The organism is Arthrobacter psychrochitiniphilus (genome assembly GCF_003185915.1).
In the GTDB taxonomy this organism is placed as follows: domain Bacteria; phylum Actinomycetota; class Actinomycetes; order Actinomycetales; family Micrococcaceae; genus Specibacter; species Specibacter psychrochitiniphilus.
In genome coordinates this window covers 56,897-114,567 of sequence record NZ_QHLZ01000005.1, presented here as the reverse complement: position 1 = coordinate 114,567, position 57,671 = coordinate 56,897, and the positions used below count along the sequence as shown (strand labels likewise).

Sequence of the window (57,671 nt, the reverse complement as noted above, 5' to 3'; positions counted from 1 at the left end):
GGCTTTCGTAGGGACCAATCAGGGACTGCCACCCTGACTGGGCATCCTTTTCCACCTCGTGTGTTTGTACGTTGTACCAATAGCGTGCCATGACGGCCTCCATGCCTTGTGTGTGAATACTTGTGTGTGAATACTTGCAACTGCTGCCATCATAGGGCTTTCCTGCCGGCGGACGGTGAGAGCACTACGCACTCCCTGTCCATGGGCAAAAATTTAGTAAGATGGTTCCTATGTCTTCAACAGCAACCTCAGCGCCCATCGGCAAGCTGGTACCCGGGATCATCAGCCCGGAGCTAGCCGTTCCCTTCTCGATTGCCCGTCCTGAATACGTGGGCAAGGCCGGACCGGCCCCCTTCAAGGGATCGGAAGTCAAGGACGCGCAGACGCTGGAGAAGATCCGGATTTCAAGCAAGATTGCCGCAGCGGCCATCGTGGAGGTTGGCAAACACATTCTCCCCGGTGTGACCACAGATGAGCTGGACCGGATAGGACACGAATTCCTCCTGGATCATCAGGCGTACCCCTCCACGTTGGGCTACCGGGGGTTCCCGAAGTCATTGTGCTCCTCCATCAATGAAGTGATCTGCCACGGCATTCCGGACACCACCGTGGTCCAAGACGGTGACATCATCAACATTGACATCACTGCGTTCAAGAACGGCGTCCACGGCGACACCAACTTCACCTTCACAGTAGGCAATGTTGATGAGGAGTCCCGTCTGCTGGTGGAGCGCACCCAGGAGTCATTGAACCGCGCCATCCGGGCCGTGGCGCCAGGAAGGGAAATCAACGTCATTGGCCGTACCATCTCCTCTTACGCCAAGCGTTTTGGCTACGGAGTGGTGCGTGACTTCACCGGTCACGGCGTGGGCGAGGCATTCCATACCGGACTGATTATTCCGCATTATGACGCGGCTCCTGCCTACAACACTGTCCTGGAAGAGGGAATGGTGTTTACCATCGAACCCATGCTCACACTGGGCACCATTGAATGGGACATGTGGGCGGATGATTGGACCGTGGTCACTCGTGACCGCAAGCGTACGGCACAATTTGAACACACCATGGTAGTTACAGCCACCGGCGCTGAAGTCCTGACCCTGCCGTAGCATTACCTATGCCTTAGCTTCCCGCAGTATTGTCTTGGTCCAACACCGGCGTCTAACGCGTCCCTATTTCTATCCTTGGAGCCTGCATGTCTAAAAAGCACTCACCCAAAACAACTGCCATCGGTGTCGATATTGGTGGTACCGGCATCAAGGGCGGAATCGTTGATCTTTCCACCGGCGAGGTAATCGGGGACCGCTTCCGGATCCTGACCCCTGCCCCGTCAACCCCGCAGGCTGTGGCGAAGGTGGTCAAGGAGATCGTGGATGAGCTGTCCTCGCGCGATCACGCCCCAGCGGCTGATGCTCCCGTAGGCATCACCTTCCCGGCCATCATTGCCCATGGCATTTCCTTGTCCGCAGCAAATGTGGACAAGTCCTGGATCAACGCCAATGTGGATGAGATCTTCACCCAGGAGTTGGGCCGTGATGTGCAGGTCATCAATGATGCCGATGCCGCCGGCTTGGCTGAGGCCCGTTACGGTGCTGGCAAGGGCGTAAAGGGTACCGTCTTGGTCATCACGCTGGGCACGGGGATCGGCTCCGCGTTCATCTACAACGGCAAGCTTATTCCCAACGTTGAGCTGGGCCATCTGGAACTGGATGGCTTCGACGCCGAAACGAAGGCCTCGGCCAGCGCCCGGGAAAGGGACGGGCTCAGCTGGGATGAGTACTCGGTGCGGCTCCAACGCTACTTCTCCCATGTGGAGTTTTTGTTTTCACCGGAACTGTTCATCATTGGTGGCGGCATTTCCAAGCGCAGCGAGGACTACCTTCCCCAGCTGAAGCTGCGCACCAAGATCATCCCTGCCGAACTGGCCAATAACGCCGGTATTGTGGGCGGCGCCTTGCAAGCGGCCGTGTACTTCAAACTCATCAAGTAGCAAGATCAGAGCACACAGGCAACTCTCGCTAGGAGGCACAGATCACTCTGGCCACTCTCTAGCGAGAGTTGCTGTGCTGTTGCTCGCGAAGCCAGGTTCTAGCTGGCATCCTCGCTTCTTAATTTGGCGATGGAAGCCTCAAAGTCCGCCAGGGATTCGAAGGCTTGGTAGACGCTGGCGAAGCGCAGATACGCCACCAGGTCAAGGCGGCGTAGCGGTTCCAGAATGGCCAGGCCCACGTTGTTGGCATCAATTTCTGCTGCCCCACTGGCCCGGATTGACTCTTCTACTTCCTGAGCGAGTTTAGCCAGGTCATCGTCGGTGACGGGGCGTCCCTGACACGCCTTACGGACGCCGCTGATGATCTTGCTGCGGCTAAAAGGTTCCGCTACCCCGGAGCGTTTGCTCACGGACAGACTGGCCGTTTCCATGGTGCTAAAGCGCCGGCCACATTCGGTACACTGACGCCGGCGGCGGATGGACGAGCCGTCATCGGACAGTCTTGAATCAACCACACGCGAATCGGGATTACGGCAGAATGGGCAATACATGCAACCCCCTTCAGGTCGTGTCAATCACCAGTCTAAGATCATTTCAAGAGCAAATGACAATCGTGTAATTATCATACATGCACCCCTGCTGTCCAGAGGTGCAGCCTCAGAAAGTTGCTTAGGGGAAACGCACTGCCACGGCATCACCATGCGCCGGCAGGTCCTCCGCCTGGGAGAGCGTGATGACGTGGCGGGCCACCTCGGCCAGGGCGTCCTTGTTGTAGTTGATCAGTTGGACAGCACGCAGGAACGTTGTCACATTCAACCCCGAGGAGAACGCGGCAGTGCCACTGGTGGGCAACACATGGTTTGATCCTGCGCAGTAATCGCCCAAGCTCACGGGACTGTAGTCACCAATGAAGATGGCACCCGCGTTGGAAATTTGTGCTGCTACCTCAACAGCGTTCTCCGTCACAACTTCCAGGTGCTCCGCCGCATAAGCGTTGCACACGGCCACACCCTGCGCCAGATCACTCACGAGAACAATCCCCGACTGCACGCCGCCAAGTGCCGTCTGGACCCGTTCCCTGTGGGCCGTGCGTGCCACCTGGGCGCGAAGCTCGCGTTCGACGGCGTCCGCCAACTCCACGGAAGTCGTCACCAAAACCGATGCTGCGTTGGGATCGTGTTCAGCCTGGCTGATGAGATCTGCGGCAACAAAGATCGGGTTGGCTGTGTGGTCCGCCAGAACGGCAATTTCTGTTGCGCCAGCTTCTGAGTCAATACCCACCACGCCCTTGACCAGGCGCTTGGCGGTGGCCACGAAGATGTTGCCCGGACCCGTTACCACGTCAACGGGCTCGATGACCTCTCCTCCCCCCGTTGCCGAGCTTCCGGCGGCTACGCCGTAGGCAAATGCAGCGATTGCTTGGGCCCCGCCCATGGCGTAGACCTCGTCAATGCCCAGCAAGGCGGCGGCGGCAAGGATGGTCTGATCCGGCAGGCCCCCGTTATTCTTCTGCGGCGGTGAGGCCAGAGCCACCGAAGCCACTCCTGCTGCTTGAGCAGGCACAGCATTCATGATGACCGAGGAGGCCAAGGGTGCCAGACCGCCCGGGACATACATGCCCACTCGGGAGACGGGAACCCAGTGCTGGGATACCACGGCACCGTTGGCTACCGGGAAGTCAATGTTTGCCGGCTTCTGTGCCTGGGCAAAGGCTGTGGCACGGGCGATGGATTCCTCCAAGGCGGCACGCACGGCCGGGTCCAGAGTTTCCAGCGCCTTCTGTAGCGCCCCGGCCGGGACACGGGGATGTTCCTGGGTGACGCCGTCGAACTTGTGGGCCAGCGCCGCCAAGGCGGCGTGCCCATCCCGGCGGACATCGGCAATGATGGCTTCCACAGCGGTTTCCGCCGTGCTCACGGTGGAGGCGGCGGTGCGGGGAACTGCGCCCTTTAGCTCAGCTACGGAAAGGCTCTGGCCACGCAGATCCGTTCGTCGCAGAGTGAATGTGGCGCCACTGTTGATGGCGGGTTCGGTCACAGAAGATTCATGGTTGCTCACAACACGCAAGTTTACCTGTTGAGAGCCATGGGTGTGTTCCGGGCTACTGCTCTTCCCCCTGCTCCATTTCTTCTCGTTTCTCGGGCTTGCCGAAGTAGTAGCCGAACAAATGCGTGAGGAAGAGTACCGCTGCGCTTGTCAGGGGCCAGATCAAGAGGACCGAAGGTGAGCGCAGGGAGAACACAATGCTCGGGTTGCTCAGATTCTCCGGCAGAGTGTGGAAGAGGTCCCCCGCAAACACACCTGTTCGCCAGGCCAGCACGGACCCGGCTAGCGCACCCACCAGCAGGGCCAACGTGGGCGCAGCCGTAGTCCAGATCCGCGGCGTCTTACGGCCCTGGCGCAGGAGCAACACGGAGGCGACCACGCCCGCAACCAGCATCAACAGTGCTAGGGCGGCGTCCCTGGGAAACCAGCTGTCATAATCGGAGCCGTCGCCGTAGATGGCCCCTCCCGGCGCCAGAACAAACCAGGCAACGCCCATGACTGCCCCGAGCACTAAGGTTATGGCCAGCCAGCGCCGCCAAAAAGCCTTGTTACTTTTGCTCCAAAGCGTGCCGGAGGCATGGGCTCGCTGCGCTGACCCGGGGCTTGAAAGCGCCGCCTCGGCAGTGGGTTCATTCATGGTTAGCCTTCCAGACAGGTGGGGCCGAGCAGCACCTTCAGATCGCCAAAGAGCGAGGGCGTGGGGTTGACCCGATGATGCAAAGGCAGTTTCATGATCTTAACGGAACGGCTGCCAGCCAGGTGCATCTTTACTTCGGTGTTGCCACGATGATCGTTAAGCACTGATTTCAGTGCCTGGAGAACTTGTTCGTTGGCCTTGTGTTCGGGCATAGAGATCACGAGCGGCCCGGCCATGCCTTCGCTCAGGTCCGGGACGGTGAGCTCCATGGCGTTAAGGGTGATGGCGCCGTCGTCACGCTTTTGCAGCCTTCCCTTGACCACCACTATCAGGTCCTCAGCGAGAATGTTGGCGATGGGACCGTAGGTCTGGCCAAAGAACATCACCTCGAGCGAACCGCCCAGATCCTCAACCTCGCAGCGGGCATAGGGGTTGCCGCTGCTCTTGGCAATCCGGCGTTGTAAGTTGGTAATCATGCCCGAAATGGTGATGATGTGCCCGTCCTGTGGCCCGTCATCGCCGAGCAACGCCGTGATGGACATGTCAGCGTTCTGGCTCAGGACGCCTTCCAAACCGCGCAGCGGGTGGTCCGAGACGTACAAGCCCAGCATGTCGCGTTCGAAGGCGAGCTTGTCCTTCTTCTCCCATTCGGGCAGGTCCGGGATTTCGGTGGTGAGCGCTGATTCCGGCTCCTCCTCGCCACCAAGTCCGGCAAAGAGGTCAAACTGGCCCACGGCCTCGTTCCGTTTGATGCTGATCACGGAGTCAACGGCTTCTTCATGGATCATGGCCAATGCCCGGCGGGCGTGCCCCAGCGTGTCAAAGGCGCCAGCCTTGATCAGGGATTCAATGGTGCGCTTGTTGCACACCACGGCGGGGACTTTCATCAAAAAGTCGGAGAAGTTCTCAAAGTTGCCGCGTTCACGCCGGGACTCCACCAAGCCGTTGACTACGTTGGCGCCCACGTTGCGAATGGCGCCCATACCGAAGCGAATGTCCGTCCCGATCGGGGTGAAGTTCAAGGCGGATTCGTTGACATCAGGGGCAAGAACGGTAATGCCCATGTGGCGGCATTCGTTGAGGTACAGCGCCAGTTTGTCCTTGTCATCACCCACGCTGGTCAGCAGGGCCGCCATATATTCGGCCGGGTGGTGTGCCTTCAGGTACGCGGTCCAGTAACTGATGACGCCGTAGGCGGCCGAGTGGGCCTTGTTGAAGGCGTAGTCGGAGAAGGGCAGCAGGATCGCCCACAGTGTTTGGACGGCGGCGTCAGAGTACCCGTTGTCCAACATGCCCTGATGGAAGCCCGCATACTGCTTATCCAGTTCGGACTTCTTCTTCTTACCCATGGCCCGGCGCAGAATGTCGGCCCGGCCCAGTGAGTAGCCGGCCAGCTTCTGCGCAATCGACATGACCTGCTCCTGGTACACGATCAGCCCATACGTCCCGCCGAGGATGTCCGCGAGGGGTTCCTCCAATTCAGGATGGATGGGCGTGATCGGCTGCAGACCGTTTTTACGCAGAGCGTAGTTGGTGTGTGAGTCGGCACCCATAGGACCTGGCCGGTACAGGGCTAGAACAGCGGAGATGTCTTCAAAGTTATCCGGGCGCATGAGCTTGAGAAGCCCGCGCATGGGACCGCCGTCGAGCTGGAAAACACCCAGCGTGTCACCGCGCGCCATGAGCTCATAGGAGGGTGCGTCGTCGAGCTCCAACCCTTCAAGGTCAAGGTCAAAGCCCTTGTTGGCCTTGATGTTCTCCAGCGCGTCCGTGATGATCGTGAGGTTGCGCAGCCCCAAGAAGTCCATCTTGATCAGTCCCAGACCTTCAGCGGTCGGGTAGTCAAACTGGGTGATGATCTGCCCATCCTGGATGCGGCGCATGATCGGGATGACATCGATGATGGGATCAGAGCTCATGATCACACCGGCCGCGTGCACGCCCCACTGGCGCTTGAGCCCCTCAAGGCCCTTGGAGAGCTCGAAGACCTTTGCAGCTTCCGGGTCAGTGTTGATCAGGTTGCGGAAATCCTGGGCTTCCCCGTACCGCTTGGCCTCCGGGTTTTCAATATCATTGAGCAGAATATCTTTGGCCATGACGGCCGGAGGCAACGCCTTCGTGAGCATTTCACCCATGCTGAAGGGGTGGCCCAGCACGCGGGAGGAGTCCTTGAGCGCCTGCTTGGTCTTGATGGAGCCGTACGTGACAATCATGGCCACACGCTCATCGCCATACTTCTCGGTCACGTACTTGATGACCTCATGGCGGCGCCGATCATCGAAGTCCACGTCGAAGTCAGGCATGGAGACACGCTCAGGGTTGAGGAAGCGCTCAAAGATCAGACCATGGCGCAACGGGTCAAGGTCGGTAATGCGCATGGCGTAGGCCACCATGGAACCGGCACCGGAACCACGGCCCGGACCCACCCGGATCCCTTGGGCCTTGGACCAGTTGATGAAGTCGGCCACTACCAGGAAGTACCCCGGGAAGCCCATGCGGATGATGACGTCGAGTTCGTAGTCCGCCTGCTTGCGCACGTCATCGGGAATACCAGACGGGTAGCGGTACCGCAGGCCCTCATCCACCTCCTTCACCAGCCAGGAGGTCTCATCCTCACCCGGTGGGCAAGGGAATTTGGGCATGTAGTTGGCGTTGGTGTTGAAGGAGACGTCGCAGCGTTCAGCGATCAGCAGCGTGTTATCGCACGCCTCCGGCAATTCGGAAAAGAGCGAGCGCATTTCCGCCGCGGACTTCAGGTAGTAGCCGCTGCCGCTGAAGGCAAAGCGCTTGCCGCCCTGATCATAGGTGGGCTCGGTCAGTGTGGAGGCGGATTGGAGAGCCAACAGGGCCTCGTGCGCCTTGGCGTCATGCTCATGCGTGTAGTGCAGATCGTTGGTAGCGACCAGCGGAATTTTCAGTTCCCTGGCCAGGCGCAGCAGGTCCTTGGTGACCCTGCGCTCAATGTCCAGCCCATGGTCCATGAGCTCGCAGAAATAGTTTTCCGCACCGAAGATGTCCTGGAATTCGGAGGCGGCGGCCTTGGCCTCGTTGTACTGACCCAGCCGCAGACGCGTCTGAACCTCACCGGAGGGGCAGCCAGTGGTGGCGATCAATCCGGGGTGATACTCATTGAGCAGTTCCCGGTCCAGACGCGGGTATTTGCCCATGGGTGAATCGAGGGAACCCAAGGAGGAGGCCCGGAACAAGTTGCGCATGCCCTGGTTGTTGTAGCTGAGCAGCGTCATGTGGGTGTAGAAACCACCGCCGGAGACGTCATCCTTCTTTTGTGACTCCTCGGTGCGCCACTTCACCCTGGATTTGTCGGTACGGGCCGTGCCCGGGGTGACGTAAGCTTCCACCCCGATGATGGGCTTGATGCCGGCATCGGTGGCCTTGCGCCAGAAGTCAAAGGCACCGAACAAATAACCGTGGTCGGTGGTGGCCAAGGCCGGCATTTCAAGCCGCTTGGCCTCGTCAAACAATTCGGTCAGGCGGGCGGCACCGTCCAACATGGAATATTCGGTGTGCGTATGGAGATGGACAAAACTGTCAGTCGATGAGCTAGCCACCAGATCATTCTACGTGGCCAAGTCAACCGCCAGCCCCCAGAAACGCTCGCTCACTTTTGGGGCATTAATGCAAATCGCTCCCTCACTAAATGAGGGAGCGATCTGTGAAAGGGAGCCAAAAGTAACCGAGCGTTGGAGGTGGGGCTAGTGTTCGCCGCGCAGGTGATCCAGTGCGTAGTTCAGATCCTGCGGGTAGGCGCTGGTGACACTGACCCACTCCCCCGATGTCGGGTGCGTGAAACCGAGCTTGTGGGCGTGCAGCCATTGACGGGTCAGGCCCAGTTCGGCCGCCAACTTCGGATCCGCCCCGTAAGTGAGATCTCCGGCACAGGGGTGGCGCAGGGCAGAGAAATGGACACGAATTTGGTGGGTGCGTCCGGTCTCCAGATGCACCTCCACGAGGGAAGCCTTGCCGAACGCTTCGAGCACCTCATAGTGAGTGATGGAGGGGCGCCCGTCTTCAATGACCGCGAAGCGCCAGTCATGGCCCGGATGGCGGCCAATGGGGGCGTCAATGGTGCCCTGCAAAGGATCAGGCAGTCCCTGCACCACAGCGTGGTAGACCTTCTCAACGGTCCGTTCACGGAACGCCTGCTTTAGCACGGTGTAGGCGTGCTCGGTTTTGGCAACCACCATGGCTCCCGAGGTGCCCACATCCAGTCGGTGCACAATGCCCACCCGCTCTTGGGCGCCGGAGGTGGAGATGCGGTAACCGGCGGCAGCCAGCCCCCCCACTACTGTGGGACCTACCCAGCCCGGGGAAGGGTGTGCTGCCACACCCACAGGCTTGTCAACTACCACAAAGTCAACGTCATCTAGCAGGATCTTTAATCCTTCGACGGGCTCAATGCGAACCTCCAGCGGATCACGCCGCTGCGGAATGGTCACCTGGATGCTGGCCCCGGCACTAAACTTCTCGCTCTTGCCCATGGAAGCACCGTTTTGTAAGACATTGCCCTCCGTACACAGCAGTGCAGCAGCGGATCGGGAGATGCCCAGCAAAGTGGCCAGCCCGGCGTCGGCTCTGATCCCGGCAACAGCCTCTGGAACCACGAATGTTTCAGTCATTATCTTCCTCCCCTTCATGCCCTGCAACTTCTGCGGACTTCGTTTTTGTGACATTGGACGCCGTGGCTTTAGCGACAGCTCTACTGCCATCTAGCGAGATACCCAGCAGAGTGAGCAGGCAGATCACAATGACGCCGCCCACAACAGCCATATCCGCCATATTGAAAATGGCGAAGTTGGGGAAGGAAATAAAGTCCACCACGTGCCCCATGCCAAACGACGGCGGACGGAACAGCCTGTCGGTCAGGTTACCTAGGGCGCCACCCAGGACCAGACCCAAGCCAATGGCCCACCAAAGCGAACGGATGCGCCGGGCAAAGACAATGATGGCAACGGAAACAGCCGCCATGATGATGGTGAATACCCAGGTGAAATTCTCGCCGATGGAGAACGCCGCACCAGAATTCAGGATGTGGTACCACTGCAAAACACCAGGGATAACGGGGGTTTTCTCACCCAATTCCATGGTGGAACTGACCCACCATTTAGTTAATTGGTCACAAATATAGGCAAAGGCCGCCACGCCGAGCCAGAGCCACCAGAAGTGGCGGCGGGGCTTGGCAGCGGGCGCTGGCAAAGAGTTCTCGCTCATAACGCTTTCAGTTGATTGGGCAATGGGATTCCTTCCATCATAGGCGCCAACTCATCCACGCCCTGTGACGGGTGGCACCGTTGTTGGAACTTAAGAAACTAAAAGCCGGTGGAACAAGTTTCCTTGCACCACCGGCTTCTAGTTATCTGGAATTAGGACTCCAGGCTGCTCTCGGTGAAATCCGGGGCTGCCACTGAGCCGCGGGCGTCCAAGTCGCGCAGCTGGCCTTCGATGTAGCTCTTCAGGCGTGAGCGGTAATCGCGCTCGAAGCCGCGAAGCTGCTCTACCTTGCGCTCCAGCACTGAACGCTGCTGTTCCAGGGCGCCGAGCGTCTTACGGCTCTTCTCCTGGGCATCGTTCACCAGTGTGCTGGCTTCAATCTGGGCCTCAGCAATGATCTTGTCACGCTGCTCAACACCCGCGCTGACATATTCATCGTGCAGGCGCTCGGCCAACGCAAGGACACCGCTGGCGGACTGTGCTGCGGAAACCGGTGCTGTAGGAGCCGGAGCCGGGACAACCTTTTCTTCCACAACGGGTTCCGGAGCTGCGGGGGCCTGAACTACCTCAGGCTCAACAACTGCGGGCTCGGGTTCAACCTTCGCGGGCTCCTTGGCCAGTAGCGGTGCTACCGGGGCAGGGGCCGTTGCGGGGTTGGAACCACCCTGCTCGAGCTGCTTGCGCAACTCGTCGTTTTCCTGATGGAGTCGGCGAAGCTCAACGACGATCTCGTCAAGAAAATCGTCGACTTCGTCCTGGTCATAGCCTTCACGAAACTTTGTCGGCTGGAACCGCTTGTTGACAACGTCTTCTGGCGTAAGCGCCATCTAGTCACCTCATTGGTCTTATGTGAGTCAGACACCGGCCGAAACCTTCCCCGGACTACGGTACCGAATACAAATCTGGAGATCTGAACTTGGGTTCTATCGCTTTTTACAATATAGCCTTTTGTCGCTGAAAACTAACGACGCGGCTCTAACTGACAAAACTTTTTGTCACACTCATGCCAATACCCACGGCAACGAGCAATAAAAGGAAGCCAATATCCAGCGCAACGGAGCCAATCCGAAGCGGTGGAATCATGGCCCGGAGTTTACGCAGCGGCGGATCGGTGAGTCTGTACACGAGCGAGGCTCCAACGAGAGCTGCGCCCTTGGGACGCCAGTCACGGGCGAATACTTGTATCCAGTCGAACACCATGCGCAGCAGCAGCGTCAGGAAATAGAGCAGCAGGAGCAGGTAGAGGAGAGCAAAAACAATTGTCACGCGTGTGCACACAATCCCTAGGAGGAGAAAAAACTTGAACCTTGCAGCCAGACTCATCGGTGCGCTTCCGGAACGTCCCGGACGCAGGTAACTCTGATGTCTTCAGCTTAACGAACTGCCCGGACACTTTGTGCCCGGGCAGTCAAAATATCTTGGTTAAGACAAGTCGTCTAAGACAAGGTGTTAGCTCTGATTGAAGAAACTGGCCTGGGTGTCCGAGATCTTCTTGTCATCGCCGAGCACCTCAATATATGACGGTGAGAGCAAGAAGACCTTGTTGGTGACCCGCTCAATTGAGCCGCGCAGTCCGAAGACTAGCCCTGCAGAGAAGTCCACCAGGCGCTTGGCATCAGCTTCACCCATGTCGGTGACATTCATGATGACGGGAATGCCGTCCCGGAAACTTTCCCCAATGATCTTTGCATCATTGTAGGAACGAGGATGGACTGTGGTGATCTGGCGCAAACTTTCAGCCTCTTCCCGGGTTGATGCGGCACGCTTGATGGGGGTCACCGGTGCGCGGTATTCTTCGTCGCCGGCCTTGGGTGCGGCAGGTTCCGCTGCTGGTGCCGGGGCCGGGGCAGCAGCTCGTTCGAATACCTCTACGGCGGCGTCTTCCTTGGGCAACGCCGGAGCGTACTCAGCGTCGTAGTGCTCGTCCCCGTCGGCGAGCCCAAGAAAGATCATTGTCTTGCGCATAGCGCTAGCCATGGTTGCTCCTCATTAATGTGCCAAGCTAGAAACTCGTTGGTCAACAGCTGTACTGCGTTCCTGTTGTCTTCAAAACGCTACCGCACCAGCGGGCGCGGTCCGAGGATATCCGAACCGACACGCAGGTGTGTCGCCCCGGCGAGCAGTGCTGCCTCAAGATCGTGGCTCATACCAGAAGAAATGCTGGTGGCTTCAGGATGTTCGGATACCAGCTTGGCTGAGAGCTCGCCCAGCAACGAGAACCCAGGTTCTGGCGCCACGCCCAGAGGCGCTACCGCCATGAGCCCTGCCAGTCGCAGTCCAGAGGCTTGGGCTATCTGGGCTGCCAGTTGAGCAATTGACGACGGCGTTGCCCCTCCCCTGCCGCTGTGCGAGGCTCCGTCCGGCTGCGGTGCCAGCGCTAGATCCGGGTAGGCGCCGGAGAGATCAACCTGAATGAAGCACTCGAGCGCCTCACGCCCTGTTGCGTCCTGCTGGCGAACCATGGCATTACCCAGTGCCGTGACGAGGGACCCTCGATCTATTGACTGCACCGAATGGGCGTAGGCTGCCACTGATTTAGCCTTGTTCTTTTGCAGTTGTCCAATGAAGTGCCAGCGCAGCTGATGAGCATCGATTGCCCCCACCTCCGTGGCTTTGGCGGCTGCCTCTTGGTCACGATTTTCACCAACATCACACACGCCTAGGCTGCGCAGTCGCAGCACATCCGCGGCTGGATGGAATTTTGTGACAACAATCAACGTGGGTGCGGTGGACCCTTGTTGGGCGGCATGGATGCGTTCCTTGACCTGCGCCAATCGCTCAGCGAGCTCACGGGTGCGGGGGTCTTGCGAATTCATGGCGTTGTTTACTTTCCTGGCGCAAAGGCAGCTGGTGGGCTACCGGGCGGATACGGCGAACGCGATGAATCGGCCCTCTGCCGATCCATCTCGGATAGCACGCCGGTGGGAGTGGAATGCGTGGTTTTCAAGGGTGCATTCCCCGCTGGGATGGGCGGTGACGTGATTGCTGCGAAGTTGCGCCAGCACCGCTGCCGGCAAGTCCAGGGAAGGCGTTCCCCAGGAGGTGGTGGCAAAAGATTCTGGTTCCTTCACAGCAACACTCTGGCGCATCTGGTCAGGGACTTCATAGCAGTACCCGCAAATACTGGGGCCTAGCCACGCCTCGATGGCGTCTGCACCGGCGGCTCGCATGGCCGAGACCACAGCCCCGATGACATCTCGCTCCACCCCGGGCCGGCCGGCATGTGCCACGGCCAGCAGCACACCGCCATCGAGGGTTTCCCCCACGAGAACCACAGGGACGCAGTCGGCCACCATGACCGCCACCCCGGCTCCTGCAGTTCCCCAGGTGACCATGGCATCGGCCGTGGGAGCAGATTTCCCTGCTGCAGCCCCCGCAGAGAGCATGGCTACCGCGTTTCCATGAACTTGGTTCATGTACGCCAGGGCCACGTCCGTTCCGACGGCCTCGGACAGTGCCGCATTCAAGGCCGCCCGGCGGCGGGCTACGGCCCCTCCATCATCCCCAACATGAAAGGCCAGGTTGCCTGTTTCCGTCCCGGTGAAGCCGACCCAAATTCCGGGGCGCACTTCTTGGTGGGAAAACATTGGACCAACCTGACCATTCATGACTTATTGTGATTGAAAAATGCGTGCCGGCAGCGGTTGCTGCCGGCGGGACGTCCCCTATTTCAGGAAGTCGGGAACATCCAGTTCGTCGGCGCGGTGACCGGTGAGATCTGGCTCCACAATAGCGGGCAGCTCCACATCAAAGCCCCCGTCGGCGGGGACATGTGCTGCGGACTGCTGGCCCCACTGGTTGAGGTTTGTGACACTTGCACCACTGGGCACGGCAGCGGGTACGGGCGGGACTGCGGCGGCAACCGGCTCAGCAACTTCAGGTGCGGCGTCCGGGGCGTCAAAACCCGCGGCAATAACCGTTACCCGCACCTCATCGCCCAATGCGTCATCAATGACAGCACCGAAGATGATATTGGCTTCGGGGTGGGCCACTTCCTGGACAAGGCGGGCGGCCTCATTGATCTCGAAGAGGCCAAGGTCAGATCCACCCTGGACGGAGAGCAGAACACCGTGGGCGCCATCAATGGAGGCTTCCAGAAGCGGGGAGGCGATGGCAAGCTCGGCGGCCTTGACAGCACGGTCCTCACCGCGGGCAGAACCGATGCCCATAAGCGCTGAACCGGCACCTTGCATGACTGATTTAACGTCCGCAAAGTCAAGGTTGATCAGGCCGGGGGTGGTGATCAGGTCAGTGATGCCTTGAACACCGGACAGCAACACCTGGTCCGCGGAACGGAAGGCATCCATGACGGAGACATTCCTGTCACTGATGGACAGCAGACGGTCATTGGGGATCACAATGAGCGTATCTACCTCGTCGCGCAGCGCTTCAATGCCGCTGTCGGCACTTGAGGCGCGGCGGCGGCCCTCAAAGGTGAACGGACGCGTGACCACACCGATGGTCAAGGCGCCAAGAGAGCGGGCAATGCGGGCCACCACGGGGGCACCGCCAGTGCCTGTTCCGCCACCTTCACCGGCCGTAACAAAGACCATGTCAGCCCCACGCAGGACTTCTTCAATTTCTTCTTGGTGGTCCTCTGCCGCTTGGCGACCAACGTCGGGGTTGGCGCCGGCGCCAAGTCCGCGCGTCAGCTCCCGGCCAACGTCAAGCTTGACGTCGGCGTCGCTCATCAGCAACGCCTGGGCGTCGGTGTTGATGGCGATGAATTCAACGCCGCGCAGACCCACGTCAATCATGCGGTTAACTGCATTTACGCCGCCGCCGCCGATGCCGACGACTTTGATGACTGCCAAGTAATTCTGGGGTGCTGCCACGTTACGTGTCCCTTGTTCGTATGTTGCTTCGAAGATCAAAAAAGCTTGCTTTGCTACCGAGAATCCAAAGTGCCTGCCAGCTGCCAGCATCAATCCTGGGAGCAACCTTGAAGCAATGCCTGAACCCTTGGTAGCTTAACCTTCAAGTTGAAGGTTATAGTTATGTCAACTAACTCTTGTCAGTGACGCTATGGTGCATCTGCGCCGCATGCAATTACCGCCGCCGCGTGTCGCCCGAATCCGCAAAAAAAACGTCAAAAATCCTTCTTTAAGAATGTTCTCACAGAACAAGGCGCCTCTGTCCTGCCCTCACCTGGTCACCGGGTGACGTGGGGCACTGACGTCAAATACCTGCGCAGGCACCGGTAATGGCTTGCCCTCCTGGGCCGTGGGTGGCGGAGCGTTCAGCAACGCCTCCAACACCTGCGCCTTCAGGTCCATGTCATTGGCGTTACCCCAGATGACGCTTCGCCCATCAGTGAGCCGCAATTCCACGGCCTCCGGAGACTTGGCTGTGGCATTGGCAAGCTGAGTCAGAATGGATTTGGGCAAGGTCGCCAAAACAGCCGTCATGGCCGCGAAAGTAGCTTTGCCAATGACTGCCTTCCCGCCATCGATCAGGGGCAGCGCCGCAGTTGTAGAGTCCATGGTTGTGCCCAGCTCAACACCGTCCTGGTCCACCAGAGAAAACGATTTGCCGTTCTTTAGCAGCGCCACAGGTACGCGCTCCACCACATGGACCACAAGCGTGGAGGGTGGCCTGGCCTCAATCCTTGAGCTCTTGACCTGAACCACTGGTTCTAGCAGCGCCTGAACATCAGCTTCCGTGACTTGTGGCAACGGCCGGGACATGACGGGCAGCAGGGCCAGTTGCAACGTGTGTTCGCTAACTAACTTGTTGCCGTCAAAGACAACGGTTTTCACACCCAAGACCGGCGAGTACAAGGCGATACCCATCACGAGGGCAAGGACAGCCACCACGCCCGCAGCAGAAATCAGGAAAGTCCGACGCCGTCGCTTATGTTCAGGCATCGGAAACGCCAGCACCTGCGCCACGCCATCATCTTCAGAGCCGGCACTAGCAAGCGCAGTGGGGTGTTTCGCCGCAGCCTTACTTGAAACTGACTTATCAGAACCCACCCTCTTAGAAACAGGCTCACTGGAAACAGGCTTGCTCGCTTCGGGCAGTGCCGAGCCCTTCCCCGCCGGCTCCTTTCCCGAACGTGATTCCGGCGCCGCCGGAATCTTTGCACCCGCCACCTTGGCGTCCGGAGTCTTTGAAGCAGGTTTGAGGCTGGCTTTCAGACGCGGCACCCACATGAACGGCTTGGCTTTCTCACTGGGCACCGGAACCATGGCCACCTTCTCGCTCGTGCCCCGTACCGTGCCAGCGGAATGTACCGTGCCAGCGGAATTTGCCGTGCCAGCGGACTCTAGGCTGCCGGCGGATTTTGCCGTGGCAGCGGAATCACTTGTGCCCACAGGAACTTCCATGCTGTTGGAAAGGCTCTCCCTCTGCTTGCCTGCAGGCGGTGAGGCAGGCGGTGAGGCAGGAGGTGAGGCTGGGGTGCGGGTGCGGATAACCCGCGGTTTGCGCGGCTCAGCCATGGACGTCCCCTGAGGTCAATGCCGCCACCAGCACAGGGCCAAATTCCGTCACGTCTCCGGCACCTACCGTCAAGATGATGTCACCGGCAACGGCTCCAGCGCACAACCGGGCCACGGCCGCCAGAGGATCCGGAGCGTAACCGAAGGGCTTGTTCAGCTCCCTCGTGATTAGCTCACTGGTGACTCCGGGGACGGGATCTTCCCGGGCAGCATAAATGTCAAGAACAGCCACGGTATCCGCCAGGTCAAGTGCCTTGGCGAACTCGGTGGCGAACTCGGTAGTGCGGGAAAATAGGTGCGGCTGGAATAAGACATGCACCTTGTGTGCGCCGGCAACTGTTCGGGCAGCGCGCAGCGCCGCAGTGACCTCGGTGGGATGGTGCGCATAGTCATCAAAGACGCACACGCCACGTCCCTCTCCCTTGGCTTCGAAGCGGCGGGCAGCTCCGCTGAATGTGCCAAGTGCCTCAACGGCACGCTGTGCATCTACGCCGAGGGCAAGCGCCACGGCCACAGCCGCAGCAGCATTGCTGAGGTTGTGGTTACCAGGGACTTGCAGGCGCAACTCGAGGGTGCGTTCTGACCCCTCCAGGTTTTGCAGGAGCACGGATGCTGTGGTGAGCAGCCCGTGGTGATGGCCTGGGAGCAGCCTGACGTTGGCATCATCTGCAAAACCATAGGTGATGGTGCGTGTTCCGGTGGCAGCGGACTGGGCAGCCAAGGCCGCAGATCCGGCGTCGTCAGCGCACGCCACCAGCACTCCCCCGGCCGGGAGGAGTTGGGCGAACTGGTCAAAAGCGGCGAACACGGCCTGGGCCGTGCCGTAGTGGTCAAGATGATCCGCTTCGAGGTTGGTGACAACGGCAATCTGCGGCCGGTAGTTCAAGAAGGACGCATCCGATTCATCAGCCTCAGCCACGAACACTCCCGCGCTGCCATGGCCGGCATTGACGCCCAAGCCCTGCACTGTCCCGCCCACCGCGAAGGAGGCGTCAACACCTGCCCCGCGCAGCATGATGGTAATCATGGAGGTGGTGGTGGTTTTCCCGTGCGTGCCGGCAACAGCCACAACAATATCCTCGGCCATGGCTGCGGCGAGTGCCTGGGAGCGGTGCAGGATGCGCAGACCTGCTGCGCGTGCAGCAGACAGTTCAGGGTTGCTTTCACGGATTGCTGAGGAGACCACCACTGTGTCAGCCTCATCCACATTGGCGCCGGATTGGCCCACATAGACTCTGGCACCGAGGGCGGCCAGTTCCGCTAGCCCGGGCGATTCTTTGGCGTCTGATCCACTGACGGGTAGTCCCTGGCTCAGCATGATCCGGGCGATCGCCGACATTCCAGCGCCTCCCATGCCAATGAAGTGAACCCGTCCCAGCTCGGCGAGTGTGGGTGGAATATACATGGGGGTACTTTTCTTTTCGCTCATGATTCTTTACTTCCCACTCGCGGCGAACACCATGGCGGCCATGCTTTCGGCGGCGTCACGGATGCCCAGCTCAGAGGCGTTGGCGGCCATGCGTGCCAGCCGCGGCGCGTCAAGGCACAGCGGTATCAATTCCGCAGATACCCACGCGGCATCCACGTCCCCGTCGGGCACCAGAAGCGCCGCGCCGGCCGCCACGAGCCCGGCCGCGTTGCGGGCCTGTTCACCGTTTCCTATGGGCAAGGGCACAAACACTGCGGGAAGCCCGACGGCGGCCACCTCCGAGACGGTTCCGGCACCTGAGCGGCACAACAGCAAATCTGCTGCCGCATAGACATCTTCCATGGAATCCACGTATTCCACCTGTTGGTAGCCCGGCGCAGCGAGGGCAGCCCCGTCATCGCCGAGAACAGTCTTGCCCTTGCCCGTGATGTGCAATGTCTGAATGCCTGCATCGGCCAGCGCCTGCAAGGATGCAGCAATGGCCTGGTTCAAGCGCAGGGCTCCGAGTGAGCCCCCCGTGACAATCAGTGTGGGCTTGCCCACCGCCAGACCCAGCCGGGAGGTGGCCGCAGCTTGCCCTGCATGACGGGTCAAGCTGGCAATTTCCTTGCGCATGGGCATGCCCACCAGGTGGGCGTGCCGGATGGCGGTCTCGGCAAACGCCGTCCCCACATGTGTGGTGTAGCGGGCGCCCACCTTGTTGGCCAAACCGGCCTTCGTATTGGCCTCATGGATCACGATCGGGACACCCAGCGACTTGGCAGCCAAATACATGGGGGTACAGACATAACCACCCACACCTACCAGAACATCGGCCTGGGCATCATTGAGGATTGTTTTGGCGTCTCTGATGGCCCGGAGCATGCGTCCGGGCAATTTTACAAGATCCATGGACGGCTTCCGTGGCAGCGGAATTCGCTCCACGAACGTCAGCTCAAAACCGGCGGCCGGAACAAGCGTGGTTTCCAGCCCTTCCTTGGTGCCGACGGCAAGAATCGCGGTTTCCGGAGCCTTCGCCCGGATCGCAGCCGCAATAGCCAACAACGGGCTCACATGGCCGGCCGAGCCTCCCCCGGCAAGGACCACTGAGAGTGCGGTGGTGTGGTTCTCTGTCATGAAGTCTTCAAACTGCTTTCTGGCTCAGTGCGGGAAAAGGACAGGACCACGCCCACGCCTGCCAGGACCATGATCAGCGCCGTGCCACCATAAGAAATCAACGGCAACGGCACACCAAACACGGGCAGCAGGCCCACCACAACGCCAATGTTGACGATCGCTTGGCCAATAATCCACGTCAAAATCATGCCGCAGACTATTCGTGAGAAGGGATCGTTACGTGAGTTAATGACTCGGAAAATAGAAAATGCCAGGACAGCATAGAGGCCCACAATGAGAATGCTGCCCAGTAAGCCAAACTCCTCTCCAATGATGGCGAAGATAAAGTCGTTGTGCGCTTCGGGAATCCAATTCCACTTTTGCCGGCTCTGACCCAGCCCAACACCAAACCAGCCACCAGAGGCTAAGGCGTAGGCGCCGTTGAGGTATTGGTCGCAAGCACCTGGGGCGCTGCAGTCGCCCAACCAGCTGGCAAACCGTCCGGTTCGGTTATCACTGGTGAGGTTTGAGATCACAACAACAATGGCTGCGGCACCCATCGCCAGGGCAAGGAATCTCTTGGGTACGCCAGCAAACCACAGTCCGGCAATCACCATCATCCCCACGATCACGGCGGTTCCCAGGTCATGACCCAAGAGGATCAGCAAGATGATCGCGCCAGCCCCAATAGCCGCGGGCACCAGCACATGCACCAGCTTGCGCAAGAGACGTCCCTTGGCCGCCAACACGGCTCCCATCCAGATTGCCAGCGCCAGCTTTGCTGCTTCCGACGGCTGGAACTGCAAGCCGGCAATGCTGAGCCAGTTCAGGTTGCCCTGTACGTTCACACCCAAGGGTGTGAAAACTAAGATGAGCAACAGCACTGCCAAGCCGAGGAGGAAAGGGGCAAACTTTTTCCACCTGTTCCTCGGCACACAGGACAACAAGAACATCAGGACCAGGCCCACCACAGCAAAGCCCGATTCCTTAATGAAGAGATCGTAAGGGTCCTGTCCCTTGGAGATGGTTTCTGCTGTCGACGCCGAGAGTACCGTCATGCGCCCAATCATGGTCAACGCGATGGCGGTACCGATGATCCAGTAGTAGCTGGCGGTGGGCTTACCCACTTTGCTATTGAACCAGTTACGGTAGCGAGCCAGGGGCTTGCGAACAGGCCCGCCGCCCTTTGCTCCGGCACCGCTTTTTACTGCGGACCCAAGCGATGCTTTACCTCTGGCTGGACTCCCTTTTTCCGCCACGGAAACTTTGGCCGCGTCCTGTGCGGACACCGCACCGTCAATGGCCATGGCGGGCATGCTTTTGGCGGAACTGCGTGGCTGTGCGGGCGTTTTGGCCACTATGACTCCTTGTTGGCGCTTGCCCGCGATTCCAGCAATTCCCGCACAGAGCCAATGAAGGCGTTGCCGCGGTGGGCGTAAGAGGTGAATTGATCCATGGAGGCCGACGCCGGCGCCATGAGGACCGTGTCTCCCTCACTGGCCAGCGAGGCGGCAACGGCTACAGCCTCCGACATGACGGCGTCTCCCGGAAGAGCGGATCCGCTGGAACGGCGCCCGCCGGGTGCCTGGGTGGCAATAACCGCAACATCTGGCGCATATTTGGCAAGTGACGCTGCCAGCGCCGAACTGTCAGTGCCAATCAGCACCACTGCCTTGAGCCGCGCCGCGTGGTTGCGCACCAAGTCGTCATAGTCGACCCCTTTGGAGAGGCCGCCGGCAATCCAGATGACTGGTTTGAAGGCAGCCAGCGAAGCGGAGGCAGCATGCGGATTGGTGGCCTTGGAATCATTGACCCACAGGACGCCTTCCGACATGGCCACGGATTGGATGCGATGGTCCCCATTGTGGTAGTTGATCAGCCCCTTGCGCACATCCTGGGGAGTGAGTCCGCAGGCCCGCACCAGTGCGGCAGCGGCAGCAGCGTTGGCCATAAGGTGGCGCGGAACTAAATCACCAATGTCGCTGGCCTTGGCCAGTTCAGCGGCGGAGTCCTTGCGTTCTGCAATGAAGGCCCTGTCCACGAGCAGGCCTTCTACCACCCCGACCATGCCGATCGACGGGATACCGGTAGTAAAGCCCACTGCCCGGCAGCCCTCTTGCACATCAGCTTCCTGAACCATCCGCTCGGTCTCGATCTGCTCGGCGTTGTAGATGCAAGCGATCTCGGTATTGGCGTAGATCTTTGCCTTCTCGGCTGCATAGGCTGCGAAACTGCCATGCCAGTCAACATGGTCCTCGGCAAGATTCAGGCAAACGCTGGCGGTTGGAGCCAGCGATTGTGTCCAGTGCAATTGGAAGGAGGAGAGCTCCACTGCCAAAAAATCCCAACCCTCAAGATCACGGACGGCATCAAGGATGGGTGTGCCAATGTTTCCTGCGGCTATGGCGCGCAGGCCAGCAGCCTGGAGCATTGATTCCACCATGGTGGTGGTGGTGGTTTTTCCGTTGGTGCCGGTGATGGTGATCCAGCGGGCAGTCTTTCGCCCAGCCTTCTCCCGCACACGCCACGCCAGTTCCACATCTCCCCAAATGGGGATCCCCTCCGCCGCAGCAGCGGCGAGCAAGGGGTGCGTAGGCTTGTAGCCGGGGCTCGTTACAACGAGCTCGGCCTGTTCGCCCTTGACCAGTGGCAACACTATGGAGGAGGCTTCACCGAGAATCACCTCGGCAACGCCCACAATCTTGAGAGTGTCCGCGTTGGCCACGGCCTCTTCATCATCTGAGGCGGCCACCACCACCACGTGGGCTCCGAGTTCGGCGAGGGTATCTGCCACGGAAAAGCCTGTTTTGCTGATGCCCGTGACAACCACGCGCAGGCCGGACCAATCGGCGTCCCAACTGGTCAGTGATTCGAATCGGTTCAGCGATTCAGATTGGTTTTGCAGTTCGCTCACAGTCGAACAATCCATTCAGCATAAAAAGCTCCCAGTCCTACAGCTACCATCAGTCCTGCCAGAATCCAGAACCGCACAACAACTGTCACCTCACGCCAGCCCTTGAGCTCGAAGTGATGTTGCAGCGGTGCCATGAGGAAGACGCGTTTGCCCTTGGATAGCTTGAAGAAGCCCACCTGGATAATGACGGAACAGGAGATAAGCACGAACAGTCCACCAATGATGGGCAGGAGCAACTCGGTGCGGGAGAGGATGGCGAACCCGGCGATGGCGCCACCAATGGCGAGCGAACCCGTGTCACCCATGAAGATCTTCGCCGGGGAAGTGTTCCACCAGAGGAAGCCGATCAGAGCCGCAAACATGATGGCGGCAATCAATGACAGGTCCAGTGGGTCACGGACTTGGTAGCAGACTGTTTCGGAGGGCACCTTACGGGAACCGCAGCCCTGGCTGCTCTGCCACATACCCATGAGGGTGTAAGCACCGAACACCAGAATCGCCGCACCCGTTGCCAGCCCATCCAGGCCGTCCGTCAGGTTTACGCCGTTCGTGGCTGCCGTGATGATCAAGTTGGACCAGATCACAAACAGCACCACGCCCAATCCTGCCCCGGCAAAGGCCAGGTTCAATGAGGGGATGTCACGGGCAAAAGAAATGAAGGTGCTGGCCGGGGTGAGGCCTTCGCTATCCGGAAACCCCAGCGCCATGATTGCGAACGAAATGCCTACAACAGCTTGGCCAATGAGTTTGCCGGCGGGGTTCAGCCCGGTGTTGTGCTGCTTGGTGATTTTCAGGAAGTCATCGAGAAAACCCACCACGCCCATGCCCACCATAAGGTAGATCATGAGCAGGCCGGAGGCGCTCGGTCCGGGCAAGTTTGGGTTGATCAGCCACACGATCAAGTGGGTGATGAAGTAGGAGGCGACAACCGAACCGATGACAACGGTACCGCCCATGGTGGGAGTTCCACGTTTGATCTGGTGGCTGGTGGGCCCGTCTTCCCGGATGATCTGTCCGTAGCCCTGTTTGACCAGGAATCGTATGAACAGGGGGGTGCCGATCATGGCAAAGGCAAGAGCCAAGCCAGCTCCGATGAGCAGTGCAATCATGGCTGGGCAGTCCTTTCGCCTGAAGTAGTCTCACTCGTTGATGTGGGGCTGTTCCCCGTGGGTAATGCTATCCGATCACCCAGAAACCGCAGTCCGGCGCCATTGGAAGACTTGAATAAAACAACGTCTCCTGGCGCCAGCTCGGCTTCCAGGACGGCTGCCGCGGCTGCTGCGTCAGGGAAAAACATGGATTCATTGCCCCACGATCCTTCCATGACGGCACCAACGTGCATGGCCCGCGCACCTTGCCCCACCACCAAAAGGCGAGAAATATTCAGCCGCACGGCAACACGGCCCACAGCATCGTGTTCCAGGACCGAAGCATCGCCTAGTTCCAGCATCTCGCCCAGCACGGCCCAGGTGCGCCGGGCCCCGCTGCCGCCCAGCTCCGCAAGGGTACGCAGGGCTGCCCGCATGGATTCAGGGTTCGCATTGTAGGCATCGTTGATCACTGTCACACCGTCGCTGCGATCTGTACGTTCCATCCGGTACCGGCTGGCCGCACGCTGCTCATTGAGCGAGCCAACAATATCTTTTGGTGCTGCCCCCACGGCAAAAGCTGCGGCTGCCGCGGCAAGTAAGTTGCTCACATGGTGCAGACCCAACAACTTACTCGAAACGTGCAGTGGCTCTGGGTGGCCAGGAAAGCTCAACTCAAATTCCGGCTGGCCCTGCGCGTTGGTGTGCACATTGCGGGCCTGGACCATCTCGGCAGTGCTGTTTGCATCCGCACTGCTGAAGAAGCTCACGGGCGCCACCGAACGGGAGGCCATGGCCCGGACCCGGCCGTCGTCGTAGTTCAGCAAAGCACGACCTGAGGGCGCCAGTGCTTCAACGAGTTCGCCCTTGGCTTGGGCGATGTTATCGATGGAGCCGAACTCGCCGGCGTGCGCGCTGCCCACACCCAAGACCACGCCCAAGTCTGGGCGCACCATGGCGCCGAGATACTTGATGTGGCCCATCTTGGTGGCACCCATTTCAATGATTAGAAAGCGGGTCTCGGCCACGGCCCGGAAGACCGTCAGAGGAACCCCTACCTCACCGTTGTAGGATCCCTCAGGGGCCACGGTGGCTCCCAGCGGTGACAAAATGCCCTGGAGCAGGTCCTTGGTGGTGGTTTTACCCGCCGAGCCGGTGATACCAATGACCGTCAGTGGTGAGTGGCTGCGAATCAGGCCTACCACATGTGCCGCCAGGGCACCCATGGCGAGCACGGCGTCGGCGACAATAACAGCAGGGAACACGGTTCCGGAATCGTCTTGCACTTCCCGCTCAGCCAGGGCAAGGACCGCGCCGGCAGCAAAAGCTGCGCCGAGGAAGTGGTGGCCATCGGCGCTCTCTCCGGCCTTGGCAACATACATGCTGCCCGCCACGGCATCACGGGAGTCGGTAACAATGGCGGCTATGTCAATGCGTGCGTCAGGGTCGGCGCCCTGGGTCAGGACGCCCTGGGTGAGCTCGGCGATTTGGGCTGCAGTAATTTCAATCATCAGTTGGGGACTCTATCTTGCTTGCTCCGGTAAGTGGGAATCCGCGGGACGCCAGCGCCTTCCGCAATTCAACCCTGTCATCGAGGGCAATATTGACCCCTTTAACCTCTTGATACACCTCGTGACCACGTCCAGCAACGAGGATGACATCCTGTGCCCTGGCCAGTTCAACGGCGCGGAGAATCGCTGTGGCACGCTGATCACATTCTTCAATGACGCGTCCCAGTGCGCCGTCTCGATCAGCTTCCCGGGCACCAGCGAGCACCCCGGCACGGATGGCGGCCGGATCTTCATCGTGGGGATCATCGTCAGTGATAATCACCACGTCCGCCCCCTGCGCCACCACGGCGCCCATGATGGGGCGTTTGCTGGCGTCACGCTCCCCCGTGGCACCAAAGACGGCGATGAGGCGGCCATCAGGGGCGCTGGGGCGGACCGCGTCCAGCGCGCGGGCCAGCGCGTCCGGGTTATGTGCGAAGTCCACCACGGCAACGGGCGCTGTGCCAATCAACTGCATCCGGCCGGGGACCTCCACCGTAAACGGGTCGAATCGATCCAGGGCCTCCTGCAGCCGGGTCAGTACCGTCAGCATCTGTATGCCAGGCCCGACACCGGAACCCGGGCCTGAGGTGGTCCCGGCGCCTGAGGCTGAGTCTGTGCTGGAGCCTGTGCCTGTGCCTGTGCCTGTGCCGAGCAGATGCGTGGTCACCATGAGCAGAGCCAAGGCCGCGTTGGAGACGTTGAAGCCCCCGGGAAGGCCCGTGTGGACGTTCAGGACAGCCCCGGCGGGACCGTTAAGCGTAAAGCGTGAGCCCACGCCCTCGCGCTGCACCTCACGCACCTGCCACTGGGCACTGCCAGTAGCTGCCAGCGGATCAGTGGACAAGGTCACGGCGGGGACACTGGCGCCTTCGGCCATGCGCCGGCCCCAGTCATCATCGACGGTGATGACGGCGTGGCGGGCATGCGCGGGGGTGAACAGGGCGGCCTTCGTGTCAAAGTAACCCTCCATGCCACCATGGAGATCAAGGTGATCCTGGGTGAGGTTGGTGAAACCGGCAACATCAAACACCACACCGTCCACCCGGCCAAAAGCCAGTGCGTGCGATGAAACTTCCATGGACGCCGCACTCAGGTCCTTCTCCGCCATGAGTGCCAGCAGCGCGTGGACATCAGTGGATTCCGGAGTGGTCAGCTTGCTGGGGATGGCCTCCTCACCGGCCAGAATTTCAATGGTTCCAATAAGACCGGTGCTATGCCCCAAGGCCCGCAACAATGAGTTCAGGAAATAAGTTGTGGTTGTTTTCCCGTTGGTGCCCGTCAGCCCGAATAGTTCCAGGCGGTGACCGGAATCTCCCGTACCGGTGGTGCCGTACACCCGCGCGGCCACAGGCCCGGCCACGGCACGTACGTCAGATAGCGCAAGTACGGGCACGGGCACCGAATCCCCCAGAAGGCTGCGCCCGGATTCGTCCGTCATGATGGCTAGTGCACCTGCGGCAACAGCTGCATTGGCAAAGGTGGCTCCGTGACTGCGGGAACCGGGCAGCGCCAGATACAAATCGCCCGGGTGGATAGTCCTCGAGTCCAGGCTCACACCAGTGATCCGCAGGTCCCCCTGGGCGGCGAGGGCGGGGCCCAGGGCGGCGCCCGCCACCTCGGCTAGTTCCGCCAAAGTGGCGCCGCTGTGGTGGCTGGGGCGCGATGGCCCGCCGGGATTGTTCACAGGCACGTGCACAAAGTCCTTTTCTTTTTCACGATCCATAGCGGAAGGTGCTGATCCGTCATTACTTATAGAACTTGGGGAGCTTGACGGGCGGGGTTGTGGATGGCGGGACATCGTTGCTGCGAAGCACCTGCCCCATTACTTGATTAAACGTATACCCCTGAGTGATTCCATAGACGTTGCCTTGCGGGCGTTGGACCGTTATACCCACCACATAGCGGGGATCGTCCATGGGAGCCATGCCGTAAAAGGAGGTGGTGTAGCCGTCAAAACCAACGCCATTATCGGCAGGGGCCTCGGCAGTTCCTGTCTTACCGCCAGTGCGGTACCCGGGAATGCCAACGACCTTGTAGTCGGTCATGGTCACCACACCTTCAAGCATGTCGCGGGCGTCTTGGGCCGTCTTCGGGCTGATGACCTTCACGCCCGGTGCCTGGGGCAGGGTCTCCACCGTGCCATCAGCGTGGGTGAAGGAGTCGATGATGGCTGGCTTGAGCCGGACACCGTTATTGGCGATGGTCTGAAAAACCATGGTGGTTTGCAGCGGGGTTTGCGCAACACCCTGACCAAACAGCACCGTGTATTGCTGACGGCCGTCCCAGTTCTTCCAATCCGCCAAGATGCCCGGGCTCTCACCAGGCAGTGGAATCCCTGTCTTCTCACCCACACCGAACTTACGCATGTAGTCATAGCGCTGCTGTAGTGAGAGCCGGGACCCTGCCATGACGGTACCTGTGTTCATCGAATCGGTAATGATGCCCGAAAGGGTGCGCTTCTCGGTCCCGTGTGTGAAGGAATCGGAGAAATTCTGTCCGTCAATGCTCAGAGTTGGCGGGACCAGGAACTCACTCATGGGAGTGGCGAGCCCCTCTTCCACGAGTGCCGAAGCAGTCATGATCTTGCTGGTTGAACCAGGCTCAACAGCAGAGCTGACTGTGCGAGAACCAATGTTGCTGGGGTCTGAGGCACCCACATTGTTGGGGTCGTAGGAGTCACTGTCGGCAATAGCAATCATCTTGCCGGTCTTGACTTCCGTCACGGTGATGCTGACCCACTGAGCGTTGTACTGTTCCTTCTGCTGCTGGGCTGCCTGCTGCGCGTAAAACTGGATGTCCTGGTCAATGGTGAGCTTGACGCTCTCCCCGTCAACGGCAGGCACGGTGCGGACCGGAGCAGTGGGAATGATGATGCCGTTCTTGCCCGCCTGGTAGGTGCGTGTGCCGTCGGTTCCGGTCAGCTTGTCATTCATGGTCTGCTCAATGCCGGCCAAGGCTTTGCCTTCCCCGTCAAGGAAACCTACGATCGGCCCGCCAACGGCGCCCATGGGGTAAACACGCTTGGTCACGGCCTCGGAGTAAATACCGGGAATACGCAGATCACCGATTTTCTTCTCGATCAACGGGCTCACGTCCATGGCCACATAGTTGTGGACACGATCTCCTGTCACCGCTTTTTTGATTTCTTCAAACGGCAGGCCCAGTACCTCGGCTAGTTGCTCGATCCCCTCGTCAGTGGTGTAGTTGACGATCTTCCATTTGCCTGTGGCCGGGTCAACAATCGCTTCACCAGTCTTGGGGTCCAGCACCAGATGGTCGTAGTCCGGGAATTCGTTGAAGTTAACCTGCGAAACTGTAATGTTATAGCGAATGATGCTCTCGGCGAGGACCTTGCCCTTGGAGTCAATGATTTTTCCCCGGACAGCCGGAAGGGTTTGCTCCACGGTGCGCTGGTTCTCAGCCGCCTCCGCCATCTTTGACGTATCAAAGCCTTGGACCATAACGAGCCGGCCGGCGATGACGAGCAAAATTGCCATCATGGCTATGAAACCCCAGCGGACACGTACCCTGCCGAGCTTATTAAGTTCCTGTGCAGTTGCACTACGTGCGTCCGGACCTGAGTTTTGTGCCACCGCTTGAATTCCTTGCGTTCCTGACTTCGCGAAATGCTGAAGCGCTCAGTCCATCGTAGAAAAGTTAACTGTCCTTTTGTGCCGGTGCCGGAATGGTGCCGCCATTAAGGTCCGGAACAATCACGGGTGCAGGGACGGGGGCCACGTTCTGGGGCTTCTCTGCAGACTTTTTAGCATCGATTTTGGCGGCGGGGCTGAGAGGAACCTCAGGCTCTACCTTGGGCCGTGGCTTGTCAACGACGGCAGGTGGGATGTTCACCAGACCCTTGGTGTCTGCCGAGGCTGGCAGAGGAGAGCCGCTGACGGTCTTGGTGCGCACGTCAATCTGCCCGGTTGACCCTGCGGGCACCATGCCGAGGGCCGCAGCGCGGGCGGCCAATTCCTGGGGCGCCTGATTTGCCGCAATATCCTGTTCCATGGTCTGGTTGATTTTGATCAGCTCAGACTGCTGACTCTTCAAATCGACCAAAAGGTATTGACCTTTAGCTACGGAAATACTCATGACCAGAACCACAGCCATGGCGGCCAGCACCATCAGGGCCACGATCGCCGCGAGTGGCGAGCGTGCACGTCGCGGGGTGCTCACCACCAGGGACAACGGTGCCCGAGACTTTCTGGCCGGAGGTTCAAGGGGTATGACGGTGGGTAGCTCAGTCAGCACACGGGCGGCGCTGCCCTCTGTGACAGGGATGGTGCGTAATGCACTCGGGCTCATGCGGCACTCCTGATTCTGATTTTTTCCACGGCCCGCAGGCGAGCTGATGCTGCCCGCGGGTTTTCTGCAATTTCCTGCGCTGTTGGTATTTCGGTGCCCTTAGTGAGGCGTTTCAAGGTGGCTTTGTGTTCTTCAAGCTCCACTGGGAAGCCCGCTGGAGCAGAGGAGCTGGACCCGGCGGCAAAGACGGACTTGACGATTTTGTCTTCCAGCGAGTGGTAGGACATGACCACTGCCCGTCCGTGCAGTCCAAGCGCATCCACGGCAGCGGGAATGGCCTTTTCCAAAACGCTCAGTTCCTCATTAACTTCAATCCGGAGAGCCTGAAAAGTCCGTTTGGCCGGGTGGCCTCCCGTCTTGGCTGCTCCCGAAGGAACAACATTGCGGATGATCTCCACGAGTTCCCCTGTACGTGTCAGCGGTGCCTTCTCGCGAGCGGCGACAATGTGGTTGGCGATGCGCCCGGCAAATTTCTCTTCACCCCACTTGCGGATGATCCGCACCAGCTCTTCCTCGGAATAGTTGTTGATGACATCCGCTGCGGTCTGACCCCGGCTGGTGTCCATCCGCATGTCCAAAGGTGCATCGAAGGAATAGGCGAAGCCGCGGTCCCGTTCGTCCAGTTGCAGGGAAGAGACTCCCAGATCCATCAGGATCCCGTCAATGCTGGGGATGCCCAGATCATCAAGGACATCTTTGATTTCATCGTAAACAGCATGGACTAAATCGGTGCGATCCTGGAAGGGTGCCAGCCGCTCCCCGGCCAGCCCCAGCGCTTCCATGTCCCTGTCAATGCCGATCAGGTGCAGATCCGGGTACCGCTGAAGCATAGCTTCACTGTGGCCGCCCATACCCAAGGTGGCATCAATGACAACGGGTGTGCGTCCGGCTGCGCGGGCAACCTCAAAAGCGGGTGCGAGTAAGTTGATGCAACGGTCTTTTAGAACGGGAGTGTGGCGTTCGGACGTAGGTGGCGTGGGGTTTTCCGACGTCATCACGACTCCGTTTCTCTTCGGTCAAAACCGGGAGGGGGAGGCAGTTCCCCCATGGCATGGCTCAATGGTGACAATAAAATATCCTGCAGTTACTTCTAAGGTGTTGATCTGGTTCAGCACGCGCCAACGCATCGTTGCGTTATGCCGGCAAGAGACCGTTGCGGTCTTAAACCAGATCCCCCTCCGCGCCAAGCCCCGTCCCGCCTGGCTCCGGGGAAGGTGAGCCAGGTTTGACGGCCTTGCTGGGCGGCTGGAGATCTCATTCAAGACCACCGTGGTACTGGTGTGCTGGTGTTAGCTGATACCCGGAATGCCCATCTCGTCAGTTGCCGAGAAAGCGGTTTCCTTGGCGGCCAGATACTCGTTCCAGGCGTGTGCATCCCAGATTTCCGCGCGGCTGCCGGCACCAATGACAACGAGTTCCTTCTCCAGCCCTGCGTAAGCACGCAATGTGGCCGGAATAGTGACCCGTCCCTGCTTATCTGGAACCTCGTCTGAGGCTCCTGACAGAAAGATTCGAATGTAGTCACGGGCCGCCATATTTGCTAATGGCGCATTCTGCATTTGGTCCAGCACTTTTTCAAACTCTCGTGCGCTGAACACGTAAATACAGTTTTCCTGCCCTTTAGTCAAGACCAGCCCACTGGATAATTCCTCGCGGAATTTTGCTGGCAGGATGATCCGTCCCTTCTCATCAAGACGCGGTGAATGTGTTCCGAGGAACAAGTTGCCACCGCCTTCGTTGTTGAGAGTTGATGACCAATTTAGTCCATTCCCCTCTTACCTGCTCCACATTACTCCACAATCCTCCACCGTCAACTTCATTCACCGGGATCTTTGCGCCGTGTCGTGCCCAGAATTGCCGTAATTACAGGGATCTTTCTGACTATCAAGCGGTGGAGGGAAAATCAACAGTTACGCGTCCTTTAGGGCCCATGCGGCGCCTGTAGAGCCTTTCAGAGCCAATATTGGGGCCATTAGGGGCCCAAGTGGAGGAAATCGGAGTTCCGCATGGCGGCGATGTGAGGGCATGAAAAAAGGCCCCCTCGGGGGCCTTCATGTTTCAAAAATGCTACTCAGATCTGACTACTTCAAAAAACTACTCACAGAGGGATCATCCCAGTTAAGAGAATACAGAGCGCGCTCAAAGATACTTGGGGCCGGGCTGCTTAGCTAAGCAGCCATTCAGGGCCGAGGTTCCATGGCGTGCCGGTGTCGCGTTGCGAGAACGGCACCTCATTGAGGGCACGGTACCTCACTGCGGGCAGTGTTACTGCTCGCGTCGGCGCTCGTCCCATTTTTCCTCAAGGGTGCTCATGAATCCACTCTTTTGCTTTGCGGCGGGCTTAGAACCAGCTCTGCCAGGAGCGCCGGCGTCGGCGCTGAATTTGGGTTTGGATACGGCCACATACACGCCAGCACCCATGACCAGGAAGCCTGCAATGCCCACAATCAGCAGCTGTGTTGCAACACCCCCTAGGAGGACCAACAGCCCAGCAATCATCACCACTACACCGATGACAACGTTGCGCGTTGATATCGCTCGGGTGGGCGAGCTCGACAATGCGTTGGCGAATTTGGGATCTTCAGCATGCAGTTGCTGTTCCAACTGATCGAGCAGTCTCTGCTCGTGCTCGGAGAGGGGCATGACGACCTCCTTCAGGTCAGGGCCGTAGTGTTGTCTCGTTAACGTCTTGCCATCATTGTTAGTTCCCACCTGATCTGCAGAATGTGACGGACATCGTCGCGTTCTGCACCAGCATGCTTGCCAGCAATTTGAAGTCATCAATGAGTCAACTCCTACCTATAACAATAGGCGTGATCGTGCCGAACTGAAACCCGATCGAGCCATGGTGTGGCGGAGTTTCTGAGCGCCGTTGAATCGAGCACTCAATCACGCGGTTTCAGCAACCTGGCAGGACCAATTTTGGCACTCCCAAAACGGGCTGCGATGGCGTCCCCCACCACTTCAGCACTGCGTGACTGGCCGTCCCTCGGATCCAGGGAAAGTTGCAGGGGCGCATCGTGAAGAGCTTCTAGCTTCTCCACCCGGACACCAACAAGGCGGACCAGCTGCCCACGGGGCCCCAAGGCTTTCAACAGGCCCACCGCGGCTGTGTAGATGTTTGCTGCGCTGTCCGTGCTGGCCCCGAGCGTGCGTGAGCGGCTTATCGTTGAAAAATCAGCGTACTTAACCTTCAGCGCCACTGTCCGCCCGCTCAGCTCCGCCTCGCGAAGCCGCGCCGCCACCCGATGAGAGAGCCGCAGCAATTCTCGGGTGAGAAGCTCGTCATCGTGCGTGTCCACCGCAAAAGTTTCCTCAGCCCCAATGCTCTTTTCCTGGCGCTCCGGGGTTACGGCCCGTCCATCAAGGCCCCACGATAAGGCATGCAGGCTCGCCCCCGTGCTGCCCAGCGCCTTTTGCAGCGCCGAGACTGGTGTCCCCGCAATGTCCGCCACTGTGAAGATCCCCAGCCGGGCAAGAGTCTGCGCCGTTTTGGCTCCCACTCCCCACAGCGCCTCCGCGGGAAGGGTGTGTAAGTACTCCACAGTGCGGGCCTTCTCGATCAAGAGCATGCCATTGGGTTTGCACCGCGTGGAAGCTACCTTGGCAACAAATTTACTGGCGGCAATACCCACCGAAGCGGTGATGCCAAGCTCCGCAGCGATGCGGGTCCGGATCTGCGCACCAATCTCCAGCGGCGTGCCGAGCCGGCGCAGGGAGCCGCTGATATCCAGGAAGGCCTCATCCACGCTCAGTTGCTCCACAGTGTCCGTAATGGAGCGAAAAACCTCCATGACCTGGTAAGAAACCTGCCGGTAAAGTTGCTGCTGCGGGGCAATGACAACCGCGTTGGGACAGGCGCGCAGGGCCGTGGACATGGGCATGGCCGAACGGACTCCCCGTGCACGTGCCTCGTAAGAGGCAGAGAGCACCACTGAACGCCCTTCGGGATGTCCCACAATGACCATTTTCCCTTGCAGCTCCGGCCGGGTACGCAGTTCCACCGAAACGAAGAAAGCATCCATGTCAACATGCATGATGGTGCACCCGTCCTGGTTGGGGACGATCGGCTGCGCGGGCGGTTCCTGCTGATTCACCCTTCCAGTCTAATGATCCGGCGCCACAGACAAACGGCTCGGCGTGAGTAGGCGGCTAAGGCGTTAGGTGGAGAGCACATGCAGGCTGGCAGATCCCCAACATGGGTAAACTGAAGATGATGCCACCACACCGGCACCGACAGCTAAGGAAGACAGCCATGAATCCCACTCCGCTTCGCGCACTGCTACCCCGCCACAGGCAGCTGCTGGCTGCCGCAGCAGTCTCCACAGCCCTGCTCCTGGGTGCCTGTTCCGGCCAAGGCGCCACGGTGGGACCTTCCACCTCCGTATCTGCATCCGCGGCTGCCTCGGCGACCACTCAGGCACCCGGCGCGTCCGCAACAGCCTCTGGCCCAGTCAACAGCTCAGCGGCGCCTTCGGCTCAAACCGCTGTTAAGGAACTCGTTGCCGGTTTTCCCGCCAAAGTCATAGAACTTCCCAAGGGTGCTCAAATCCAGTCCTCGAGCCTGGAGCAGGGCTCACCCGTCTCGGCAGCCTCCGTGACGGCAACCACGGCGCAGACTCCAGCACAGATCCTGGCCTTTTACACCAAGTCACTCACCGGGCAGGGCTTCACTGCCCAACCAGGCGACGCCGTGGATGGTGTGCCCTTGAAAACGTACGTGCGCGCAGCTGGACAGGAAATTGTGACCGTCTCGGTTGTGGTTACCTCCTCCACCTCAACCTTGACCGTCGGTGCGGCTCTTCTGCCAGCCTCGTTGAAGTAGGCTTCTAGCCGGCCGGCCCGCTGGCATCCACCGCCGGCACGGCCGGCCCCTCTCACAGCAAGGAACCGAAAGCATGAACCAGACGCCCGCTCTGCCCGACGCCTCTACTACAAGCGACCCAAAGGCAAGCGCCTCCAGTGCGGACGAACAAGATGCATATATTGCGGCCGTTGCGCTGAAGCTCGATAGCTTCTTGGCGGAGAAGCACCGGCTCTTGGCACGCATTTCCCCGGAAACTTTGGTGCTCATTGATTCCATCAAAACTCTTGTCACCGGCGGAAAGCGGATGCGAGCACTGCTGTGCTATTGGGGTTGGCGGGGCGCTGGAGGCTCCCCCGATTCAACTGCCATCATTGAAGCAGGCGCCGCTTTGGAACTTTTTCAGTCCGCTGCGTTGATTCACGATGACATCATTGACCGCTCCGACACGCGCCGTGGCGGACCCAGCGTCCACAAGCGGTTCAGTACCCTGCACACCGAGCAGAAGTTCTCTCTCGACGAGGAACGTTTTGGCCACGCTGCCGCAATCCTGACCGGCGATCTTTGTTTGTCCCTCAGCGAAGAGATGTTTTCCCGCATTGAGTCCGGCGGCTCCCACCGGGCGCGGGAGGTGTTCAACATCATGCGCACAGAGGTCATGGCGGGGCAGTACCTGGACATTTTGGAGGAAGTATCCGGGCCCTCGAAACCGCATGAGACGGCCGTGGCACGGGCTTTTTCAATCATTCGTTACAAGAGCGCCAAGTATTCCTCCGAACATCCCTTGGCGTTGGGGGGCGCCTTGGCCGGGGCTGAGGAGGCAATGCTGACGAGCTATAGCGCCTTCGCGCTTCCGCTGGGCGAGGCATTCCAGTTGCGTGATGATGTACTGGGCGTGTTTGGTGATCCTGCCAAGACAGGCAAACCCGCTGGTGACGACCTTCGGGAAGGCAAGCGCACTGTTCTGGTAGGGCTGACTATTGACTCCGCAATGACCCACGAGCGTGACTTTTTTGACCAGAACCTGGGGCGTCAGGATCTGACGGAGGCGGAGGTGGAGCGGCTGTGCACCATCATGGTCGATTCCGGTGCACTGGAACGCACCGAGGAGATGATTGCCCAGCTCAGTGCCGAAGCATTCGCGGCTTTGGCAGAGCTACCCGTATCCACCGAGGTCCGTGAGGCGTTAGAGACCTTGGGCCAAAGAGTGGTTTCCAGAACGTCCTGAATTCCAGAACGCCCCGAATACCGCAATGCCTGAGGTACCTCAACGCCTGAGCTACCTGAACGTCTTGGGCAGCTCCGGCTAATGAGTGTTCGCGTGCCAAAGCACGCCAACACTCATTAGCCAGCACTCATAGGAAACCTACCAGCCAAGCGCTGCGGCGCGACGGCGGATTTCTGTTTTCCGGCCCTCGCGCAAGGCGTCAATGGGACGCCCCGGCAAGGATTGATCTTCCGTAAACAGCCATTCAATGGCTTCTTCATCTTCGAAGCCGGCGTCGTGCAGAACCGTGATGGTCCCTCGGAGGCTTTCAAGGATGTGGTCGTCCGTCAGGAACGCGGCGGGCACGGCGCGAATGTTGCGCTCTCCCACACGTGCAGCCAACAGCGAACCATCTTTAACAAGGGCGTGGACTTTGGTTACCGAAATATCTAATTTCTCGGCAACATCGGGCAGGGGCAGCCATTCGCTGACTACTGTTTCAAGATTACTCACCCACAAAGGTTCCCACAGTTTGAGCCCCTGCGCATGATAAATGTGGCGGGTCACTCATTCCAGCTGCCTATATAGGAATTGTTGGGGTAAATTTCCGTTAGTCTCATGAGTAACATTGTCACCATAAGTATCATCCGCAACGGAAAATCGAGGTCCGCTCTATGACTCCCCCACGCCCGTCTGCCACCGGTGGCAAGCAACTGGCAGCAGTAGCCACAGCCGCCATCCCCGTTGTCATGCTCTCTTCCCTAGCCATGGCTGCACCGGCGCACGCCCAAGCAGGGATTCAACCCCATGCCAACCATGGAACCCTGAATACTGCAGATGTGCTCGCTGCGATCCAGGCGCGGACAGCCCAAGCGAAAACATCCAGCATTCCCGCAGCAGTCGTGGCCAGTTCCGTCCCCACTGCCGTCACCGCCAATCTGCACATTGGCAACGCTCAAAGCAGCAAGGCCCTCCTTGCCAAGACCCAGGCCACGGTACGTTACACGGTGCGTGCCGGTGACACAGTTTCAGCAATTGCCGCCAAACACGCTGTCAGCACTTCCTCTGTACTGACTCTGAATAAACTCTCCGGTACCTCCATCATTTACCCCGGTCAGGTTCTTGTGGTCACTGCCGGCTCAGGTGTTTCCAGCAGTACCGGCGCCCCCGCCGCGTCCTCACCCGCTGCCGTGTACACCGTCAAGTCCGGAGACACTCTTGGCGGAATCGCCGCCAAGCACAACATCAGCCTCAACTCGATCTTTTCCTTCAATGGCCTCAGTGGCAGTTCCGTGATCTATCCGGGCCAGAAGATCAAGGTTGGCGGCGCTGCGCAGTCCGGTTCATCCCAGGCCGCGTCGGCCAAGCCCGCTATTACCTCCAGTACATCCCAGAGTTACACCGTCAAGTCCGGGGACACTCTTGGCGGAATTGCCGCCAAGCACAATGTCAGCCTCGGCTCAATCTTTTCACTGAATGCACTGAGCAGTAATTCTGTGATTTACCCGGGCCAAAAGGTCAAGGTGGGCGGGACTGCACAGGCCGGTTCAGCACAGGCCGGTTCAGCACAGGCCGGTTCAGCACAGGCCGGTTCAGCACAGGGCGGTTCTGGCGCCGCAGCTAAACCTGCGGCCACTTCCGGGCGTTACACCATCAAGTCCGGGGACACTCTTAGCGGCATTGCCGCCAGGCACGGCGTTAGCATGGCGGCACTGGTCTCGGCCAATGGGATCAGCGCCAATGCCACCATCTACCCGGGCAAGACTCTGTCCATTCCCGGGCTCTCCGCCAGTTCCAGTTCCATCACCCCCATTTCTCCAGGGCCCGGGCTGACCCCGGATCAGAAGGTGCCCAACACCTTCTTGCACTACACGTACCCGGATGCCGTGGTGGCCGACGCCAATAAGAACAAGGCTGCATTGCTCGCCGCACCTTCGCCCACGCGGGCCCAGATGAAGGACATTGTGGCTCGCACGGCCACCAGTATGGGTGTGGATCCGGCACTCGCGTTGGCCTTTGCCCAGCAGGAATCCGGTTTCAACCACCAGTCCGTCTCCCCCGCCAACGCCATTGGCACCATGCAGGTCATCCCGGATGCAGGCGATTGGGCATCCGGACTGGTAGGGCGCAAATTGAACCTGCTGGACCCTCAGGACAATGTCACGGCTGGTGTAGCCATCATCCGCGCCTTGTTGCGCGGGGCACCCACGGAGGACTTGGCCATTGCTGGCTACTACCAGGGGCAGTACTCCGTAAGCGTTCACGGCATGTTCCCCGACACGCGCAACTACGTGGCCGGTATCAAGGCCAACCGGGCGTCGTTCCGCTAAAGATCCGCAACTACGCTCTCAACGAAAAGGGGCGCCGGCACGGTGTTGCTGGCGGCCCCTTCTCATTTCTGCTTCTAAGCTTGAAGAGTGCATGATGACTCACCCGACCCCTTAGTAGGGTCAACTGTTGATGAACGCTATCTGGTCCTGTCCAAGGTGGCGCACGGCGGCATGTCCACCGTCTACCTGGCCAAGGATCTGCGGCTCAACAGAAACATTGCGCTGAAGATTCTGCATCCTCATCTGGCCACCGACAATGCCTTCATCGCCCGGTTGAGCCGGGAGGCGCAGAGCGCTGCCAGCCTGTCCCACCCGCATGTGGTGCAGATTCATGATCATGGTGTGGGACCCCAGCATGCGTACCTGGTCTTTGAGTTCATTGACGGTTACACGCTTCGTGACGTTATTGAGAAAAACGGCGCCCTGACCCCGCGGCTTGCCCTTAACTTTCTGGATCCCGTGGTTGAAGGTCTTGCCGCAGCACACAACGCGGGTCTGGTTCACCGTGACGTCAAACCCGAAAATGTGCTCATCTCCCGCCAGGGCTGGGTGAAAATCGGAGACTTTGGCCTCTCCCGCGCGGTAACCAACTCCACCAACACTGGCGCGCTCTTTGGCACCGTGGGATACATCGCCCCAGAATTGGCGCGCGGCGAAGGCGGGGATGCCCGGAGTGACATTTACTCAGCCGGCGTGATGCTCTATGAACTCCTCACCGGCCACCAGCCTTTCCGCGCTACGATCCCCGTGGCCGTGGTCATGTCTCACCTGCAGGAGCAGATGCCGGCACCCTCCGAGGACGTCCCAGGTCTGCCGCCGGTCATGGACGAGCTGGTGCGCTACATGACCGAGAAGGATCCCGACCACCGCCCTGCCAACGGTGGCGCCCTCTTGGAGGACCTGCGCCATATCCGGGCGACACTGAGCCCCGCCGAGCTTGACTTTGGCACCGGAACCGCGCCCAGCATCCCCCTGTTCGCCGAGCATCCCACCATCGCCCTGGGTCAGGCCAACACAACGGTGCTCGCCGTTCCAAATTTCCCTACCTCCGAGCTGCCCCGCTCCCCGCGGCTATATGTTGAGGATCCCCATGCGGAACAGTATGCCGCTACGCGCCCTGAGCACCTCCAAGACCAGCACCTCCAAGACCAGTACGACGCCGGTCACTCACTCACCGCTGCCATCCCCACCTTCGCCCCTGGCCTAGGCGCCAGCAGCGCCCCGGGTAGTGATGAGACTCTACAGGGTGGCGGCACCCCGTCCGCTCCCCTGAGTAAGCGGCAGGCTTCCGCCGCGGCAAAGGCGAAGACTAAGGCCGCTGCGACACCGCAAAAAAATCTAGGTCCCAAGCATCCGCTCCGACGGTCATTGCTGTGGATTATGCTCGTGCTGGTGCTTATTGTCCTCACTGCCGGGGCTGGTTGGTTTCTGGCCATGGGACCAGGGGCGCTGGCAACCATCCCGGAAGTGGGCAACAAGAGTGTTGAACAAGCGCTCACCGTCCTCCACGGTGAGGGATTCGAAACGACCTCAACCACTGATGTTCATGACGAAAAGGTGGCGGCTGGCTTTGTTATCGCCACCGACCCAGGCGCTGGCAGTTCACAGCGTAAATTCAGCCATGTCACCGTCCAGGTCTCGATCGGCCCGGTTCTCTACGTTGTACCGAAGCTGACAGGCCAGCCGAAGGACAGCGCAGCCAAGTCACTGGCGGATGCGAAACTTTCCATGGGTACTCTGACGGAAGAATTCAATGAGAACGTGGCAGCCGGAGTGGTGCTTAAGCAGGATCCTGGCGCTGGCAAGGAATTCCGTGCCAACACCAAGGTGAATTTGGTTCTCTCCAAGGGGCCCAAACCGATTCCTGTGCCCACCGTTGTAAACAAGTCCCAGGGTGATGCCGTGACTGCGCTGAGCGCTGTTGGGCTGGTGGCCGTAATTGCCCCGGAACAAGTCTTTAGCCGCACGGTACCTGCGGGCTCTGTGGTCACAGCATCCCCGGATTCTGGCACACTGACCGCAGGCGGCAAGGTCACCCTGACCATCTCCAAGGGCCCGCGGATGATCCAGGTCCCGAATCTGGTGGGCAAGCAGGTCGATGTGGCCACTAAGGAACTCAAAGACCTGGGCTTTGAGGTCAACGTGGAGAACTTCCTGGGCGGCTTCTTCGGCACGGTCCGCATCCAAACCCCCGAGGGTGGGCTGGCGCCGGAGGGATCCACAATAGTCCTCAAAGTGGTCTAAGACATCCGGCCCACCCTGTAATCCCCAAAGCACCTGAATCCTCAAGCACGTTAACCTCAAAATCTTGTGCCCTACCACTGGTGAATGAACTTACCACTGGTGACCGAACAACGGCGGCCCGCATCTTCCCAAAGGAAGGTGCGGGCCGCCGTCGTCAACGCGTGCCCTTATTTGGACTTGCGCAGAGCTTCTGAAACTAGGAACGCCATTTCCAGGGACTGCTTGTGGTTCAGGCGCGGATCGCAGACTGACTCATAGCCGGTCAGGAATGCTTCCTGATCCACGGGGTCGGCACCGCCGAGGCACTCGGCCACGTCGTCGCCTGTCATCTCCACATGCAGGCCACCCGGGAAAGTACCCTGGGCCTGGTGGACCTCAAAGAAGCCACGGACCTCGTCAATGACATCGTCAAAGTTGCGGGTCTTGTAACCATTGGGCGAGGTGACTGTGTTGCCGTGCATGGGGTCCGTTACCCACAGGACCTGGGCACCCGAAGCAGTAACCTTTTCCAGCAGGTTGGGGAGCTTCTCACGAATATTGTTCGCACCCATACGGGTAATGAACGTCAGGCGGCCAGGCTCGCGGTTGGGATCGAGCTTCTCAATCAGAGCCAGTGCATCGTCCGGGGACGTGGTGGGCCCAAGCTTGACACCGATGGGGTTGCGCACGCGTGAGAGGAATTCCACGTGTGCCTGGTCCAGGTCCCGTGTACGCTCACCAATCCACAGGAAGTGTGCGGAGGTGTCGTAAGGCAAGCCGGTGCGTGAATCGATGCGTGTCAGTGCCCGCTCGTAGTCCAGCAGCAGGGCCTCGTGGCTGGCGAAGAACTCAACGGTCTTCAGGGCTTCGAAGTCGGCGCCACAGGATGCCATGAACTTGATGGCACTATCAATTTCCTTGGCCAAGGCCTCGTAGCGGCTGTGAGCCGGGTTGGAGGTGAAGCCGCGGTTCCACTCGTGGACGCTGCGTAAATCGGCAAAGCCACCCTGTGTGAAGGCACGGATCAGGTTCAGCGTGGAGGCTGAGGTGTGGTAAGCCTTGAGCATGCGGGCGGGATCATGCTGGCGTGATTCAGGGGTGAATTCATAACCGTTAACAATGTCTCCACGGTATGCCGGGAGAGTTACGCCGTCGCGCGTTTCATCATTGGAAGAGCGTGGCTTGGCAAACTGGCCAGCCATGCGTCCCATCTTGATAACGGGAAGCTGCGCACCGTAGGTGAGTACCACCGCCATCTGCAAAATGGTCTTGACCCGCGAACTGATCTTGTCAGCCGTTGCAGCTTCAAAGGTCTCGGCACAGTCGCCACCCTGGAGCAGGAACGCGTTGCCCTGGGCCGCTTGGGCCAGACGGGAGCGCAGCACATCAACTTCACCGGCAAACACCAGAGGAGGAAGCGCGGACAGTTCCTTGACCGTGGGCGCAAAGAACGGGGACTCGGACCAGGTGGGCTGCTGCGCAATCGGCAGACCACGCCAGTCATCAAGGCCTGGATAGACGGCAGCACCGGGGACGGAAATTCCGGCGGCGGGTGCAGAAGATGCGTTAGAAGTTAGCTCAGTCACCCCTCAACCCTATCCCCTCCGAAGCAGCAGCTGCTAACCAGTCCATTCACTGAGATGTTATGGATAAATGAATCGGCGAGCACCTGGCATCCCAGAGGGGATTAGCGTGCTTCCGGGCCCGACTCCGGACTTGCCTGCGAGCCAGTTTCCAGGCCGGCAGTCTCGCCGGGCTCTACCTTCGGGGATTCGCTACCTTGATCCTGCACAGGCATTTGTTCCTGCACAGGCTTCTTGGCTCCGATCACAGTCACTGCGCCGGGCGCAAGAGTCCTTACGGGATCGAGCCGAACAGCGTCAGTTGCGCTCTTGGTCCCGGCAGGATCCTTGCTTAGGGCTTCCTTGGCGGAGGCAATTTTTGCAGATTTCTCCGCGGCGATCTTGTCCTTGACGGTGGAGGCATATGAGTCCACATATTCTTGCCCGGATAGCCGCATGAGCTCATACATGATTTCATCCGTCACAGAGCGCTGCACAAACCTGTCATCAGCCATCCCCTGGTAGCGACTGAAATCCATGGGTTCACCGAAAATGACACCCAGCCGCCGGACAGTGGGAATGCGTCTGCCAATGGGTTGGACCTTGTCCGTGCCAATCATGGCCACTGGAATAACGGGCACATTGGCTGTCAACACCAGTTTGGCGACACCTACTTTTCCACGATAGAGGCGGCCATCTGGGCTGCGGGTTCCTTCCGGATAGATTCCCAGCAGCCCGCCATCATTGAGCACTTCAACACCAGTGCCGAGGGAGTTTGCGGATGCAGCACCACCTGAACGGTCCATGGGCAGCTGGTTGGTCAGTTTAAAGAACGCTGCTGTGAGCCGGCCTTTGATTCCTCGCCCGGTGAAGTAATCACTCTTGGCCAGAAATACCACGGGCCGGGGCACCATGAGCGGCATAAAGATAGAATCCGAGAAGGAGAGGTGGTTGCTGGCAAGAACGGCCGGGCCATCCACGGGAAGATTGTCCAAGCCCTTAGTCCAAGGACGGAAAAGCACCTTTAATACCGGGCCCAGAAAAATCTTCTTCAGTACCCAATAGATCACGGTGGCATTCCTCCTCTTGCGCGCTAAGCGCACTTACTGCCCAGCTCCTTGCGGTACCCCCGCTGTGGACGTATCAACAGTAGTCTAGTGACAGCACCACCGAATCGCGGCAGCACGGCCGCATCAATGCCACACATAATCTCCGCCAGAATGGCCGGGGCGCAAAGGAGTCAGTGCCATGGCGCAATCATTCCGTTACGAGGGCCACGGGGAACTTGCTCGGATTGGGGTGGCCGTGAGTCACGGCTTCACCGGCTCAAGAGTGAGTATGCAGGGCTGGAGTGACTACCTCGCTGACGCCGGATTCGCCGTCAACATGCCCTTGCTGGCCGGGCATGGCACCTCATGGCAGGACTTGGCGAAGACTCCCTGGCAGCACTGGTACAGGGATTTCGAGGCCGCGTACCTGGAATTGGCTGCCCGCTGCGACACGGTTTTTGTGGCCGGCCTGTCCATGGGTGGCGCGCTGGCGTTACGGGTTGCAGCACTGCATCCGGTAGCTGGCGTGGCTCTGGTTAACCCAGGCTTAACATTCGCTGATAAACGAGCCGCCTACTCGGGTCTGCTGAAATTCGTGCTCAAAAGCGTTCCCGCCATAGGCGATGACATTAAGGCTGCCAATATCAATGAAGGCGCCTACTCCCGCACACCCGTTGCCGCCGTCCATCAGCTCTCCGCGCTTTTCACGGACACCGCCCGTCTGCTCCCCCAGATCACTGCACCCACCCTGGTGTTCCGTTCCACCGTGGACCATGTGGTTCCCGATTCGAGCATCGATGTTCTCAAAGCCGGCTTGCACAACGCCCAGCTAACGCTGGTTCCTTTGGAAAACAGTTACCATGTAGCGACCATGGACAATGACGCGCCTCAGATCTTTTCCCAGTCCGCAGACTTCTTTCGGAGGAACACTCATGCAATCTGATCCAGGCGCGGGCACCCCGCACACGGGAGACGACGACGAGGTCTGGCGGGACCTCGTGGCACGCTTGGAAGAGGCAGAGGACGCCTTTTTGGAAGATAATTCTCAAGGGAACACCGAGGATCAAGGCGGACCAGAGGTAGGCGGTTCCCCTGATGCAGGTGGTACCCCTGATTCCAACACGGTTTCTGATACCAGCACGGCTTCTGCTGCGGGAGGATCTTCTAATATGGGCACGGCCCTTGATTCGGGCACGGCCCTTGATTCCGGCGCTGCCACGCCCAGCGGTCCCGGCGCCGAAACGCCCAAGACGGTCATTGATTTTGATCCCCTCGGTGTTTGGCACGCTCAGGAATCCCCCGCACCCCGGGAGCCTGCTGCGGGCAACCGGTTTGGTCAGTCCCCCGGTGCAGCTGGTGACGGTAGCGCAGCCTTTGGTCCGCGAGATTATGAGTTCGACGAAGACGATGACGAAGGATTTGTTCCGGAGGAACTCCCCAGTCTGAGCGCCTCCGATCCGGCCATCGTCCTGTCTTGGATCGGTGCAGCCGGTGGCCCACTCTTTTTGGTGTTTTCGGCCATCTTCTGGCGCCACGCCCCCATGATGCTGGTGGTGGCGGTAATCCTCGCCTTCATTGCCGGCACAGGTTACCTGTTGTTCCGGCTCCCCAATCATCGCGACGACGACGGTGGTGACGGCGCAGTCGTTTAGCTGATGGTACTCAAGTTGGCGCGGTTCTTTATCGGCGGTACCTCTCTAGTGGGCGCTGCTGGGTTCTGGCCAAATCGGCTGCCCCCACTAATCCAGCCGACGGGCCCAACTGCGCCTTCATAATGAGGGCTTCTTGCCGATATCCGCGGCCCGTTAAGTTACGGAGGTAGGCTCGGCGGGTGGGATCCAGCAATAGCTCACCCGCAGCACTGAGGCCTCCGCCAATAACGAACAGAGCCGGGTCCAAAGCAGCCGCCAGGTTGGCAATGCCCAGACCCAGCCATTCCCCAACCTCAGCGACTAGCTCCTGCGCTGTGGCTTCGCCTTCCAAGGCCAAGGCTGTCACCACGGAGCCTGTGATGTTCTTGGGACGGCCGTTAGCCGCAGCGAGCAGGCCGGCGGCCATGGGTGAGTGCTTTCTGGCCAACTCGCGGCCCTCGCGCCCCAGGGCGTTCCCCGAGGCGTATTGCTCCCAGCAACCCCTGTTCCCGCATTCGCAACGATGCCCCCCGGGCATGATGATTTGGTGCCCGAACTCTCCTGCCATACCGAAGCTGCCGCGTTCCACCCGGCCGTCAATGACCAGGGCACCGCCAATTCCGGTTCCCAGGGTCAGCATGACCATTCTGTCGCGGCCCCTGCCCGCACCAAAGCGCCATTCCGCCCAGGCGGCGGCATCGGCGTCGTTAGTGACCAAAACGGGCCGGTGCAACGTGGCTTCAAGGTTTTGCCGCAGCGGCTCATCCCGCCACGCAAGATGAGGGCTGAACACCACGGTGGAACCGGGTAAGTCCATCCAACCAGCGGCCCCGATACCCACGGAATCAATGCGGTGCCGGCCTTCGAGCTCATGCACCAGCTCGCCGATCACCGCTTCCACGGCACGGGCATCACGTCCGGGTGTCGCCCGCCGCAGTTCCTCCAAGACCTCGCCTTCTGCATTCACCACACCGGCAGCAACCTTGCTCCCGCCAATGTCAATCCCTAAGGACAGTGGGGCGGGGAGTTCTGGCACAGGATCGGAGCGAGATGAACACATGAGCAAATTCTAGCGATCGGAGCTGCGGAGGACAGAAATTGAAAGTGTGAGCTGAAGAACATAATGTTACTCATGAGTAACATTATGGTTCCGTCGGATAACGCACTTCGCGGATAGAGTAAAGCAACACGATCGCAGGTCCACATAACAAAGGAGCTATTGTGCAAGAGATTTCCGTTCCGGCAAAGGTTGTCAGTCCAAGCACCATGAACACCACCGACTTTGTGCTGCGTCAGGCAAAATTGGCTGCCAACCCGGCACTTTTCTCCAAGCGCAATGCTGATAACGTCTGGGTTGACATCTCCGCCAAAGAGTTCTTAGCTGACGCCAGCGCCATCGCCAAGGGCTTGATTGCCTCCGGCATCACTGTGGGTGACCGCGTGGGAATCATGGCCCGCACCCGCTACGAATGGTCCCTGGTGGACTTTGGAATATGGTTTGCAGGTGCCGTTTCCGTGCCGATCTACGAAACTTCCTCTCCTTCACAGGTGGCGTGGAACTTGGGTGACTCGGCCGCCGTGGCAGTCTTTGCCGAGACCGGCGCCCACGAGAACATCATCCGGCAGGCCGCTCACAACGAGAACTTAACAACCCTGGCCCACGTGTGGCAGTTGGAAGGCGATGGCCTGGACGCCTTGCGTGAAGCAGGCCGTGAGGTCAGCGACGAGGCTTTGGAAGCAGCGCGCAGCGCCAATGGCCTCGATGACGTGGCCACCATTATCTACACCTCAGGCACCACAGGCCGCCCCAAGGGCTGCATGCTCACACACAGCAACTTTGTGGAACTCAGTGAGAATGCTTTGGCGGTGTTGGGCGATACAGTTGTCCCGCCGGGATCTCAAACCATCATGTTCCTACCGCTGGCCCACGTGTTCGCCCGGTACATTTCCGTGCTTGCTGTTGCCGGAGGCGCCAAAGTTGGGCACACCCCGGACATCAAGCACCTGCTCGAAGACTTGCAAAGCTTCAAACCCACGTTCATCCTGGCCGTGCCGCGCGTCTTTGAAAAGGTATACAACTCTGCCTCTTTGAAGGCAGAAGGTGAAGGCAAGGGCAAGATCTTCGCCGCTGCCACCAAGACGGCCATTGACTACTCACGCGCCACTCAAGAAGGCGGCGCCGGCATAGTACTCAAAGCCAAGCATGCTCTCTTCGACAAACTCGTCTACACGAAGTTGCGGGCCGCCATGGGCGGCAATGTTCGTCACGCAGTTTCAGGCGGCGGGCCGTTAGGTGAACGCCTGGGGCACTTCTTCCAGGGCATTGGGTTACAGATCCTGGAAGGATACGGCCTGACGGAGACCACAGCACCCATCACGGTCAACCGACCAGAACGCATTAGGATCGGCACCGTAGGGGCCCCGCTACCGGGAAACGCGGTCAAGATTGCGGACGACGGCGAAATTCTAGCCAAGGGCGTCTGTGTCATGAAGGGCTACTTCGGCCGTGATGATCTCACGGCAGAAACCTTCGTAGACGGTTGGTTCCGCACCGGCGACATTGGCCAACTCGACGACCAGGGCTTCCTGAAAATCACGGGACGCAAGAAGGAAATCATTGTCACCTCCGGCGGCAAGAACGTGGTTCCGGCCCTGCTCGAGGACCAGATTCGTGCCGATGCGATCGTCTCGCAGTGTGTTGTTATTGGCGAGCAACGCCCGTTCATTGCCGCGCTTGTCACCCTTGACGAAGACGCTCTTCCGCAGTGGGGTAAGGCTCACGGCCTGGCGGCTGGCATCACCGTGGCCAAGGCCGCCCAGGACCCCATCGTCTTGGCTGCTGTTCAGAACGCGGTAAACCGGGCCAACTCCACTGTCTCGTCAGCGGAGGCCATCAAGCAGTTCAGGATTGTTGACACCGACTTCACCGAAACCTCAGGCCACTTGACGCCCTCCCTGAAGGTCAAGCGCGCCCAGGTCATGAAGGACTTCGACTCCGTGGTGGAGGAGATATACCTGAGCAAGAAACCCGGCTAGTCACCCACACAAACAACTCGGGCCTCGATGAGCTCGACCACGCAGGACGGATGTCTGCGCCAATGGTCAAGCTCATCGAGGCCCTTTTTGCTGAATTAGCCCTCCCTAAGAGACGGCGGCACCGGTTGCTAGACGATGACCACCAGCAGGTCACCACCTTGTACCTGGGAAATGCCAGATACTGCCAGACGGGAGACGGTGCCGCCCACCGGCGTCGTGATGGAGGCTTCCATCTTCATAGCCTCGATGGTGGCAACGGTGGCACCCGCCTCAACCACGTCACCGACAGCAACCTTGAGGCTCACGGCGCCAGCGAAGGGTGCGGCAACCTGTCCTGCCACGGACTCCTCAGCCTTCTCGGCAGCTTTGACCGTGCTTTCAATGCTGCGATCGCGCACCACCACGGGCCGGCTTTGACCATTGAGTTTGGCCATGACTGTACGCATGCCCTTCTCATCGGGCTCAGAGACGGTCTCCAGCTCGGCGATCAGGCGCACACCCTTGCCCAGCGCCATCACATGCTCCACACCGCGGCGCAGGCCGTACAGGTAATCCCGGGTATCCAGGACAGAGATGTCGCCGTAGCTCTTGCGGATCTCCTCGAAGTCCTTCGTGGGCCCGGCGAACAGCAACCGGTTCAGTGCCGCACGGCGGGTGGCACTGTCTCCGGCCAGCTGGGCACTGTCATCGGCGGTGAGGGTGCCCATGCGTTCCACGACGGTGCGCCCCTGCAGCGCCTTGGTGCGGAACGGCTCGGGCCAGCCACCGGGAGGGGTGCCCAGCTCGCCGCCCAAGAAGCCCACTACCGAGTCCGGGATATCGTAGTTCTGCGGATTCTCCTCGAAGTCTGCCGGGTCTGCCTTGATGCCAACCAGGTGCAGGGCCAGATCTCCCACTACCTTGGACGACGGCGTGACCTTGACCAGGTGTCCCAGGATCCTATCCGCTGCGGTGTACATGTCTTCGATTTCCTCGAAGCGCTCCCCCAAGCCCAGCGCGATGGCTTGTTGGCGCAGATTGGAGAGCTGACCGCCGGGGATCTCATGGAGGTACACGCGGCCTGTAGGGGCAGCCAATCCCGATTCGAACGGTGAGTACAGCCGGCGTACTGCCTCCCAGTACGGCTCGAGTGAGCTGATGGCAGCCAGATCGATCCCGGTGTCCCGCTCGGTGTGCGCCAGGGCGGCCACCAGAGCGGAGGCCGAGGGCTGGCTCGTGGTGCCGGCCAGCGCAGCAGAGGCGACGTCAACGGCGTCGACCCCTGCATTGATGGCGGCCATCAGGGTGGCAAGTTGGCCACCGGCCGTGTCATGGGTGTGCAGGTGTACCGGGAGGTCGAAGCGCTCGCGCAGGGCCGTGACAAGCTTCGCGGCAGCTGCCGGACGCAGCACGCCCGCCATGTCCTTGATGGCCAGGATGTGGGCGCCGGCATCAACAATGCGTTGGGCCAGTTCCAGGTAGTACTCCAAGGTGTAAATGGTCTCGGCCGGGTCCAGCAGATCCCCGGTGTAGCAGAGTGCCACCTCGGCCACGGCGGTGCCGGTGGCGCGCACGGCCTTAATGGCCGGCTCCATCTGGTCCACATCATTAAGCGCATCAAAAATGCGGAAAATGTCAATGCCACTCGCGGCAGCTTCTTGGACAAAAGCGTCGGTGACCTCGGCCGGGTACGGGGTGTAACCCACCGTATTGCGCCCGCGCAGCAGCATCTGCAGGCAGACATTCGGCAGGGCCTCGCGCAACTGGGTCAGGCGCTGCCACGGGTCTTCGCCCAGGAAGCGCAGGGAGACGTCATAGGTGGCGCCACCCCAGGCCTCTACGGAGAGCAGCTGGGGCGTCAGCACGGAGACCGCCGGCCCAGCCGCCAGCAGGTCCCTGGTGCGTACCCGGGTTGCCAGCAGCGACTGGTGTGCGTCACGGAAGGTGGTGTCCGTGACGGCCACGGCGGTCTGGGCGCGCAATGCGGCGGCGAAGCCCTCAGGCCCCAGCTCGGCGAGTTGCTGGCGTGAACCGGCAGGTGCATCAGCAAGGTCCACGGCGGGCAGCTTGCGGGCCGGATCCTCCAGCACCAAAAGCTCACCATTGGGCTTGTTCACCGTGACATCAGCAAGCCAGGTCAGAAACTTGGTGCCACGGTCGCTGGAGACATGAGAGTTCAGCAGTTCTGGGCGCTCATCAATGAAGGAGGTGGCCACATCCCCGGCATTGAATGCCGGGTCATCCAGGACTGCCTGCAGGAAGGCGATGTTGGTGGAGACGCCGCGGATACGGAACTCGGCCAATGAACGGCGGGCGCGTGAGACTGCCGTCTTGTAGTCGCGGCCTCGGCAGGTGAGCTTGACCAGCATGGAGTCAAAGTGTGGGCTGACCTCGGCGCCTGTGTAGATGGTGCCGCCATCGAGCCGCACACCTGCACCACCGGCGGACCGGTACGTGGTGATCGTGCCAACGTCGGGACGGAAACCGTTGGAGGGGTCTTCCGTGGTGATGCGGCACTGGAGCGCCGCACCCTTGACGTGGACGTTTTCCTGACTCAGGCCCAGATCGGCGAGGGTTTCACCGGCGGCAATGCGCAACTGGGCTTGGACCAGGTCCACGTCCGTGATTTCTTCGGTTACCGTGTGTTCGACCTGAATACGGGGGTTCATTTCAATGAAAACGTGCTGACCTGCCCGCTCACCGACCGTGTCAACAAGGAACTCAACTGTTCCGGCGTTGACGTAGCCCATGGCTTTGGCGAACTTTACGGCGTCAGCATGCAATGCTTTGCGGATGTTTTCATCCAGGTTCGGGGCAGGAGCAATTTCCACAACCTTCTGGTGGCGGCGCTGCAGCGAACAATCACGCTCAAAGAGGTGAATGACGTTGCCCTCGTTATCGGCCAGGATCTGGACCTCAATGTGGCGCGGGCGCAGCACTGCTTGTTCCAAGAACATGGTGGCGTCACCAAAGGCTGCATCAGCCTCTCGCATGGCCGCCTTCAGAGCCTCTTCGAGGTCTTCAGCCTTTTCCACCCGGCGCATGCCACGGCCACCGCCGCCAGCCACCGCTTTGGCGAAAATGGGGAAGCCAATCTCCGCAGCGGCACCCAGCAGGTACTCAAGATCCGCGCTCGGCTCGCTGGAACGCAGAACCGGGATGCCAGCCTTGCGGGCCGCGTCCAAGGCGTGGACTTTGTTACCGGTCAACTCCAGCACTTCAGCCGGCGGACCAACAAAAGTGATTCCGGCTTCACGGGCCGCACTGGCCAGCTCAGGATTTTCGGACAAGAAGCCGTAGCCCGGGTAGATGGCATCCGCACCGGATTCCTTGGCTACTCGGATCACCTCGGCAACGTTCAGGTAGGCCCGGACCGGATGCCCTTCTTCGCCAATCAGGTAAGCCTCATCAGCCTTCTGACGGTGGATGGAAGTGCGGTCCTCATAGGGGAAAACCGCTACCGTCTTGGCACCGAGCTCGTAGCTGGCACGAAAGGCACGGATAGCGATCTCGCCGCGGTTGGCAACCAGAATTTTCGAAAACATCTCACTCCTGTGTGGACGATACCGTTTGGCTGCTGCACCGCGAAGGCAGCGCAGCAGCGAACTTAGAGGAACCGGCCCCGTGTGAATCCAGGCCGGCACCCCGTCTTAATAAAGCCGAGTCTGTATGAAGCAAAATATCTAACGCTCCAAAGGACTAGAACTTCCGATCCTGCGATGCCCCACAAACTGTGCTGCTCATCACCGTTGTCAGCGTAGCAAATCCTGCCACCAAACCAACTGTGACTCCGCACACAGTTGGTTTGGTGGGGAGAACCACCTCGTTTAGAAAACTTCCGCTAATTCTTCAATGGACGGGCAGGAGCAGACCAAGTTGCGGTCCCCGTACGCCTGATCGATCCGGCGCACTACGGGCCAGTACTTGGCCCGAGGGTCCACACCCGCCGGGAAAACAGCGGTTTCGCGGCTGTAGGGGTGTTCCCACTCCTGTGCAATGCTTTGTGCCGTGTGCGGTGCGTTGACTAGCGGGTTGTCCGCAGCCGGCCATTGCCCGTCCTGGACAGCTGCAATTTCTTGACGGATGGAGATCATGGCGTTGATGAAGCGATCAATTTCAGCCAAGTCCTCCGATTCCGTGGGCTCCACCATCAAGGTGCCCGGGACGGGGAAGGACATGGTGGGAGCGTGGAAGCCGTAGTCGATGAGGCGCTTGGCCACATCATCCACGCTGACACCGGAATCCGCGGTAATGCCGCGCAGATCCAAAATGCACTCGTGAGCCACCAGATCATTGGCGCCCGTGTACAGAACCGGGTAATGCTCGCTCAGGCGCCGGGCAATATAGTTCGCAGAGAGGATGGCCGTCTGGGTGGCCAGGCGCAGCCCGTCCGGTCCCATCATGCGGATATAAGCCCAGGAGATGGGCAGGATCGACGCCGAACCGTACGGTGCGCTGGAAACCAGACCCACCGTGGTGTCTGCGCCGAGCTCGCGGGCGGGCAGGTGTTTGGCCAGGTGGGCACCAACAGCTACGGGGCCCACGCCTGGACCGCCGCCGCCGTGCGGAATGCAGAACGTCTTGTGCAGGTTCAGGTGGGAAACGTCGGCACCAAATTTCCCGGGCTGGGCCAAACCAACCAGAGCGTTCAAGTTGGCACCGTCCACGTAAACCTGGCCTCCCGCGTCGTGGATCATGGCGCAGATGTTGGAAATCTCCGTCTCAAACACGCCGTGGGTTGACGGGTAGGTGACCATGATGGCAGCCAAGTTGTTTTCGTGGACGTGGATCTGGGCCTTCAGATCATCAATATCAACGTTGCCGAATCCGTCCGTGGCAACCGGGACTACCTTCAGCCCGGCCATGACGGCTGAGGCGGCGTTGGTGCCGTGCGCGGAAGCGGGTATCAGCACAATATCGCGGTGCGGGTTGCCGTTTTCCACGTGGAAGGCGCGGATGGCCATGAGGCCAGCAAATTCACCTTGCGAACCGGCGTTGGGCTGAACCGAAACGGCGTCATAGCCGGTAATTTCCGCCAGCCAGGACTCCAGCTGTGTGGCCATTTCCACAATGCCCACGGTGTCCGCGGCGGGTGCGAACGGGTGCAGGTTGGAAAATTCCGGCCACGTCACGGCAGCCATCTCGGCGGTGGCGTTGAGCTTCATGGTGCACGAGCCCAAAGGGATCATGCCGCGGTCCAGCGCATAGTCTGCATCCGAGAGTTTACGCAGGTAGCGCAGCATCTGGGTCTCTGAGTTGTGCGCGTGGAACACCTCATTGCTCATGAAGCCCGTGGCACGGTGCGGGGTGGGAAGCAGAACATCCTCCGCAAACTGGGCAATTTTCGGCCCCTGAGCGGAGGGAGACTGTGCGCCGGTGAACTCAGTGCCAAACAGTGTGGCGAACCCGGCAACGTCTGCTTCCGTGGTGGTTTCATCGACGGCAATCTGCACGTGATCGTGGTCCACCTGGCGCAGGAGGTAGCCAGCGGCGTGGGCTGCCGCCACCAGCTCAGCGGCTGCGTGGCCGCTAACAGAGGCTATCCGGATCTTGAGGGTGTCAAAGTAGTTGGCGTGCACCACGGTGTGACCGGCAGCCGTTGCAGTCTCTGCAACAGCCACGGCCATGGCATGGACGCGGGTGGCAATACGTTTGAGGCCTTCGGGGCCGTGATAGACGGCGTACATGCCAGCCATGACGGCCAGCAGCACCTGTGCCGTGCAAATGTTGGAGGTGGCCTTCTCGCGGCGAATGTGCTGCTCACGGGTCTGCAGTGCAAGGCGGTAGGCCTGGTTTCCGGCGGCGTCCTTGGAGACGCCCACCAAACGGCCCGGCAGTGCACGCTCCAGTCCCTTGCGAACGGCCATGTAGCCGGCGTGCGGGCCGCCAAAGCCCATGGGCACGCCGAAGCGCTGCGAGGATCCCACAGCAAGATCGGCTCCGAGCTCACCGGGAGATTCCAGCAGCGTCAGCGCCAGCAAATCTGCGGCAACCGCCACCAGAGCCTTCTTCTCATGGGCCGCAGCGATGACGGGTCCAAGCTCACGGATCATTCCGGAATCGCCAGGGTACTGCACAAGTACGCCAAAGAACTCAACGTCCGGGAGTTCGTTCTCGAAGTCATGGACCCGCACGGGGATGCCCATGGCCTTGGCACGGGTGTTGATCACGGCCAAAGTCTGCGGGAAAACATCGGCGTCCACCAGCAGCACAGCATCATCGGAGGCACCGCGGTTGCTGCGGCGCATCAAGGCAACGGCTTCGGCCGCGGCTGTTCCCTCATCCAGCATGGAGGCGTTGGCCGTGACCATTCCGGTGAGATCCGCCACAACTGTTTGGAAGTTCAGAAGTGCTTCAAGGCGGCCTTGGGAAATTTCGGGCTGGTAGGGCGTGTATGCCGTGTACCAGGCGGGGCTCTCCAAGACGTTACGCTGGATAACTCCGGGGGTGTGGGTGCCATAATAGCCTTGGCCAATATAGGACTTGTTCACGGTGTTCTTTGCCGCCAGCACGCGCAATTCGGCCAGCATGGCCTCCTCAGACACAGCGGCCTGAAGCGAGAGCGGTTGGCTCATGTAGATCGATTTGGGCAGCGCCGCAATAGAAAGCTCGTCCAAAGAACCAAATCCAAGGACGCTCAACATATGATGAATGTGGGGTTGCGATGCAACCCCGATGTGACGATCGCTAAAGACGGCCGACACAAGGTTGTTTGTGTTTTGGCTCCCGGGCAGAAAATCAAAGGTATTTGTCAATGGGTTCTCCAAGTCGCGAACGTTCCACAGCTATTGTATGTGTCAATGCCAATACCAGGCATATCAGTAAAAAAGCAACGCAAAGGGTAATGGTTCATCCGTGCAAGTAGTGAGTATCAGCAGCCTCAAGGGTGGCGTCGGCAAGACCTCAGTCACGCTCGGTTTGGCCTCAGCAGCGTTGGCTGCCGGCATCCCGACCCTCGTCATAGACCTTGACCCTCATGCCGACGCCACCACCGGGCTAGGTGTTGTCCCGCGCGGTCAGCTAGACATTGGCCAGATGATCAAGAATGCCAAGAAGGTCGATCTTGGTGCCAACGTGGCCCCCAGCGGCTGGTTGGCCGCCCACAAGAACGACGACGGGCCCCTCCCCACGCTTGACGTTGCCATGGGCTCGGCGTTTAGCGGGATTTATGATCGCCCCGATCTGGGCAAACGTGATTTGCGCAGACTTGCCACTCTTTTGGCCAATGCCGACCGTGATGGCAGTGCTCCGTACCAGTTGGTCCTGATTGACTGCCCACCCTCGCTCAATGGTTTGACGCGCATGGCGTGGACAGCCAGCAGCCGGGTTCTTTTGGTGGCTGAGCCGGGCCTGTTCTCGGTTGCCGGCACTCAGCGTACTTTGCGCGCCATTGAGCTTTTCAGAACTGAATTCGCTCCGGCGCTGGTGCCGGCCGGGATTGTGGCCAACCGTGTTCGGACTGGCTCCAATGAGCACGCGTACCGTCTGGCAGAGATGCGAACCATGTTTAGCGATCTACTGCTCTCCCCCACCATCCCCGAACAGGCCAATTGGCAGCAGATTCAAGGTGCCGCACATCCGGTGCACCAATGGCCAGGAGACTCCGCCAAGAACGCCTCAGCTCTCTTTGACCGGTTGCTTGACTCTGTGCTGAACCAGAGCGCCACCCGTAGCCGCCTCTACCGCGGCTAGGATTCCGCACCTGTCAGCGCCGCTTTCGGCCCCGCCAACAAAAATGCCATGGTTTGACGTAAATGCCACAGCTCAAGCTGTGGCATTTACGTCAAACCATGGCATTTCTCAAGGATGGAAGCTGTAGACGCGAATTCACGCGCCAAGGTGGAGATTAGGAGATCTTGCGTGCTTCCCGACGCTTGCTCAGTTCATCGCCAGGAAACGTCTGCACTGCTGCGTGTTCGCTGGGGAGGGCTGCCAAGCTACCCTCAACTTCACGCCAGACCCGGCCAACAGCAATGCCGAAGACGCCTTGGCCGCCTTGGACCAGATCGATGACCTCGTCTGCGGAGGTGCATTCGTAGACGGATGCGCCGTCACTCATCAACGTGATTTGGGCCAGATCTTCAACACCGCGTTCGCGCAGGTGTTCCACGGCAGAGCGGATCTGTTGCAGGGACACTCCCGTATCCAAGAGCCTCTTGACGACCTTCAGGACCAGGATGTCTCGGAAGCCGTAGAGGCGTTGGGAACCTGAACCCGCCGCGCCGCGCACCGCCGGTTCAACAAGCCCGGTACGGGCCCAATAATCGAGCTGACGGTAGGTGATCCCAGCCGCTTTACATGCGGTGGGTCCGCGGTAGCCTGCGTTCTGGTCCAGAACTGGAAGATCCTCGGTAAAGAGCAACCCCTGTGACCCTGCACTCAAAGCCGTGCTGGGGACAGCAGCGGCATTAGTTCCGCCGACGTCACTGGTGGCACTCACGTGGATCCTCCTATTCGAAGCTCCCCTGAATGGATGGTTGCGTTGCACATGGAAGCAAGGCATACAAGGAGAGTCAGAGATAGCCCGTCTCTCAAGTCTGCCCGCAGCAGCCGTGGCTTGCAATGGGGAACTCAATACCTTGACGTTAGATCGGTGCGAGTCCAAGGTCAAAGATCTCGGCACTTCATTTTTAGCGTGTCGAAAGTTTCGACCTCAGCCTGAACCTTAGGTGACTGTGGGAAAGCTCGGAAAACCGGGGTTTACTTCTCAAAATCTTCAGGTTCAACGTCGTTGAGGAATTCCCTAAATTGACGAACCTCACGTTCCTTGGCATCGTCATCGGCACTATCCCCAGCAGCTTCGGCGCCGCCGGAGGCTTCCTCGTGAGGACCAATCTCAACCCCAGCCTCATCCACCAGGCTTTCCGCAGCCCAGATGGAGCAATGGGCACGCTGGGCGATGGCAATGGCATCAGAGGCCCTTGAGCTGACAGTGGTGCTGTCATCCATGACCAGTTCGCCATGGAAAACACCCTCCTCAACCTTGGTCAAATTTACCCGCACTATTTTACGGCCCAGCGCATGGACCACCTCACACAAGAGATCGTGGGTGAGTGGGCGGGGCGGGATGACCCCTTGTTCGGCCAAGGCGATGGCTGTGGCCTCTGCGGCTCCAATCCAGATCGGGATGTGCCGCGGGCCACTGCGCTCGCGCAACAGCACCAGGGGCTGGTTGGAGGGCATCTCGATCCGCACGCCAACAATTTCCACTTCAATCATGAGCTTTCCATCTCCGCAATCCGCACCTGGACCAGGGAGCTGTGCAAGGTCAAGCAGAGTTCGGCAATCTCGCGGGCGGCTTCGGCGGCGCGCACCGCGGATGTGCCATCCTTGCGTGAGGACAGCGGAGCCACTACGCGTTCCACCAAACCGAACTCACGCTCTGCCGCTGCTTGGAACGGGCGCAGGTGCCGCGGTTCAAGCCCGTGCGCGGCCAGTGCGGTGCAGGCCTGGGCAATCTTTACGGCGTGCTCGTCAAAGGTGCCGTCCTTATTTTCCACAAGTCCATAGCTGACCATGGTTGCCAGCAGTTCTGCGCTGGCCCCGGATTCAATCCGCAGTTGCTCGGCCGTCAAACGGCGGGATTTACTCTTGAGTTCTCGGGCAAGTTCGTCAGAGACCATCCGTGGTGCCACAGATACTCCTGGCGGGAGGTTCAGCGGTGTCAAGCCTTGATCTATCGCATCCAAATACTCCCGGATGACCTTCAACGGCAGGTAGTGATCGCGTTGCAGCGCCAGGACAAACCGCAGACGTTCGACGTCGGGCTCCCGGAATTGGCGGTAGCCCGCCGGGGTGCGCTGCGGGGTGATGAGCCCCTTTTCTTCATAAAAACGGATCTTGGACGCCGTCACAGAAGGGAAATCAGCGCACAGCAAAGCAAGCACCTCACCGATATTCAAGATGGTTGCGGCGCCGGTCCGCCGGCTGCTGGAATGCACATCCACCAGCCGGCGCCCTGCTGCGGAATTCACGCTTCCCACGGTGCCCTTAGGAATCCGATGAACTGGTACTGTCACCGGCTCCCGGATTGGCACTGAAGTAGTAGGTCAGGCGGAATTTGCCAATCTGCACCTCGTTGCCGGTCCGTAGCCGGACTGCATCCACCCTGTCACCATTGACGTACGTGCCGTTGAGGCTGCCGGAATCGACAACTTCAAAGCCGCCGTCGAACTTGATGAAGTTCACGTGGCGGCGTGAGACGGTGACATCGTCAAGGAAAATGTCAGCGTCTGGATGCCGCCCGGCGGTGGTCACTTGACTGTCAAGCAGGAAACGAGCCCCTGCATTCGGCCCCATGTGCGCAATGAGCAGAGCCGAACCCGCGGGCAGCGAGTTCACGGCATTTTGTTCATCAGGCGCCAAAATCGGTACCGACGTTGGACCGCCCTGGACCGGAGGAAGCTGAATCGAAGTGGTATCTGGTGCACCGGGCTGATCCTTGAGGCCCGCCTGATCGTTCACCCCGGCGTCGTTACCTCTGTCAACCATTGGTACTCCTCCTTGTAAAAAGTCTTTGAGGGTTCACTCGAACCCACAATATTACCAACTTACGAGCCGTTGCTGTGAATGCTCTGACACGCACCACCCGGTACCGCGGCGCGGACGGGCGTCTGGAACATAGCTTCCAGCTACTAGCCTACCTTTTCCTGGTACTGCGCCGCGCTGAGCAATGAGCCGTAGCTGGACACATCGCTGAGGGTGATTTCCACCAGCCAGCCCGCTCCGTAAGGATCGGAGTTAATAAGGGATGGATCCGCATCCAAATCCTCGTTGCGGGCCGAAACCTGCCCCGTCAATGGTGCGTAAATGTCACTGACGCTCTTCGTCGATTCGACTTCGCCCACCACGGTATCGGCCGTAACATCCGCGCCGTTCTCGGGCATTTGCACGTAGACAACATCTCCCAAGGCGTCCTGGGCGAAATCGGTGATGCCAACCCGCACCACGCCGTCGGCTGTGGGGGCTGAAACCCATTCGTGCTCTGCTGTGTAGGACAGATCTGCGGGAATATTGCTCATGATGGGCACCTTTCGAGGTTCATCGCTGCCGCGCGAAGAAAGTGAAGTTTAAATTAAAACATGCTCCAAGGCCGTTTTCGCTCCTTGACCACGTCCA

General features: G+C 59.8%; 49 protein-coding genes (1 of these 49 cut by a window edge). 11 read left to right on the top strand and 38 right to left on the bottom strand.

Features of this window, described 5'->3' with window-relative positions:
* A protein-coding gene (locus CVS29_RS09315; protein WP_110106056.1) for an SPOR domain-containing protein crosses the window boundary here: on the bottom strand, positions 1-91 show its 5' portion. It extends 83 nt beyond the left edge of the window; only the first 91 of its 174 coding nucleotides appear in the window; the start codon lies at positions 89-91; its stop codon lies off the left edge, out of view.
* Positions 92-230: 139 nt separating this feature from the next.
* Here CVS29_RS09315 and map point away from each other — a divergent pair, with 139 nt between their 5' ends.
* The gene (gene map / locus CVS29_RS09310) at positions 231-1,109 is read left to right on the top strand and encodes a type I methionyl aminopeptidase (protein ID WP_110106055.1); all 879 of its coding nucleotides are present in this window, start codon (positions 231-233) and stop codon (positions 1,107-1,109) included.
* Between the two features lie 86 nt (positions 1,110-1,195).
* Positions 1,196-1,990 (top strand): polyphosphate--glucose phosphotransferase, encoded by a 795-nt coding sequence (gene ppgK, locus CVS29_RS09305; RefSeq protein ID WP_110106054.1) that lies wholly within the window; start codon positions 1,196-1,198, stop codon positions 1,988-1,990.
* A gap of 98 nt (positions 1,991-2,088) precedes the next feature.
* Here the strand turns inward: ppgK and nrdR are convergent, their stop codons facing one another.
* The 13 genes from nrdR to CVS29_RS18455 all read right to left on the bottom strand — a co-directional run bounded on the left by nrdR (position 2,089) and on the right by CVS29_RS18455 (position 15,769).
* A complete protein-coding gene (nrdR, locus tag CVS29_RS09300; RefSeq protein ID WP_110106053.1) occupies positions 2,089-2,541 on the bottom strand; it encodes a transcriptional regulator NrdR in 453 nt (150 codons plus the stop codon).
* Positions 2,542-2,659: 118 nt separating this feature from the next.
* A complete protein-coding gene (gene hisD, locus CVS29_RS09295; RefSeq protein ID WP_373366683.1) occupies positions 2,660-4,057 on the bottom strand; it encodes a histidinol dehydrogenase in 1,398 nt (465 codons plus the stop codon).
* A 34-nt stretch (positions 4,058-4,091) separates the two neighbouring features.
* A complete protein-coding gene (locus tag CVS29_RS09290) occupies positions 4,092-4,673 on the bottom strand; it encodes a hypothetical protein (protein WP_110106051.1) in 582 nt (193 codons plus the stop codon).
* Positions 4,674-4,675: 2 nt separating this feature from the next.
* Entirely contained in the window at positions 4,676-8,242 is a 3,567-nt protein-coding gene (dnaE, locus tag CVS29_RS09285) for a DNA polymerase III subunit alpha (RefSeq protein ID WP_110106050.1), read from the bottom strand.
* A 144-nt stretch (positions 8,243-8,386) separates the two neighbouring features.
* The gene (locus tag CVS29_RS09280; RefSeq protein WP_110106049.1) at positions 8,387-9,310 is read right to left on the bottom strand and encodes an RluA family pseudouridine synthase; all 924 of its coding nucleotides are present in this window, start codon (positions 9,308-9,310) and stop codon (positions 8,387-8,389) included.
* The gene (gene lspA / locus CVS29_RS09275) at positions 9,303-9,902 is read right to left on the bottom strand and encodes a signal peptidase II (protein ID WP_110106048.1); all 600 of its coding nucleotides are present in this window, start codon (positions 9,900-9,902) and stop codon (positions 9,303-9,305) included. The genes CVS29_RS09280 and lspA overlap by 8 nt, the downstream gene beginning before the upstream one ends.
* Before the next feature lie 152 nt (positions 9,903-10,054).
* A complete protein-coding gene (locus tag CVS29_RS09270; RefSeq protein WP_110106047.1) occupies positions 10,055-10,729 on the bottom strand; it encodes a DivIVA domain-containing protein in 675 nt (224 codons plus the stop codon).
* Positions 10,730-10,877: 148 nt separating this feature from the next.
* Positions 10,878-11,168, bottom strand: a complete 291-nt coding sequence (locus CVS29_RS09265) for a YggT family protein (RefSeq protein ID WP_110106230.1) — start codon at positions 11,166-11,168, stop codon at positions 10,878-10,880.
* A 183-nt stretch (positions 11,169-11,351) separates the two neighbouring features.
* Positions 11,352-11,879 (bottom strand): cell division protein SepF, encoded by a 528-nt coding sequence (locus tag CVS29_RS09260; protein WP_110106046.1) that lies wholly within the window; start codon positions 11,877-11,879, stop codon positions 11,352-11,354.
* 77 nt (positions 11,880-11,956) lie between these two features.
* Complete coding sequence (locus CVS29_RS09255; protein WP_110106045.1) at positions 11,957-12,718, bottom strand: YggS family pyridoxal phosphate enzyme; 762 nt, start codon at positions 12,716-12,718, stop codon at positions 11,957-11,959.
* Positions 12,719-12,757: 39 nt separating this feature from the next.
* Positions 12,758-13,489 carry a purine nucleoside phosphorylase YfiH/LACC1 family protein gene (locus CVS29_RS09250; RefSeq protein WP_110106044.1) on the bottom strand — a complete coding sequence of 244 codons (732 nt, stop codon included), beginning with the start codon at positions 13,487-13,489 and terminating at the stop codon, positions 12,758-12,760.
* A gap of 78 nt (positions 13,490-13,567) precedes the next feature.
* Positions 13,568-14,737 (bottom strand): cell division protein FtsZ, encoded by a 1,170-nt coding sequence (gene ftsZ, locus CVS29_RS09245; protein WP_110106229.1) that lies wholly within the window; start codon positions 14,735-14,737, stop codon positions 13,568-13,570.
* A gap of 309 nt (positions 14,738-15,046) precedes the next feature.
* Positions 15,047-15,769: a cell division protein FtsQ/DivIB gene (locus CVS29_RS18455; protein ID WP_170120947.1), complete on the bottom strand. Its 723-nt coding sequence runs from the start codon at positions 15,767-15,769 to the stop codon at positions 15,047-15,049.
* A 139-nt stretch (positions 15,770-15,908) separates the two neighbouring features.
* Here CVS29_RS18455 and CVS29_RS18450 point away from each other — a divergent pair, with 139 nt between their 5' ends.
* Positions 15,909-16,358 carry a hypothetical protein gene (locus CVS29_RS18450; RefSeq protein WP_170120946.1) on the top strand — a complete coding sequence of 150 codons (450 nt, stop codon included), beginning with the start codon at positions 15,909-15,911 and terminating at the stop codon, positions 16,356-16,358.
* Here CVS29_RS18450 and murC read toward each other — a convergent pair.
* From murC to dinB, 13 genes are all read right to left on the bottom strand, one after another.
* Positions 16,338-17,774 (bottom strand): UDP-N-acetylmuramate--L-alanine ligase, encoded by a 1,437-nt coding sequence (gene murC, locus CVS29_RS09235; protein ID WP_245932142.1) that lies wholly within the window; start codon positions 17,772-17,774, stop codon positions 16,338-16,340. The two genes, CVS29_RS18450 and murC, sit on opposite strands and share 21 nt — an antisense overlap.
* Before the next feature lie 6 nt (positions 17,775-17,780).
* Entirely contained in the window at positions 17,781-18,890 is a 1,110-nt protein-coding gene (gene murG / locus CVS29_RS09230; protein WP_110106042.1) for an undecaprenyldiphospho-muramoylpentapeptide beta-N-acetylglucosaminyltransferase, read from the bottom strand.
* Positions 18,887-20,227 (bottom strand): putative lipid II flippase FtsW, encoded by a 1,341-nt coding sequence (gene ftsW / locus CVS29_RS09225; RefSeq protein WP_110106041.1) that lies wholly within the window; start codon positions 20,225-20,227, stop codon positions 18,887-18,889. Before ftsW ends, murG begins: the two co-directional genes overlap by 4 nt.
* Positions 20,227-21,783: a UDP-N-acetylmuramoyl-L-alanine--D-glutamate ligase gene (gene murD / locus CVS29_RS09220; RefSeq protein WP_373366684.1), complete on the bottom strand. Its 1,557-nt coding sequence runs from the start codon at positions 21,781-21,783 to the stop codon at positions 20,227-20,229. Before murD ends, ftsW begins: the two co-directional genes overlap by 1 nt.
* Positions 21,780-22,892 (bottom strand): phospho-N-acetylmuramoyl-pentapeptide-transferase, encoded by a 1,113-nt coding sequence (mraY, locus tag CVS29_RS09215; protein WP_110106039.1) that lies wholly within the window; start codon positions 22,890-22,892, stop codon positions 21,780-21,782. Before mraY ends, murD begins: the two co-directional genes overlap by 4 nt.
* The gene (locus CVS29_RS09210) at positions 22,889-24,382 is read right to left on the bottom strand and encodes a UDP-N-acetylmuramoyl-tripeptide--D-alanyl-D-alanine ligase (protein WP_110106038.1); all 1,494 of its coding nucleotides are present in this window, start codon (positions 24,380-24,382) and stop codon (positions 22,889-22,891) included. Before CVS29_RS09210 ends, mraY begins: the two co-directional genes overlap by 4 nt.
* Positions 24,375-26,147 (bottom strand): Mur ligase family protein, encoded by a 1,773-nt coding sequence (locus CVS29_RS09205; protein WP_110106037.1) that lies wholly within the window; start codon positions 26,145-26,147, stop codon positions 24,375-24,377. Before CVS29_RS09205 ends, CVS29_RS09210 begins: the two co-directional genes overlap by 8 nt.
* Before the next feature lie 22 nt (positions 26,148-26,169).
* Positions 26,170-28,017 carry a peptidoglycan D,D-transpeptidase FtsI family protein gene (locus CVS29_RS09200; RefSeq protein ID WP_308467736.1) on the bottom strand — a complete coding sequence of 616 codons (1,848 nt, stop codon included), beginning with the start codon at positions 28,015-28,017 and terminating at the stop codon, positions 26,170-26,172.
* Between the two features lie 64 nt (positions 28,018-28,081).
* A complete protein-coding gene (ftsL, locus tag CVS29_RS09195; protein WP_110106036.1) occupies positions 28,082-28,732 on the bottom strand; it encodes a cell division protein FtsL in 651 nt (216 codons plus the stop codon).
* Positions 28,729-29,727, bottom strand: coding sequence for a 16S rRNA (cytosine(1402)-N(4))-methyltransferase RsmH (gene rsmH / locus CVS29_RS09190; RefSeq protein WP_110106035.1), 999 nt, complete (start codon positions 29,725-29,727; stop codon positions 28,729-28,731). Before rsmH ends, ftsL begins: the two co-directional genes overlap by 4 nt.
* Before the next feature lie 294 nt (positions 29,728-30,021).
* Positions 30,022-30,453, bottom strand: coding sequence for a division/cell wall cluster transcriptional repressor MraZ (gene mraZ, locus CVS29_RS09185; protein ID WP_110106034.1), 432 nt, complete (start codon positions 30,451-30,453; stop codon positions 30,022-30,024).
* A gap of 544 nt (positions 30,454-30,997) precedes the next feature.
* Positions 30,998-31,375, bottom strand: coding sequence for a DUF3040 domain-containing protein (locus CVS29_RS09180; RefSeq protein ID WP_110106033.1), 378 nt, complete (start codon positions 31,373-31,375; stop codon positions 30,998-31,000).
* A 242-nt stretch (positions 31,376-31,617) separates the two neighbouring features.
* Positions 31,618-32,769: a DNA polymerase IV gene (gene dinB, locus CVS29_RS09175; protein WP_110106226.1), complete on the bottom strand. Its 1,152-nt coding sequence runs from the start codon at positions 32,767-32,769 to the stop codon at positions 31,618-31,620.
* 218 nt (positions 32,770-32,987) lie between these two features.
* On the opposite strand from dinB, the gene CVS29_RS09170 reads away from it, so the two are divergent.
* A complete protein-coding gene (locus tag CVS29_RS09170) occupies positions 32,988-33,557 on the top strand; it encodes a hypothetical protein (RefSeq protein ID WP_110106032.1) in 570 nt (189 codons plus the stop codon).
* Between the two features lie 73 nt (positions 33,558-33,630).
* A complete protein-coding gene (locus CVS29_RS09165; protein ID WP_110106031.1) occupies positions 33,631-34,764 on the top strand; it encodes a polyprenyl synthetase family protein in 1,134 nt (377 codons plus the stop codon).
* 138 nt (positions 34,765-34,902) lie between these two features.
* Here the strand turns inward: CVS29_RS09165 and CVS29_RS09160 are convergent, their stop codons facing one another.
* Positions 34,903-35,256, bottom strand: a complete 354-nt coding sequence (locus CVS29_RS09160) for an Rv2175c family DNA-binding protein (protein WP_110106225.1) — start codon at positions 35,254-35,256, stop codon at positions 34,903-34,905.
* Positions 35,257-35,417: 161 nt separating this feature from the next.
* Here CVS29_RS09160 and CVS29_RS09155 point away from each other — a divergent pair, with 161 nt between their 5' ends.
* Both CVS29_RS09155 and CVS29_RS09150 read left to right on the top strand, forming a co-directional pair.
* Positions 35,418-37,073 (top strand): LysM peptidoglycan-binding domain-containing protein, encoded by a 1,656-nt coding sequence (locus tag CVS29_RS09155; protein WP_245932141.1) that lies wholly within the window; start codon positions 35,418-35,420, stop codon positions 37,071-37,073.
* Between the two features lie 87 nt (positions 37,074-37,160).
* Positions 37,161-39,317, top strand: a complete 2,157-nt coding sequence (locus tag CVS29_RS09150; RefSeq protein WP_110106030.1) for a Stk1 family PASTA domain-containing Ser/Thr kinase — start codon at positions 37,161-37,163, stop codon at positions 39,315-39,317.
* Positions 39,318-39,484: 167 nt separating this feature from the next.
* On the opposite strand, the gene CVS29_RS09145 is transcribed toward CVS29_RS09150, so the two are convergent.
* Together CVS29_RS09145 and CVS29_RS09140 are read right to left on the bottom strand one after the other, a co-directional pair.
* Positions 39,485-40,882, bottom strand: coding sequence for a class II 3-deoxy-7-phosphoheptulonate synthase (locus tag CVS29_RS09145; protein WP_110106029.1), 1,398 nt, complete (start codon positions 40,880-40,882; stop codon positions 39,485-39,487).
* 101 nt (positions 40,883-40,983) lie between these two features.
* Entirely contained in the window at positions 40,984-41,928 is a 945-nt protein-coding gene (locus tag CVS29_RS09140; protein ID WP_110106028.1) for a lysophospholipid acyltransferase family protein, read from the bottom strand.
* A gap of 178 nt (positions 41,929-42,106) precedes the next feature.
* Between CVS29_RS09140 and CVS29_RS09135 the strand changes: the two genes are divergently transcribed.
* The gene (locus tag CVS29_RS09135; RefSeq protein WP_110106027.1) at positions 42,107-42,850 is read left to right on the top strand and encodes an alpha/beta hydrolase; all 744 of its coding nucleotides are present in this window, start codon (positions 42,107-42,109) and stop codon (positions 42,848-42,850) included.
* On the top strand, positions 42,840-43,559 hold the full coding sequence (locus CVS29_RS09130) for a hypothetical protein (RefSeq protein WP_110106026.1): 720 nt from the start codon (positions 42,840-42,842) through the stop codon (positions 43,557-43,559). The genes CVS29_RS09135 and CVS29_RS09130 overlap by 11 nt, the downstream gene beginning before the upstream one ends.
* A gap of 28 nt (positions 43,560-43,587) precedes the next feature.
* Here the strand turns inward: CVS29_RS09130 and CVS29_RS09125 are convergent, their stop codons facing one another.
* Positions 43,588-44,598 carry an ROK family glucokinase gene (locus tag CVS29_RS09125; RefSeq protein ID WP_110106025.1) on the bottom strand — a complete coding sequence of 337 codons (1,011 nt, stop codon included), beginning with the start codon at positions 44,596-44,598 and terminating at the stop codon, positions 43,588-43,590.
* A gap of 161 nt (positions 44,599-44,759) precedes the next feature.
* Between CVS29_RS09125 and CVS29_RS09120 the strand changes: the two genes are divergently transcribed.
* Complete coding sequence (locus CVS29_RS09120; protein ID WP_110106024.1) at positions 44,760-46,574, top strand: AMP-dependent synthetase/ligase; 1,815 nt, start codon at positions 44,760-44,762, stop codon at positions 46,572-46,574.
* A 128-nt stretch (positions 46,575-46,702) separates the two neighbouring features.
* Here CVS29_RS09120 and CVS29_RS09115 read toward each other — a convergent pair whose 3' ends face one another.
* Complete coding sequence (locus CVS29_RS09115) at positions 46,703-50,098, bottom strand: pyruvate carboxylase (protein WP_110106023.1); 3,396 nt, start codon at positions 50,096-50,098, stop codon at positions 46,703-46,705.
* A gap of 282 nt (positions 50,099-50,380) precedes the next feature.
* On the bottom strand, positions 50,381-53,257 hold the full coding sequence (gene gcvP / locus CVS29_RS09110) for an aminomethyl-transferring glycine dehydrogenase (RefSeq protein WP_211315121.1): 2,877 nt from the start codon (positions 53,255-53,257) through the stop codon (positions 50,381-50,383).
* A 151-nt stretch (positions 53,258-53,408) separates the two neighbouring features.
* On the opposite strand from gcvP, the gene CVS29_RS09105 reads away from it, so the two are divergent.
* A complete protein-coding gene (locus CVS29_RS09105) occupies positions 53,409-54,245 on the top strand; it encodes a ParA family protein (protein ID WP_110106022.1) in 837 nt (278 codons plus the stop codon).
* A 154-nt stretch (positions 54,246-54,399) separates the two neighbouring features.
* Here CVS29_RS09105 and CVS29_RS09100 read toward each other — a convergent pair whose 3' ends face one another.
* The 5 genes from CVS29_RS09100 to gcvH form a co-directional block, all read right to left on the bottom strand.
* Complete coding sequence (locus CVS29_RS09100; RefSeq protein WP_179442535.1) at positions 54,400-54,936, bottom strand: MerR family transcriptional regulator; 537 nt, start codon at positions 54,934-54,936, stop codon at positions 54,400-54,402.
* 317 nt (positions 54,937-55,253) lie between these two features.
* Positions 55,254-55,772 (bottom strand): bifunctional nuclease family protein, encoded by a 519-nt coding sequence (locus CVS29_RS09095; protein ID WP_110106020.1) that lies wholly within the window; start codon positions 55,770-55,772, stop codon positions 55,254-55,256.
* Entirely contained in the window at positions 55,769-56,494 is a 726-nt protein-coding gene (ftsR, locus tag CVS29_RS09090; RefSeq protein WP_245932172.1) for a transcriptional regulator FtsR, read from the bottom strand. The genes CVS29_RS09095 and ftsR overlap by 4 nt, the downstream gene beginning before the upstream one ends.
* 49 nt (positions 56,495-56,543) lie before the next feature.
* Positions 56,544-57,044 (bottom strand): FHA domain-containing protein, encoded by a 501-nt coding sequence (locus CVS29_RS09085; protein ID WP_110106018.1) that lies wholly within the window; start codon positions 57,042-57,044, stop codon positions 56,544-56,546.
* 143 nt (positions 57,045-57,187) lie between these two features.
* Positions 57,188-57,574, bottom strand: coding sequence for a glycine cleavage system protein GcvH (gcvH, locus tag CVS29_RS09080; RefSeq protein WP_110106222.1), 387 nt, complete (start codon positions 57,572-57,574; stop codon positions 57,188-57,190).
* Between the last annotated feature and the right edge of the window lie 97 nt (positions 57,575-57,671).

Bases quoted from the DNA above. Each gene is read 5' to 3' on its own strand.
- ppgK (WP_110106054.1), top strand. From the start codon at position 1,196: ATGTCTAAAAAGCACTCACCCAAAACAACTGCCATCGGTGTCGATATT.
- gcvH (WP_110106222.1), bottom strand. From the start codon at position 57,574: ATGAGCAATATTCCCGCAGATCTGTCCTACACAGCAGAGCACGAATGG.
- murG (WP_110106042.1), bottom strand. From the start codon at position 18,890: ATGACAGAGAACCACACCACCGCACTCTCAGTGGTCCTTGCCGGGGGA.
- CVS29_RS09165 (WP_110106031.1), top strand. From the start codon at position 33,631: ATGAACCAGACGCCCGCTCTGCCCGACGCCTCTACTACAAGCGACCCA.
- CVS29_RS09205 (WP_110106037.1), bottom strand. From the start codon at position 26,147: ATGGATCGTGAAAAAGAAAAGGACTTTGTGCACGTGCCTGTGAACAAT.
- CVS29_RS09155 (WP_245932141.1), top strand. From the start codon at position 35,418: ATGACTCCCCCACGCCCGTCTGCCACCGGTGGCAAGCAACTGGCAGCA.
- CVS29_RS09170 (WP_110106032.1), top strand. From the start codon at position 32,988: ATGAATCCCACTCCGCTTCGCGCACTGCTACCCCGCCACAGGCAGCTG.
- murC (WP_245932142.1), bottom strand. From the start codon at position 17,774: ATGAGCGAAAAGAAAAGTACCCCCATGTATATTCCACCCACACTCGCC.
- CVS29_RS09085 (WP_110106018.1), bottom strand. From the start codon at position 57,044: ATGGTTGACAGAGGTAACGACGCCGGGGTGAACGATCAGGCGGGCCTC.
- map (WP_110106055.1), top strand. From the start codon at position 231: ATGTCTTCAACAGCAACCTCAGCGCCCATCGGCAAGCTGGTACCCGGG.
- CVS29_RS09250 (WP_110106044.1), bottom strand. From the start codon at position 13,489: ATGTTTTCCCACCAAGAAGTGCGCCCCGGAATTTGGGTCGGCTTCACC.
- ftsL (WP_110106036.1), bottom strand. From the start codon at position 28,732: ATGAGCCCGAGTGCATTACGCACCATCCCTGTCACAGAGGGCAGCGCC.
- nrdR (WP_110106053.1), bottom strand. From the start codon at position 2,541: ATGTATTGCCCATTCTGCCGTAATCCCGATTCGCGTGTGGTTGATTCA.
- CVS29_RS09125 (WP_110106025.1), bottom strand. From the start codon at position 44,598: ATGTGTTCATCTCGCTCCGATCCTGTGCCAGAACTCCCCGCCCCACTG.
- CVS29_RS09255 (WP_110106045.1), bottom strand. From the start codon at position 12,718: ATGAATTCGCAAGACCCCCGCACCCGTGAGCTCGCTGAGCGATTGGCG.
- CVS29_RS09115 (WP_110106023.1), bottom strand. From the start codon at position 50,098: ATGTTTTCGAAAATTCTGGTTGCCAACCGCGGCGAGATCGCTATCCGT.
- lspA (WP_110106048.1), bottom strand. From the start codon at position 9,902: ATGAGCGAGAACTCTTTGCCAGCGCCCGCTGCCAAGCCCCGCCGCCAC.
- CVS29_RS18455 (WP_170120947.1), bottom strand. From the start codon at position 15,769: ATGCCTGAACATAAGCGACGGCGTCGGACTTTCCTGATTTCTGCTGCG.
- rsmH (WP_110106035.1), bottom strand. From the start codon at position 29,727: ATGACGTCGGAAAACCCCACGCCACCTACGTCCGAACGCCACACTCCC.
- dinB (WP_110106226.1), bottom strand. From the start codon at position 32,769: ATGCATGTTGACATGGATGCTTTCTTCGTTTCGGTGGAACTGCGTACC.
- CVS29_RS09260 (WP_110106046.1), bottom strand. From the start codon at position 11,879: ATGGCTAGCGCTATGCGCAAGACAATGATCTTTCTTGGGCTCGCCGAC.
- CVS29_RS09290 (WP_110106051.1), bottom strand. From the start codon at position 4,673: ATGAATGAACCCACTGCCGAGGCGGCGCTTTCAAGCCCCGGGTCAGCG.
- mraY (WP_110106039.1), bottom strand. From the start codon at position 22,892: ATGATTGCACTGCTCATCGGAGCTGGCTTGGCTCTTGCCTTTGCCATG.
- CVS29_RS09210 (WP_110106038.1), bottom strand. From the start codon at position 24,382: ATGATTGAAATTACTGCAGCCCAAATCGCCGAGCTCACCCAGGGCGTC.
- CVS29_RS09280 (WP_110106049.1), bottom strand. From the start codon at position 9,310: ATGACTGAAACATTCGTGGTTCCAGAGGCTGTTGCCGGGATCAGAGCC.
- CVS29_RS09130 (WP_110106026.1), top strand. From the start codon at position 42,840: ATGCAATCTGATCCAGGCGCGGGCACCCCGCACACGGGAGACGACGAC.
- CVS29_RS09135 (WP_110106027.1), top strand. From the start codon at position 42,107: ATGGCGCAATCATTCCGTTACGAGGGCCACGGGGAACTTGCTCGGATT.
- CVS29_RS09095 (WP_110106020.1), bottom strand. From the start codon at position 55,772: ATGATTGAAGTGGAAATTGTTGGCGTGCGGATCGAGATGCCCTCCAAC.
- CVS29_RS09180 (WP_110106033.1), bottom strand. From the start codon at position 31,375: ATGCCCCTCTCCGAGCACGAGCAGAGACTGCTCGATCAGTTGGAACAG.
- CVS29_RS09270 (WP_110106047.1), bottom strand. From the start codon at position 10,729: ATGGCGCTTACGCCAGAAGACGTTGTCAACAAGCGGTTCCAGCCGACA.